The organism is Enterococcus sp. LJL120, assembly GCF_054871765.1.
In genome coordinates, this window is sequence record NZ_JBTXLV010000006.1 from 1 (window position 1) to 57,671 (window position 57,671).

Sequence of the window (57,671 nt, forward strand, 5' to 3'; positions counted from 1 at the left end):
TTGTGTGGTGGCGATAGCGAGAAGGATACACCTGTAACCATGCCGAACACAGAAGTTAAGCTTCTTAGCGCCGATTGTAGTGAAGGGTTGCCCTTTGTGAGAGTAGGACGTCGCCACGCAGTTGTTTATTCCGGCATAGCTCAGTTGGTAGTAGCGCATGACTGTTAATCATGATGTCGTAGGTTCGAGTCCTACTGCCGGAGTTAGCTTCAAATTAATGAATTGAGTAGGATTCTTTTCTCTGGAGAGTTGTCCGAGAGGCCGAAGGAGCATGATTGGAAATCATGTAGACGGTAACCACTGTCTCAAGGGTTCGAATCCCTTACTCTCCGTTAATTTCCTGGCCCGTTGGTCAAGCGGTTAAGACACCGCCCTTTCACGGCGGTAACACGGGTTCGATTCCCGTACGGGTCATTGTTTTACACTGGAGGTTTAGCTCAGCTGGGAGAGCATCTGCCTTACAAGCAGAGGGTCAGCGGTTCGATCCCGTTAACCTCCATTTACGGTTTGGTAGTTCAGCTGGTTAGAATGCCTGCCTGTCACGCAGGAGGTCGCGGGTTCGAGTCCCGTCCAGACCGTTTATCTTTTGAATAGTTTTGGCTCGGTAGCTCAGTTGGTAGAGCAATGGATTGAAGCTCCATGTGTCGGCAGTTCGATTCTGTCCCGCGCCATTTGGAGGAGTAGCGAAGTGGCTAAACGCGACGGACTGTAAATCCGTTCCTTAGGGTTCAGTGGTTCGAATCCACTCTCCTCCATTGTAGGGGTATAGTTTAAAGGTAGAACAGCGGTCTCCAAAACCGTTAGTGTGGGTTCAATTCCTGCTACCCCTGCCATTATTATTTAATTAGTTTTAGTATTACGGCGATCGTGGCGAAGTGGTTAACGCACCGGATTGTGGCTCCGGCACTCGTGGGTTCGATTCCCATCGTTCGCCCTCTTATTGGGGTATAGCCAAGCGGTAAGGCAAGGGACTTTGACTCCCTCATGCGTTGGTTCGAATCCAGCTACCCCAGTTCCTTTATAAGGGAAATTGCATAATGGCGGTATAGCCAAGTGGTAAGGCAGAGGTCTGCAAAACCTTCATCACCGGTTCAAATCCGGTTACCGCCTTTTCGCAAAATTATACAACATGCCGGCGTGGCGGAATTGGCAGACGCGCTGGACTCAAAATCCAGTGCCCGCGAGGGCGTGCCGGTTCGACCCCGGCCGCCGGTATAAAAATTGTAGCAACGATTCTAAGGATTCGTTGCTATTTTTGTATTGTTTTGTAGATTTAAAATAGTGAAAAAAAGTAGGTGCTTTTTGTACCGACCCCCAAAAGTTAGACCAAAAATCTAACTTTTGGGGGTCGGTATTTTTATGGCTAAATATAGTTTTGAATTCAAACTGAAAATCGTTGTAGAATATCTTGAAGGAAAAGGAGGAGCGGTTTATCTATCAAAAAAATATGGAGTGAAGTCAGAAAATCAAGTGCAAAATTGGGTCAATGCTTATCGTGAATTTGGAGAAGAGGGCCTTCTTAGAAAAAGGAAAAATCAAAGTTATCCTGTTCAATTCAAGATGGATGCGATAGAGTTATATCAAACAACTGAGCTGTCCTATCGTGAAGTGGCGAACCATTTGGAAATAAATAATCCTGCCTTAGTCTCTAACTGGATGAGAATATTTCGTGCACAAGGGCTAGATGGACTCTCAAAGAAGAAAGGACGCCCATCCATTTTGCCTAAGAAAAAAGAAGAGAAGAAACCAAAGAAAGAAACACCTGAAGAACTCGATCGCATCAAGGAATTGGAAAAACAAGTCCGTTCTCTTCAGATTGAGAATGCTTTTTTAAAAGAATTGAGGAAGCTGCGAAAACTGGAAGCCTAACAAAGACGAAAGAATCAATCGCACGAATCATCGACAGCCTCCGAGGACCATTCAAATTAGTTGAGCTTCTTGAGACATTGAAATTTCCTAAATCAACCTTTATGTATTGGCAAAAGCGCTTTGATCGAGAAAATCCAGATCAAGAAATCGAAGAGGAAATGCTTCAAATAAGAAACCAACACAAAGTCTATCACCATAAGTTGAAAGAACATAAAATCTTCCAAAGTATGTCCCGTAAAGGGACTTGCTTGGATAATTCAATCATGGAGAATTTTTTTAGCTTACTAAAACAAGAAATTTATCATGGAAGAGAGTACCACAGCTTTGAGGAATTGAAGGAAGCAATCGATGTGTATATTCATTACTATAATCATGAACGTATGAAGAGTAAATTAGATTGGCAAAGCCCAGTCCAATTTAGAGAAGTAGCATTAAGGGTGGCATAAGCCTGGTAAATAAACAAAGAAAAACGGAGTGGATTTCTCCACTCCGAAAAAAGTCTAACTTTTTGGGGTCACTACATTTATCTGATATAAATTTTTTATTACTATTATCTAGGAGTATAGCCATGCTAGAGAATAAACTTAATATAACTGATCAAATTGATTTAGCCAAGACTGAAGAAAAGCTCAGCAAAAAAAAGGCTAAAGATTTGTTTGAGTCAGGTAAGATTAATGATTTTGAGATAGGCACATTTCGAAGCCTTTCTGATATTCACGAAAATTTATTTGGAGATATTTATTATTTTGCTGAAAAAATCAGAGATGTAAACATTGCAAAAGGAAACTTTAGATTTGCTTCAGTGATGTATTTGAAACCGGCATTGGAAAATATAGATTCAATGCCTCAAAGTACTTTTGAAGAGATTATCGCTAAATATGTCGAAATGAATGTGGCACATCCTTTTCGAGAAGGCAATGGTCGCAGTATGCGCATATGGTTGGACTTGATTCTAAAAAAAGAATTAGGAAAAGTTGTTGATTGGTCTCTAATCGATAAAGAGGCTTACCTATCAGCGATGAAACGTAGCCCTATAAATGATTTAGAAATTCGTTATTTGGTAAAAGAGGCTTTGACAGATAAAGTTAACGACAGAGAAATTTTCATGAAAGGAATTGATACGAGTTATTTTTATGAAGGCTATATGGAGTATAGGATTGACGATTTGTAAAGTTAACTAATAGCAGTTAAGAAAAAGATTATATAGTTTATCTGCTAAGGTAAACATAAAAATGGTTGTGACATTAGTTTTATTAACAAATGGAATCCCGAATTATATTGTCTTTGTGGATCCAATAGGTCTACGAGACAGAAACAGTTTTGCAGAGGCCCTAAAAAGTAAAATCAAGAATAATTAACTTTTAGTGATGAGCTTGTTTAATTTAGGTGTAAACTTCTGGCAACACTCTTGTTCCTATATAAAAAAGCATATCTGAGGCTGAGCAAATATATTTTGAAACAATCATCAGTGGAATTTAGCCAAAATTATTCGCCTTGAAAAAGACATTAAAATGTATAACACAAGGATCAAAGCTGTGCAGGAGGCGAAATCGCAAGTTTTGTCCAAGATACTCGCCGATTCTGTCCATCGCCATTTGACAACCCGCCAGATTCCGTTAAGCTTAAGAGAGAAAGTTTGATTATTCTAAAGTTCAGGGGGATGAAAAGCATGGCAGAGCTTTATTTTGTACGTCACGGATTGACGATTAATAATCATGAAGGCCGGTTTAATGGCAGTCAGTCAAATCCGCCGTTGTTGCCGGAAGGTGTGGCGCAAGCTCAGTTGTTGGGAGAGTATTTGGCAAAGGAAACATTTGCCAAAGCGTATGTCAGTCCATTGCAGCGGGCGCAGGAAACATTAAATAATATTTTGTTGCCTCAGACAGACAAACCGGCGATTGAAGTTGTCGACGATTTGCAGGAGATTAACTTCGGTGACTGGGACGGGCTGCGGATTGAAAAGAAGCGGCAGGAGCCGGAATTTCATAATTTGTTACATGTGCCGGAAAAATATGATCCAACAGCATTCCATGGTGAAAGCTTTTTTGATTTAGCAAAAAGAGTGAAGCATTTTAGCGATTCGTTAGCTTATAGTAATGATGAAAAGTATCTAATCGTCGCCCATGGTGTTACTTTGATGACGCTGATGCAGCTGCTTAAGGGAAAAACAGTTGCTGATGTCAGAGAGGCGGGCTTATTGGGGAACACTAGTCTCAGCATTTTTGAATCAAATAACGGCATTGAGTTCCAAGAAAAATTATGGAATTTTACTGATTATTAAAGATTATTGAAACGTCTATCAAAAATTTGGCTTACCAGCTAAGTTTGATAGGCGTTTTTTGTTGATTTTAAATTTTACATAAAATCTGTTGATACTTTGTGGCCACTCTATGAGCTGTAAAAGTTCGTGGGCAATCAAAAATAATCTGCACAAAAGTATTTATGAAGTTGGAAATCTTCAGAGACTTCTGGATTTGTCTTTAGTATTCTCTGTATTTTGACTAGTGAAATGCGAATGGATGTTCTATAATGAATAAGTTAGGAGGTTGGCCATGAAAACAGCACGAATTTCAGTGCGCAATTTGGTGGAATTTATTTTGCGCAAAGGCAGCATTGACGAGCGGCATACTAGTGACCACACGGCGCAAGAGGGGGCCCGCATTCATCGCCAACTACAAAAGGCTGGTGGAGAAAATTATCAAAAAGAAGTTTTTCTGTCTTTAGAGATACCTTTAACGGAACGGATGTTAACAGTTGAAGGCCGGGCAGATGGGGTAATTACAGAAGATCAGCAGATCACAATCGATGAAATAAAAACTTCTGAGCCGGAATTTGAGGACTTATTACCTGAACAGGTTGAAATGTTTTGGAATCAGGTCAAATGTTATGGACATATCTACTGCTTAAAGGAAAATCTGGAGCAGATTACCTTACAATTAACTTATTTTCAGACGACTGAGAAAAAAATTACTCGCCAGAAATTGACCTTTTCTGCTGTTGAGCTGGCTGAATTTTTTTCCCATGTGGTGACGGAATATGAGAAATGGCTGGTTTTTCAAGAGGAGTGGCAGGAGCGTCGGAATTTATCTTTGAAGCAACTGGCTTTTCCTTTTCCTGATTATCGTAAAGGACAACGGGAGTTGGCGGTGGCGGTTTATAAGACGATTTTAAGTGAACGTCAGCTGTTCGTGGAGGCGCCGACTGGTATCGGTAAGACAATTTCCACATTGTTTCCCTCTCTTAAAGCGATTGGTGAGGGGAAGGCGCAACGGATTTTTTATTTGACGGCCAAGACGATTACACGGACGGTCGCAGAAGAGGGGATTGCTGCACTGAAGGAAAAGCAAGCTGAGGTCAAGAGTGTCACGTTGACTGCCAAAGACAAAATTTGTTTTTTGACAGAACGAAATTGCACCCCGGAGGCCTGTCCCTTTGCTAAGGGATATTATGATCGAATTAACGATGTCTTGTGGGATGTGCTTCACGAGGAGAATCAGCTGACTCGTGAAGTGATTGAGACCTATGCCAAAAAGCACACAGTCTGTCCCTTTGAACTATCTTTAGACTTGAGTAATTTTGGTGATATTGTGATTGGCGATTATAATTATCTCTTTGATCCTAGAGTCTATCTGCGGCGCTTTTTTGAAAATCCCGATGGTCAAAGTCTTTTTTTAGTGGATGAAGCCCACAATTTAGTTGATCGGGGACGGGAGATGTATTCCCAGTCTTTGACCAAAAATACGATTTTAACCTTAAAAAATCAAAGTAAAAACCATAAGAAGCTACATAAAGCTTTGACTAAGTTAAATCAAGAAATGATTCAGCTGCGGAAAGTCTTAGAGGAAAAGGAGACTGACTTTTTTGCGCAAGCAGCTCCGGTGGAGAGTTTGACAAGCCGGGTTTACCAGTTTACCGAGGTGGCGAAGGAATGGTTAGCGGAAAATCCCAATGATGATCTGCAGGAAATGGTTTTAAGCTTTTACTTTGAAGCGTTGAATTATACTAGAATTAGCGAATTTTACGATGACCATTTTGTGACTTATTTAGAGCAGCGCAATCATGATATCATCATCAAGCAATACTGTATTGACCCGTCTTTTTTATTAAATCAGAGCTTAGAAAAAGGACGGGCAGCGATTTTATTTTCGGCTAGTTTGACGCCTTTAGATTATTATAGTGAGGTTTTAGGAGGGAATGAAGAACGGTTGACTTACCGTTTAGCCTCGCCTTTTGATGAAAAAAAGCAATTGTTATTGGTTGACCAGCAGATTCAGACGACTTATCGTCAAAGGGAGGCTAGTTTGCCTAGAGTGGTGGCTGAGCTGGCAAAATTAGCTCAGGGAAAAACCGGTAATTATCTTTTTTTCTTTCCTTCCTATCGTTATTTAGATGATGTCTATCAACTGTTTATTGAAGCTTATCCAGGATTGCGGATTTTGATTCAGCAAAATCAAATGAGCGAAGAAGAACGGGAAGTATTTTTAGCTAACTTTGAGGTAGAACCAAAAGAAACGTTAGTTGGTTTTTGTGTCTTAGGGGGGATTTTTTCTGAAGGGATTGACTTGAAGGGGACTAGGCTGATTGGTGTCGGTATTGTGGGTGTTGGTCTACCGCAGCTCAGTCACCAGCAGGATTTGATTAAAAACTATTACGATGAAAAAGGGTTAGGCTTCCAATATGCTTATCAAATTCCCGGGATGAATAAAGTCTTGCAGGCGGCTGGTCGCGTAATTCGCACGATGACCGATAAAGGGGTGGTTCTTTTATTAGACCAACGCTTTGTCACCCCCCGCTATCAGCAGTATTTTCCCGAGCATTGGCGGGGCTATCTTGGCTTTAATCGACCGGAAGAATTGCCAGAAAAACTACAGAATTTTTGGCAAGACGACAACTAAAAACTTAAAAAAAATTGCCCACCGCTGCGGGAAACTTACCGCAGTGGTGGGCTTTTTCGTTATTTTTCAACGGGTGCATTATCAATAATTAACAGAGCGCTCATGACATAAATAATCCAACTATCTCTGGAGTAGGCGGTATAGCTTGGCACCCACTCGGCAGCATATTTTTCCTTATAATCCCGCAGACCTTGGAAGGAATAAAAATGCGAACCAAATTGATAGACTAAGTAAGCGATACGTTCCTGCGTAAAACTTTTGCGGGAGGTGCCGACATTTGAGAGGGGCGCCATCCCTAAATCAAAGATGGTTAAGCCTTCGTTGTGCATATACTCAAACAGATTGATAAAAAGAAAATCCATCGTCCCTGAAGGCGCCGTTTCGGGATTATGGCGCATTAAATCAATTGTGCCGATCGTCTCAGTATAAGTCGGCATAATATTGGCAAAGGCAACAATTGCACCGGTCCGGTCTTTAATCACCGAGATTGGCGATTTTTGCAGATAATCCTCAGAGAAAAAGCCTAGAGAGAAGCCTTTTTCTTTGCGGCCAGCTAACCAAGCATCTGAGACTTTCCGCAAGCTAGCCATTGTCTCTTGATTAAAAGGTGGCTTGAGGACTTCAAACTGATAGCCTTCTTTTTGGAGGCGATTCATGGTAGCTCGTTGGCCCTTCATTTTTTTACCGGAGATTGTGAAGGTTGTTAAATCAACTTCGGCAGCTTCTCCCATTTTAATAAAATCATAGCCAAACTCATGGAGTAGCATGACCAGCTTCTCGCTCACTTCGTAAAAGACCGGATGATAGCCGAGAATATCGGCGTCATGAATCAGCTGTTGAATCGCATCGGCAAAATCACTTTCCTTGCCGGCTGGGTCTCCCATGATGACACACTTATCGTTGTGGGTATTCATCTGAAGGAAAACGGTATTCTCGGCACCATCATTGTAAAAATAAATATTTTTATCGCCTAAAAAGGCCAATTGGCTTTCGGGATTGCCGCCATATTTATTAAGGACTTGATAGACTTGTTCATCTGCAACTTTTTCACCAAGGACTTTTTTCTCTCCCTGTAGATATTTAATGAAGAGCCAAATGATCGATGCCACGACGACAATTGCAATAAAGCCCGTCAACCACGTGCGCTCTGAGGGAAATAAAAAGAAATCGATTGTATGATGGTTGCGATGAGGAAAAGCTGGTAAATTATAAATGCCAATCGCGATATATAAAATAAATAACGCAGTATACAATAAGCCGTCCATCGTCATGCTTTCCCAAGAGTAAACAAATTGTTTGCGATACAATTCTCTTTTGGAAAAGACTGCTAAAACAAATAGCAATACTAAAAAGACTAATGTTGCCGTGTTAAATTCACTGAAGAAAATATAGACGCTAGCCAGCGCCAGTAAAATTAATGTTGGCAGATAGGCTTTTTGACTGCGATTGGCGGTTGCCCGACCCATCACCAGTAATAAAAAGCCTAAAAGCAGACTGGGAAACTGACTGATAAAATGCAAACGCCAGGGATTGATATGATTCAACCATTGAAAATGGTTGAAGGCCTCAGGAATTGTCGCTAATAAGACCATCATGCTGCCAGAAAAATACAAGGCAAAAACCAACACCTTATGGGCAATTTCCTGGAGTAATTCTTTGGGAATTCCATTGTAGCGGCTGTCAATTTCACCACCGAGATTTTTAAATAAGAAGACGGCGCCGATAATAAAAGGAATCACATAATAAAACAGGCGATATAATAAAATCCAAGTGACAGCCACATCATGGGGAACACCAAGCGATGCTAAACCAAAAATCATCATCACATCAAAGCTCCCCAGCTCACCGGGAATCATCGAGACAATCCCGATAACAGAAGAGGCGATGAATAACGGAATGACCGCAAAAAAGTTGACCTTGATGTCCATCAAAGCGCCGATGGCTAGAAAGCTGATTAGAACACCTGCCCATTCAAGGGTCGATGTTAACAGGAGCTGCCAGCGATATTTTGCGGCTAAGCCTCCTAAAATGCCTTCCTTTTTTAACTTAGTGACAAGCAAAATAACCGGGAAGTACAGGCTGCCACCTAAAAGCCAAATCCAATAATCTGTGATGTAATGATTCATCGGCATTGTAAACAGTAAAATAAAACTGACGAGACTAAAGACCGAGAGCCCTGACATTAAGAAAAGCAGTAGCTTGGATAAATGCTGCAGCAGTTTTTTACCATCGATTTCCTTGCCGAAAAATTCAGTTCGCAAGCCGATGGTAAAGACACCACCGAAGCCGACCATATTGTTAATAGTATTTATCGACCAGCTGGACTCCAATAAAAAGCTAGTTTTAAGCTTTTGCCCCAGCATTTTATTCAGGACAATATCATAGTTCAGCATTGGCAAAATGGCGACTAGACCAATCACTAGCATTACTGCTAGCTTCCACAGGGGAATACTTTGAAACACATCTGCAATTTGCTCCGGCGTGATGGTTTTACTGAGGGTGACTAATTGAAAAATCACGACGATAATTACTGATAGTAGAAATAAAAACTTGAAAACAGGTAATCTTTTTTTGAACCAGGCAATTATTTTTTCCATGAGGACCTCCGATCTTGTAAGAAAGCTAAGATAAGCTGATTAAATGCGGCTGGCGCTTGACGGGCCAACTGGTGCCCGACTTTTGGCACCTCGATAAACTGGCTATTAGGTATCCAGTGTGCTAGATTGCGGGAATGACTTTTTTTGATAACATCATGGGCTCCGACGATTATTAAAGTGGGGGCTTGAATTGTTTGCAGGTCATCTGGTCTTAAGCCCGTGTCTTTTAATAATAAATCACTGGCGGTCTTCAGGCGCTTCAGCCTGCTGCCAAAGAGGGCTAAAACGTGACTTACTGCAACAATTAAATAACTAGTCCACTGGGAGATTTTCCGCAAGCCGGCAAAATTTAAATTGCCGGCATTTAAAACTAGCCGATGCACTTTTTGCGGATAGTTGACCGCAAAAACCATCGCTAAATTGGCCCCATCAGAAAAGCCGATAAAATCCGCTTGGGCAATTTTTTCCTGTTCGAGGATTTCAAAAATATCCCGTGCCATCAAGCTGAAGCTGAGGGTCTCAGCATAATTAGCAGAACGGCCGTGACCACGACTGTCGATAATCACCAATTGAAAATACCGGCTGAGAAAAGGAATTTGCTTAGAAAAGAATTTTCCATTGCCGCCATTTCCGTGGAGCAGGACCACGGGAAAGCCTGTACCGTAAACTTCGTAATATAATTGGCTGCCGTCTGACATGATGGCAGTTTGTTGTCTGAATTCCATAAGGGCACCTTCTAAAAATAGTATAACGGCTTTTCTTTATTTTAACAGTTTTTGACCGCTATCAAAATTGTAAGGCCTGTAAGCTGCCAACAGAAAATCTAAAGTTGATTGTTAAGTTATTTTAAATATCTTAAAGAAGGTTTTTCAAGGGCGCTTTTTTTCGGTATGATAGAAAAACCTTGAAAAAAAGGATGGAAATTATGCGAAAAAAACGTCGAGGCCCATTAGGTTGCCTTTTTATGTTGATAAAATTAATTATTTTAGTTAGTCTATTAGTAGCTTTGTTTATTGGCTATCGAACTTATACAATTATTAAACGAGTGGAAAGTTTCCGGCCAGAAGTCGAAACACTGGCTAGTCAATACGGGATCAGTGACCATGAGACATTGATTTTAGCGATTATTTATACGGAGTCCAAAGGCAGTGGCACAGATTTGATGCAGAGTTCGGAGAGTTTATCAGGCGAACCCGATTCTATTGAAACACAAGCAGATAGCATTGAACAGGGGATTAGTTACCTGTCCGGCGCCATTGAGACGACTGAGGCTGCCGGCGACAATCTCTCAACAGCGATTCAGTCTTATAATTTCGGCCATGATTATATTGCTTATGTCAGTGAAAACGGCGGCACTAGCACTGTCAACTTAGCTGAGACTTATTCCCGGGATGTTTTGGCGCCCCTTTTGGGAAATCAGACGGCAGAAACTTACCGTTATTATAAATGGCAGGCGATTTTGTATAATGGTGGCTATCTATACAGCAACGGCGGGAATTTCTTTTACAGCCAGATTGTTCAAGACAATCAAAAGCTGATTGAATTTTACGAGTCAATTTTTGGGTAATAATTAAAATTTAAGATAGGTGGAGAAAAATGGAAAAATCACAGGACCAGTCTTCTTTAAAAGACTGGCTACTACGTTTTGTCAAAGGGATGTTTATTGGATCAGGCTTTATTTTGCCGGGAGTCAGTGGGGGTGCGCTGGCGGCAGTCTTCGGCATCTATGAACGAATGATTTCGTTTCTGGCCCATTTAACTAGAAACTTTAAAGAAAATGTTTTGTATTTTATTCCCGTCGGTATCGGCGGAGTTACCGGCGTCTTTTTACTCTCGTTTCCAATCAGTTTTTTATTGACTAATTATGAAACACCGATTCTTTGGTTTTTCGTCGGCTGTATTTTAGGAACAGTGCCGGCCCTTTGGAAAGAAGCCGGCAAAGAAGGCCGCAGTCAAGGGGATACGGTTTTGATGGCAATTACCTTTGTGGTGGCCTTTATCTTCCTTTTATTTGGCGCAGATCTTTTCGGCGGCCAAGTCGATCAAAACTTTTTCACTTGGATGATCGCCGGTGGCTTGATTGGCTTAGGGATGATTGTTCCCGGCTTAAGCCCATCTAACTTTTTAGTTTACATGGGAATGTATACCGCTATGAGTGATGGCTTTAAGACGATGGATTTCGGCGTGATTGTGCCATTAGCCATTGGCGGATTGGTCTGTGTGCTAGGCCTGTCAAAGGTGATGGATTATATCTTTAGTAAGGCCTATGCAAAGCTCTTCCATTTTATTTTAGGGGTGGTCTTTGCCTCAACAGTGATGATTATTCCAACGAATTACAGTGGAATGGGTATCATGGGCTATCTAGCCTGCTTTGCTCTGTGTGTTGCTGGGGCAGCATTAGGCTGGTGGATGAGTAGCTTAGAAGAAAAATACAAATAAAATTTTTCCTTTGAATCAAATTTTTTTACGCCGGAGCTTGATTGCTTTCGGCGTATTTTTTTATGGAAAGGGCTAGATAGTTAAATACTCCAAAGGGTTTGCTTCACAAAAGAAAAAAGTTTTTATAAAATTTCTGAAAATGAGTCGGTTATTTCTTGAGTTTCTTTGCTGCCGTGGTAGACTGGATACTGATAATTTGGAAAGTAGGAATCGATATGCAAAATGAAACTGGCTTAACAGCCCAGGAAGTCGCCCAGCGTCAAGCTCAAGGGCTGCAAAATAATCACACGGAAAATGCCAGCAAATCGACAAAAGCAATTTTTTCAGATAATATTTTAACCCTCTTTAATTTGCTGAATATTTTAATTGGGATTTGCCTATTCTTTGTTGGGGCATATTCCAATATGTTTTATCTGGTGATTATTTTAGTCAATATCACCATCGGAATTTATCAAGAAATCCATGCCCGTAATATGGTCCAAAAATTGTCAATTGTCTCAAAGCAGGGTGTTGAGGTGCTTCGAGATGGTCAAGTGACAACGATTGATTCCAGTGAGCTGGTTTTAGATGATGTGGTTTTGGTGAAGGCAGGGGATGAAATTTTATCTGACCTCGAAGTTTTAGATGGACAGGGAGAGGCCAATGAATCGCTATTAACCGGTGAAGCGGATTTAGTAGTTAAACATACCGGTGATGAACTTTTATCTGGTAGTTTTTTAGCCAGCGGTAGTTTAACAGCCAAGGTGATTCACGTCGGCTTAGATAATTATGCTATGAAGCTTGCCAATGAAGCCAAGGTCCATAAACCATTGGATTCTGAATTGGTCCGCTCAATTAGAAAAGTTTCCCGTTTTACGAGCTTTGTCATTATTCCTTTAGGGATTTTATTATTTATTGAAGCTTTCTTTTTGCGGGACAGCGGTATTAAAGATTCAGTTGTTGTCTCGGCGGCAGCTTTATTGGGAATGCTGCCAAAGGGACTGGTTCTACTGATCAGTATTGCTTTGACCACCGGTGTGACCAAGTTGGCGAAAAAAAGAATTTTAGTGCAGGACATGTACGCTGTTGAAACGCTGGCCCATGTCGATACCTTGTGCTTGGATAAAACCGGCACAATCACCGAAGGCCGTATGCGAGTTGAGCATGTTCGATCCTTGCACCCAGTCTATGAAGACCAATTGCCGGCAATTATCGGCAGTTACTTAGCTGAATCGACAGATAATAATGTTACGATGCAGGCGTTGCGGGATTATTTTTCAGTCTCGAATCGCTATGGTGCCGGTGAAAAACTCGGCTTTTCTTCAGAGCGCAAATGGGGCGCTATGGAATTTAAGGAGCTTGGAACCATTTATTTGGGTGCGCCAGAGAAACTAGTGCCTCAGCAAGAATTTCCGGAAATTGTCGCCGCCCAAAAAGAAGGCTACCGGATTTTGATGTTGGCGATTGCTCCCAATCAAAATTTGCAGGAAAATTTTGAGCATCTTGAGCCGTTAGCGATTTTTGAAATTGAAGATATCATCCGCCAAAATGCCGAAGAAACTTTGGCTTATCTCCACGCAGAAGGGGTCGATTTAAAAGTTATTTCCGGGGATAACCCGGTAACCGTTTCTAATATCGCCCGTCGTGCTGGCTTGCCGAATTACGAGAATTATATTGATTTATCAACTTGTCAAACGGACAATGAGGTCAGAAAAGCTGCCACTTACTATACAGTTTTTGGGCGAGTAACGCCGCAACAGAAAAAACTTTTGGTTCAGGAATTAAAAGACCGAGGCCGGACGGTGGCCATGACTGGTGATGGGGTCAATGATGTCTTGGCGCTGAGAGAAGCCGATGTCAGCATCGCCATGGCAGAAGGCGATGGTGCCACACGCCAAATTTCCAATTTAGTCTTATTGGATTCGGATTTTACTACATTACCACAGGTGCTTTTTGAAGGCCGCCGGGTAGTTAACAATGTCACCAAGGTCTCGGGAATTTTCTTTATTAAGACGATTTATTCCTTTATTCTCTCGATTATTTGCGGATTAACGGCTATTGCTTTTCCTTTTATTCCCATTCAAATCACTTTGATTGATTTGGCGATTGAAGGCTATCCTTCCTTCTTCTTGTCCTTTGAAGGGGATAAGCGCCGTATCAGTGGTAAATTTTTAACAACTGCTTTAAAGTCAGCTTTGCCTAACGCGTTACTGGTTATTTTGAATGTAGTGACCATTTATCTGTTGGGTCAAGGGAATGGCTGGAGTCAGTTAGATACCACAACTTTGATGTATTATTTGCTGATAGGAATTAGCTGTTTAGCTGTGATTAAAGCCTGTCTGCCATTTAACCCATTGCGCATTTTTTTAGCGAGTACAACGGTGGTGGGAATCTATGTAGCGGCTATGTTATTTCATTCGCTTTTGGAAATTGGTTTCCTAACGATGACTACGCTGCCGATATTTGCGATTATGATGGTCTTAAATGCTGTTTTACGGCTGCTTATTTGGAAAATAACCAAAATCTAAAACTTTGCTAAAAAAAGCAGTCAATCAGTTTGGAAAAACACCATGTTTGTGATAGAATAATAATGTATATCTATGTCCATTTTTAAATCGCGCTGATTTCTGATTGGTGCGATTTTTCGAGTCATAGGTTGCATCATTTCCAAACCTTGGAGGTGAAAGTATGGCCGGTCGAATACCCGATGCCAAAATCGATGAAATTCGGCAAAAGACCAATATCGTCGAAGTGATTGGACAATATGTCCAGTTGAAAAAATCCGGGAAGAATTATCTTGGATTGTGTCCCTTCCACAATGAAAAATCACCATCCTTTTCAGTGGCGGAGGACAAGCAGATATTTCACTGCTTTGGTTGCGGTAAAGGCGGAAATGTGTTTGGCTTTATTCAGGAAATCGAAGGATTGAGCTTTCCTGAAGCAGTCGTGAAAGTTGCCGAATTAGAGAACCTTCCAATTGATCAAGCATGGCAGCAGGCCACACCAAGGGAAGACACCCAAAATTCACAGCAACGACAATTGATTGAGCTTCATGAAAAAGCCCAAGAGTTGTATCACCACATGTTGATGAACACGAAAGCCGGCGCAGAGGCGTTGGAATATTTGTATCAGCGTGGTTTAACCAAAGAGTTAATCACGGATTTTAAATTAGGATTTGCCCCTTTGCAGCGGATTTTTTTAGCAAAAATTTTTGAAAATGAAAAAATTGATCCGCAATTGTCAGAAGCCTCAGGTCTATTTGTCCAGCAAAGTGATGGAAACTTTTTAGACCGCTTTTACCAGCGTATTATGTTTCCCATCCAAGACTTTCAAGGACGCACGATTGGCTTTTCCGGCAGATTACTGCCGACGGAAGATTTTTCCGGTGAAGATCAGCCAAAGTATTTGAACAGCCCAGAAACAGTTTTGTTTAACAAGCGGGATGTCCTCTATAATTTTGCTGCAGCGCGACCAACCATTCGTAAAACGCAGACGGTTTTTTTATTTGAAGGCTTTATGGATGTCATTTCAGCGTGGCAAAGCGGTGTTAAAAACGGCATTGCTTCAATGGGGACCAGCTTGACAAACCAGCAGATTGCCGGGATCCAAAGAGTCGCTAAACATGTAGTCATCGCCTATGACGGGGATGCTGCGGGTGTCGATGCGACCAACCGCGGGATTCAATTGCTGCAAAGTAATAGCCGTCTCGATGTGACGATTGTTAGTTTGCCGGAAAAGCTTGACCCGGATGAATACCGCAAAAAATATGGCGACGAGGCCTTGGCTGAGGTTTTATTACACGGTCAGGAAACGGTTTTTGCCTTTAAGAAAAATTATTTGCGACACAATCGCAATATGCAAAATGAAAAAGAACAACTGGAATACATTGAAGACGTCTTGACAGCACTAGTAGAAGTTTCTTCCCCAATTGAACAAGATCGCTATCTGACGCAATTGGCCCAGGAATTTAATCTAGGGCGGGACACCTTGCAACAGCAGCTGCGCTTATTGAAGGAAACCCAGCGGCAAGAACAGCGGCGGCAAGTTCAAGTAGAGCAGTATTCAGTTCCAGATGAGCTGCCAACAGTCGCTCCAGCGCCTAAGAAGAAGCTGAGTCAAGTGGAAAAAGCTGAGCAGATGCTTTTGTACCGCTTATTCAATGAGATTACAGTGCGCAGGCAGTTGAGCCAAGTCGAGTTTCATTTTGCCCATGATAGTTATCAAGAATTATATGTTTTATTAGAAGGTTATCTGGCAACTGTTCACGAGTTTGTCTTTGCTGATTTTTTAGATTTTTTAAAAGATCCGCAACTGAAACAGTTCGCCATTGAAATTGCTTATCTCAATCTGTCGGAGGAAAGTTCTCCCCAAGAAATTCACGATCTACTGCAGGTGATCGCCAAGGCCAGCATTGCTGATGAAATCAATCAAAAAAAACGACAGCAGCAAGAAGCCAGCCAAAAAGGCAACCGGCAGTTGGAAGTGGAATTGCAGATTGAAATATTTAATTTGATTAAACAATTAAAGCAAGCGTAATGCTTTTGAAAGGGGCCCTTTTTAGATGGCTGAAGAAACAAAAAAATTAACCTATGAAAAAGCACTGTCCAATTTTATCAAAGAAAACAAACCAAAAGGTCAAGTGGTCTATGATGAACTAACGAACCAATTGGCTACACCTTATTCTTTAGGTGCTGAAGAAATGGACAAGCTGATTCAACAAGTTGAAGATGCCGGCATCAGTGTTGTCGACGAAAATGGCGACCCTTCGACCCACAGCTTGAAAAAAGATGAAAAAGTAGCCGAAAAGGCCCAACAAGAAGATTTATCTGCACCGACTGGCGTTAAAATTAATGATCCAGTACGGATGTATTTAAAAGAAATTGGTCGGGTATCTCTGTTAAATGCCGAAGAAGAAGTTGCCTTAGCCTTAAAGATTGAAGAAGGCGACCAAGAAGCAAAACAACGTTTAGCAGAAGCCAACCTACGTCTGGTAGTTAGTATTGCCAAACGTTATGTCGGCCGTGGCATGCAATTTCTTGATTTAATTCAAGAAGGAAATATGGGTCTGATGAAGGCTGTTGAAAAGTTTGATTACCGCAAAGGCTTTAAATTTTCGACATATGCAACTTGGTGGATTCGCCAAGCCATCACCCGGGCAATCGCCGACCAAGCACGGACGATTCGGATTCCAGTGCATATGGTGGAAACCATCAATAAATTGATCCGGATTCAACGGCAATTACTGCAAGACTTAGGCCGGGAACCAACACCAGAGGAAATCGGTGCTGAAATGGACTTACCGACTGAAAAAGTTCGGGAAATTTTAAAAATTGCCCAAGAGCCAGTTTCATTAGAAACGCCAATTGGTGAAGAAGATGATTCCCACTTAGGTGATTTCATTGAAGACCAAGAAGCAACCAGTCCAGCAGAACATGCTGCCTACGAATTATTGAAGGAACAATTAGAAGATGTCTTAGACACCTTGACAGACCGTGAAGAAAACGTGCTGCGTTTGCGTTTTGGTTTAGATGACGGTCGGACTAGAACGTTAGAAGAAGTCGGCAAAGTTTTCGGTGTTACTAGAGAACGGATTCGCCAAATTGAAGCCAAAGCGTTGCGGAAATTACGCCACCCATCTCGCTCTAAACAGTTACGAGATTTTCTAGAATAAAAAGCATAAATTTCAAGGACCTGAATGTTAAAAAGCATTCAGGTTTTTTACTTTTGTGGCAAAAAGTTGAGAAAGTCATGAAAATCAGTTGGAAGTCAGCCGGCTTTATGATAAATTTATAATAATAACAAGTAGTAAAGAAAGGGTGAGTTTATTGGTAGATGCAGTTTGTCCAAAATGCGGCTATGTAAATCTAGAATTATTGGATTACTGTCCAAATTGCGGCTTTCAATTGCGGGGAACCAGCGGAACCAATCATCCCAATGCTGGAATTTCTGATGAAGAGATTCCCGAAAATATTATAAATCGCGAAGAACCGATTGCCAGCAGCAGTCAGGTAATCTTTGCTTTTCCAGCTGGCTTTGGGGAGAAGTTGGCTGAAACTGAAACAGTTGAAGCAGTTTCTAATACCGATATAATCCAAGAGAGCGTCATTTTACCTTGGAAAAAAGAAGAGTTAGCGAAGGAAAACAATAATTCGAGTTCAGCTGTTGCCATTGAAGAAATGGCGTCCTTAACAGATGTGGATTCTTCTGTTTTGACGGAGGATTTTTTTGAGGAGGACACTATGGCAGTATCAGATGATGATGGCTTAACTGAAGAGCAAATAGAGGCAACAACTGAAGTCGATGCTGATTTGCTTGCTTCAGACAGTGAAACTGCCGTAGAAACGCCAGAACCAGAAACTGATGAAGCCTCAGCTTTTGAACTTGTAAATATAACAACTGAATCAGATAATTCTGATGAGGAAACTCAAGTCGAGGCAGCTGAAGATTCAGCAGAGATGGCGATAGTTGCAGATGATGTTGAGGAGGATGACGAATCAGCTGAGGCAAATGAGTCATTAATCATTGAAGAAAGTCCAGAAGAAGTTTCAGAAGAAGCTGTCACTTCAACTGAGGAAGCAGTTGCGGATAGCTCAGAAGAAAAGGTAACGGATGACACTACTGAACTAGTCGAAGCTTCTGAAGATTTATCAAATACGCTATCAGGTGAGGCAGTAGTTGCAGAGCCTGAAATAACAGCAGGAACTATTTCCCGGATTTTAGAAGAATTAGCAGTTGTTGAAGCCTTGTTACAGGCTGAAAAAGAAAAATTAGCCTTAACTCAACAAGCTTCATCTTCAGAAAATACTTCACTAATAGCTAATGAGTCTACTACACAGCAGCCGGCTGCCACAAAAATTGAGGCGATGGTGGAGGAGTATGTAGTCAATGAGTCAGCTGATACGAAGGAGCGGGCGCTTTCTTCAGATGAGGAAGAAGATTGGATTGAAGAAATTGAGGCAGCTAGTGGCGGAGTTCATTTAGCGATTGTTAACAATCTATTATTGAATGTGATGCTGATGTTTGTGATTGCTGCGGGAATTTTAGCGTTGCAGTATTTTATCCTGTCACATTTCACCTCTGAATTATTGCTGCTAAGTCAACAATGGGGCTATTTAGATGTCACTTGGATGCTCAGTATCTCCAACGGGATTTTACTGATTATTTTAATCGTTTTAGTTGTTCCTTTGGTGATTGCTCTGACTAGCGGTATTAAAGATTTAATCAAGTTCTTCAAATTTTCACGGTAACATTTTTTATCCACTAAAAAAATGTTATACTGTTTAATATCTATGGATGAACCAGCAGGCTTCCAGGAGTTTTCTGGTTTTTCTTTTGGATATTTTTTCAAATGCAGCAAAGCCGGTCTTTTTTAAATTATCTTAAAGCAACTTTATAGACCAGAAAAACTATGCTACATTAAAAATTAGTGATGAGGGGAGCGCATAGTGTTGCAGGATAATTATTGCCCAGCCTGTGGTTATGAATATTCTGGCGATTTAGCTTACTGTCCGATTTGCGGCTATCCGTTATGGGAATTAGCGGCGGCTGATGACAATGAAGTCCCTAGCGAAATTAAGCCAGCTGCTCCAGCAGTGACTAAGCCAGCGCCGACTCCTGATCAAGTTTCTTGGTCAGATACCGATCTGATTCAAGCTAGCAATTTATTAAGTAGTCTGCAGGATACAGCGCCTACTGATTTACCTGAAATAATTGCAATCAATCCTCATAAACGAGTGGGCAATCGACCGTCAGTAAAATCTTCTGATGGGCAAAGGGTTAAGGAAACTGAGGAATCAGAAAAAGTTGATTTGGTACATAATGCAGCAGACATTACCCTGGCTGCCCAAATGATTTCCGCCCAAAAAGCACTATTTGAGCACCTGCCGGTAAACAGACTGCCTGTTAAACGCAAACTTTATCCGCCAACTCTTTTTGCTGAAGAAGCAAATAGCAGGGAAAAAGCGGATGTTATTCAAACGAATCCCCCCGGCTTGTTCGGCGGGATGCAAGAAGCTGCTAACGGTAAGAATGAGCAGCCAGTAGAACATAATAGCCAAAATAATATAGTAGAAAATCAAAAAGAAGGTGAACTCCGCCAGATGAGTAAGAAGAAAAAGAAAGCTGCAGCGAAGACTCCAGAGGAATTGAAGTCAGAAGAAAACAAAACAGCTGCTGATAAGACCGATAAAAACCAAATCGATGCCTCCAAGACTGATACAAAGGCTGACCAAGATAACCTAGAGACTAAAGCGCCAAACGAGCCTAATTCAGACAAAGATTCTGAAATGAAAGAAACACCGATTAATGATGATATTCAGTGGTCTGAATTTGAAGAGATGCCAATTGGTTCCGTTAAAGAAATTCTTGATGAAGACTTAAATGATGCTGAAACTAAAGAATCCGCCGCTAATGAAAACGGCTTAAGCAAATTTTCTCCAGAGGCTTCTGTGGAAGAAGAACCCGAAGAAACTGCCAATCTGGAAAAGCGGGGCACAAAATCGGAGTCCAAGCAAGCTGACAGAGCATCAGCTAAGCCTAAAAAACTGACAGCCAAAGAAATTGTTGCCCAAGCTCAATTGCGGCAAAGCGAGCAGGATACTGAAGAGGAGTCAGCGAACCATATCTTAGCCCAGTACATGAAGGAACATCGTCATGAATATACGGCCGAAGAAGTTGCTGAAATTGAAGAAGAGCAAGCCGCTCAGAATCGTCAAAGTAGCTTAGAAGATAAGCTCGATGAAGAAGTGCCTGAGAAAGAACAATCCCTCACTCCTTCAGGTTCAGCAGAAATCAGTAGTGAAGAGATTGTAGCAGTTAACGAGGTAGATAATAACAGTCAAGCAGTAGAAATGACTGAATTTAAAGAGGTTCAAGAAGTATCAGAGGAAAGTTCTGCATCAGTTGAGGAGAGTACTCCAGTTGGCTCAGCTTCAGATGACAGCGAGGAGCAAAATAGCGAAGTAGCTGCTGAAACTGAGGACTCTGTAACAGAAGCTAATGAAACAAGCGAATCTACTGAACAAAAGCCAACAGGTGAACCTCTTCAAAATGAGAACAACGAGCCAAAAGGCGATACTCCAGCGAAGAAAACAGATAAAAATTTACAGGTGAATATCCAAGATTTATCTGATACCGACCAGGTTGCATCTGTCACACCTGAGGAAACTCAGGAAGAGTCGGCGGCTGACAAGTCAGAGACATCGGCTGATCAAGCACCTAAGTTTTCAATTAAAGACAAGCTGCCAGTTTTTGGCGAAAAAGAATTGGCCATTGAAAAAGCGAAGGTTGAGGCTGAGTTAGCCGAAATTGCTGCCAAAGAAGCGGCAGCTAAAAAAGCAACCGAAGAAGCGGAAAAAGCCAAGGTGGAACGAGTGGCCCAAGCCGTCGAAAATGCGGAGACCGTCAAACGTGAAAAAGAATTTGAACGTTTGATTCAAGAAAAAGAAGCTGAGGATGCCCGGATTGCAGCAGAACGGGAACAAGCTCGTCTGGCTAGAGAGCAGGCCAAAGCTGAGGCAGAGGCGCAGCAGCCGATGGATGATGCGACACCAACGCCAATTGAACCAGCAGAAACACCACAAAAACCAAGCTCAGCACCAGAAAAATCGGTCTTCCCTGAACGGAAAGCTGACTCTGAGCGTAAGATTGAGAAGATGGGCAAAGCTTCAGAGAATAATTCAGAGAATGATTCTGATAAACAGCCTAAACGCAAAGCTTCTGAGACAGTAGCAGAGGATGCCATTCCAAAACGTACCAGTAGTGCTAATCGTAAAAAATGGATTTATGCTGGAGTTGCGGCAGTTGTTTTATTAGGAGCAGTTGGTGCTGGCTATGCCTATCAGCAAAATGCAGCCAATCAAGAACAAGCCACTCAAGAGTCGATTACCAATGCAATTGATGACTTGGAAACACAATTGGCAGATTATTATACTGATGATAGCCAAGTGTTTATCAACCCTGAGATGGTCAGCAATGATTTAGACAGCTTGAAGGCAAGCATTGATGAATATGAAAGCTCAGATCGTTATGACGCTTTAGTTACAGATTATGATCAAGTAGCAGAAAAAGTCAGCAGCATTCGCAGTATCAATAATTTATTCACCACGCCAATTATTAATGGCGATGCTTTGGCTGAAAATCCTTTATTAGCTTCTAATAGTCCGATTACAGTTACTGAAGCTAGCGGAACAGATGGCTTGAGTACGTTATTGAATCAAGCTTTAGCTGAAGCTAATAGTCAATATCAAACCTTACAGGCTGCTATTCAAGCAGTGGCAGTTGTCTATGCTGATGGCGCTGTCGTCAGTGGTGCCACAACCGAACAATTTAACAACGCTACAGCAGCTGTGGCAGCTGTTCAAAATCAAGAATTGGTGACGGATTTATTGAGCCAATTAGAAGAAGTCAACACTGCTTTAAACGGCGCAACAAATGAAGGCGATAATAACGGAGGTAGCACAGCTAGCGATTCCGGTACGACTTCAGGTGGCGGCAGTTCAACAGAAAGTGCCAGCGGTTCAACCTCTGGCGGCTCTACAAGTTCTGGCTCAAGTAGTGGTAGCTCTGGTTCAAACTCAGCTAGCGGCTCCAACGCAGCCAGCACACCATCCTATTCTGGAAATACATCTTATACGGTTGGTGATGGCGGTGCGTTAGTTGGCTTTGTGATGAATGATAATGGCCAACCGATTGTCGAATCAAACCCGACTGACATTGCTAACACAACAGATAGCGCTTGGACTTGGGGCAGTGGCATTCAAGAAAAAGTTTTGAATGTCTGCCGTGAACGAGGCTATTTCAGCGGTGATAATTATGCGTTTGAACCGGCCTTAATTGTGGATGGTGATGGCTTTTATAATCTATATCGTGTTGAAAGCAACGGCTCCAGAACCTATCTAGTCACAGTTAACTGTAAGACAAGTTGGTTTAAAGGAAATGGTCCTGGTGGTCCCAACACCAGAGTGAATTAAATATAAGTTTAAAGATCGTGACATTAGTCAAAATAGATAGCTAACACAAGGGCTGCTTATGGATGTTTTTACCTTAAAAAAGTAGACAACCTGGTAAATGGAGCAATTGGTTATTATCTGTTGTCTGGGCTGATGGTGCGGTCTTTTCTTTTTGTGAAAATCTGATCGGTTTTTTCTTGCACACACCATCTTTCTTCGGTAATATATGGAAATAACGGGAAGAAGAGGGTTGTTTAAATGGAGATAACAAAGGAGTATCAAACGTTTCAACAGGGAATTAAAGATTGTCTGCCAACTGTTTTAGGCTACATCGGCATTGGGATTGCCGCTGGCGTCGTCGGAAAAGGTGTCGGTTTATCTGTCATGGAAATTATGCTGATGTCGGTTTTTATTTACGCAGGCAGTGCTCAATTTATAATCAGCGGTATGCTGGCGCTTCAGACACCGGTTTTAGCCATTATTTTAACGACTTTTTTAGTGAATCTGCGGCATTTTTTGATGAGCATGTCGGTGGCCAATCATTTTAAAAAAGCCCCATTGGTAAAAAGCATCGGCATTGGGACTTTGCTGACGGATGAGTCTTATGGAGTTTTGGCAACGGTCATCAGTAAAGGCAATCAGGTTTCAGTAGCTTGGACCAATGGGTTAAATGTCACAGCTTATTTAGCTTGGATTTTAGCAACAGGCTTAGGCGGTTTTTTGGGGGGGATTTTACCTGATCCAGAAATATTAGGTTTGGACTTTGCTCTGACTGCGATGTTTGTCGGCTTGTTTGCCCTACAGGCCGTAACGCCCCTCAAGCAAAAAACCAGACAAACCTTGATGATTATTTTAGTTGTTTGTGTTAGTTTATATGTGGCGATGGCCTTTGTCTCAGCAGAATTAGCTGTTATTTTAGCGACTTTAATCGGTTGTTTAGTAGGGACGGTGACCGGTGATGAGTAATTATTTTTTGATTATGTTGGTGGGCTGTTGTATAGTGACTTGGATACCACGGATTGTGCCATTTGTAATTTCTAAAAAAATGGTCTTCCCCAACTGGCTGGAAAGATTTTTAAGCTACCTGCCCCTGTGTATTTTAACAGCGTTGCTGCTGCAAAGTGTTCTAGAGTATCGAGAAGGTGCCTTTCCAGGCTTAAAGGGCTTAGAATTTCTGGCTTGTCTGCCGACCTTAATTGTTGCAATGCGGACTAAGGATTTGATGAAAACGGTGATTGTCGGGATTGTGACAATTGCCTTATTGAGATTTATTTTATAAAAGCGGAGGATTAAAAATGAACGAATTGTTAGCGACGGTCTTTACGGGACTGATTACCGATGAAAATGAAGACTATTATTTTCTACAAAAAAATGGGATGACTTTTCAATTAGATAAAAAAGAAGGCAGCCATCAACTTGGAGATGCAGTAGAGGGCTTTGGTTTTATTAATCAAAAGCATCAAGCAGCTATTACAACGAAAATTCCGGCTGCCGGCATTGGCAAATATGCCTTTGGCGAAGTGACGGGCACAAGAAAAGATTTAGGAGCCTTTGTGGATATTGGCTTACCAGATAAAGATGTGGTTGTTTCCTTAGACGAGCTGCCAACGATGCGGGAATTATGGCCTAAAACTGGCGATCGTTTAATGGTCGGTTTAAAAGTTGATGCCAAAGATCGCATCTGGGCAACCTTAGCTGAGGAGAAAATGTTTACCGCAATGAGCCGTCGAGGAACCGAGGAACTGAAAAATAAGGACATTAAAGGGACAATCTATCGTTTGAAATTAATCGGCAGCTATTTGCTAACCGATGATTTTTATATCGGTTTTGTGCATCCTTCAGAACGCTTTACTGAACCCCGCTTAGGTCAAGTGGTGGAGGGACGAGTAATTGGTGTGCGTCCGGATGGTGTTTTAAACATGTCCTTAAAACCACGGGCTCATGAAACCATCAGTGATGATGCGGCCATGATTTTGGTGGTCTTAGAGCGTTCAGCTGAAAAACGAATTCCCTTTACAGATAAATCTGATCCCGAAGAAATTAAACGGACCTTTGGCATCAGTAAAGGCCAATTCAAGCGAGCTATTGGCAATTTATTGAAGAATAAAAAAATCAAACAAGAAGACGGCTTCACTATTTTAATTGAAAAATCTAATTGAGAATTGCTTGCTATTTATCGGCGCTTATTTTATAATTGTTTTAATCTATCAACGAGATTATTCGAATTAATTTAAAATAATTATAATCTGGAAAGCGGAGGAGAAAGATGAATACAGCATTAGCCTTGAAAAAAACCAAAAAACAATTGCATGAATCGGGCTTTAAGTTGACTCCTCAGCGAGAAGCCACCTTACTGGTACTTCTTGAAAATGAAAAAGATCATATGTCTGCCGAAGAAATTTATTTTTTAGTCAAACAAAAAAATTCTGAGATTGGTTTAGCCACCGTCTATCGGACTTTAGAAATTTTAACGGATTTAAAAATTGTCGACAAGGTCAGCTTCAATGATGGCTTGGCCCGTTATGATTTGCGAAAAGAGGGCGCTCAACATTTCCATCATCATCTTTTATGTTTAGAATGTGGAAATATTGAAGAGGTGGAAGAAGACTTACTTTTAGGTGTTGAACAAATTGTCGAGGAGCGTTTTCATTTTCTTGTGAAAGATCATCGGCTAACCTTCCACGGTATTTGTCAAGATTGCCAGCAAAAACAAGCAGCCGCGAAATTAGCTGCAAAAACGCAAGAGGCATCTGTCTAATTCAGGCAGATGTTTTTATTTGCCGACAAATCGTTGAGGGTGCTATTTTTTTTGGCTTTTTTTTGCTAAAATAGAAAGGTTGAAGGTGGTGAAGGCGTTGGAGGATCAGATTAAAGATTATTTGCAGTATTTGACGATTGAGCGGGGCTTGTCGTTAAATACTCGGGTCAGTTATCAACGAGATTTGCAACATTATTATCAGTTCCTGCAGGAAAAAAACATTACAACTTGGTCGGCGGTTGACCGCTTTGTGGTGCTGGATTTTTTGCAAAAATTAAAAGAAGATGGTTTGGCTGCGGCTTCGATTACCCGCATGGTCTCAACCTTGCGGCGTTTTCATCAATTTTTACGGCAGGAGCGTTTTGTCGATCACGATCCGATGCAACACATTGATTCACCAAAAAAAAATCAAAAATTACCCAATACTCTTAGCATTGAAGAGGTTGAACGGTTGATTGAAACGCCGGATACAACCAAAACATTAGGAATTCGCGATCGGGCCATTTTAGAAGTAATGTATGCCACCGGTTTGCGAGTGAGTGAATTAATTGGCCTGCGCTTAGGCAATTTACATTTGGCGATGGGTTTAATTCAAACGATTGGTAAAGGCGATAAGGAAAGAATTATTCCGCTAGGGGATTATGCGATTCACTGGGTGGAGCGTTACCTACAGGAAGCTCGCCCGCTCTTAACTAAAAAGCATCCCGATGAAACTTTTCTTTTTGTTAACAGTCATGGAACAGGATTATCACGGCAAGGTATTTGGAAAAATTTAAAGGCGCTAGTGCGAGAGGCTGGCATCACAAAAACGGTCACACCCCATACTTTACGCCATAGTTTTGCTACCCATTTGCTGGAAAATGGAGCTGACTTGCGGACGGTACAGGAGTTGTTAGGTCATGCTGATATCTCTACAACGCAAATTTATACCCATATTACCAAAAAACGGATGACAGATGTCTATAAAGAATATTTTCCGCGGGCTTGAAGGTTGCACTAGTCTCAAGCTCAAAAGGAGTTTACTGTGGAAGAAATAAAAGTAAAATTAGATGTATTTGAAGGTCCTCTGGATCTGCTGTTGCATTTAATCAAAAAGTTTGAAATTGATATTTACGATATTCCGATTGCCGAGGTGACGGAACAATATATGCATTATATTCATACGATGAAAACCTTGGAATTGGAACTGGCTGGCGAGTATATCGTGATGGCGGCAACTTTGATGGCAATTAAAAGTCAAATGCTGCTGCCAAAACCCGAATTGGAAATTGATCCTGATGAAGAAATCGAAGGGGAAGATCCGCGGGATGCTTTAGTGGCGCAACTCTTGGAGTATCGCAAATTTAAATATGCAGCGGAGGTCCTTTCGGAAAAGGCCGAAGAGCGCAGTTTGTATTTTACTAAAGAACCGATGGATATTTCTTCTTATCAAGAAAAACCAGATCAGCGGCCAACAGTCCAATTGAACACAATAGACTTGTTTTTTGCTTTCCATCAAATGTTGGAAAAACGTCGGAAAAAGCAGCCGTTGGAAACCACCATTACCTCGGATAATATTTCGATTGAAGAAAAGATGGCTTATATTGAAACCAAGTTAAAAAAAGTGCCCAAGACCGGTCAGAAATTTGAAACATTTTTTACTAGTTTTACCAAAGCTGACATTGTAACAACTTTTATGGCCCTTTTGGAATTGATGAAAGGCGGCGTGATTCGCGCCGAACAATCGGGAAATTATAGTCAAATTACCCTTTTTCCGATTGATAGGAGTATAGAAAATGAGTAAATTACGAGATTTGGAAGCCCTGCTATTTGTCGTCGGTGAGGAGGGCATTGGCTTAGAGGAACTTAGTTATCTGTTGGAAATAGATACTGCCGATGTCTATCAGTCTTTAGATGAATTAAAGCAGTTGTATTATGAAAATAAAAACAGTGCGTTGAATATTTTAGAAACCGGCAATCATTTTATCTTGACGACTAAAAAAGAAATGTCGCCGCTGTTGAAGCGTTATGCTCAATCACCTGCTTCCAATAAATTATCCCAAGCGGCTTTGGAAACATTATCGATCATCGCCTACAAACAGCCGATTACCCGGGTGCAGATTGATGAAATCCGCGGAGTCCAATCCAGCGGGGCCGTTCAAAAGTTAGTAGCTAATCAATTAATCGCAGAAAAAGGTCGTGTGGAGGGCCCCGGTCGAGCAATTTTATATGGGACAACGGAGTTCTTTATGGATTACTTTGCGCTAAAATCTTTGGAGGAATTACCGCCTATCGATGGTATGGAAGAACAATTGGAGGCAGAGATGCCCTTTGATTTATTCTTTGAGCGCTATAATAAAAGCGACTTAGCTTATGAAGAGGATGCAGTGAAGGATGAACAGGCTACCACTGATGTAGCAGAAGAAATAAATTCTGCTACAGCCGATGGAACCGAAATTACTGAGAATGCGGCTGACGAGGATGCCACAGAAAAGGCTACGGACAAAGCCAATGCCTCTGACATAGCAAAGTCTAATCAGACAGTGGCGAGCGAAAAGGACCAGCTGCAATCTGACCTACTTGAAGAAACTTCTGAGGAAGAATAAAAATAAAATGCAATAAAATTCCTGAGGAGGAAAATGAATATGGAAAGATTACAAAAAGTTATCGCTCATGCGGGTATCGCTTCACGACGCAAAGCTGAAGAATATATTTTACAAGGACGGGTCAAAGTTAACGGCAAATTAGTGACCGAGCTTGGAGTCCAAGTCGCAAAAGGCGATCAAGTAGAGGTAGATGGGGTGCCGATTACCCAAGAAGATTATGTTTATTATTTACTAAATAAACCTCGCGGCTATATATCGTCAGTTACAGATGACAAAGAACGCAAAGTTGTCACTGATTTGATTCCAGATGAAACGCGCCGGATTTATCCAGTGGGGCGTTTGGATTATGATACAACCGGATTGTTATTATTAACCAATGATGGTGAGCTGGCCAACTTATTAACCCATCCGAAACATGAAGTAGACAAGGTCTATGTGGCAAAAGTCAAAGGCATTGCAACTAAGCCAGATTTGATGCCTTTAACCCGAGGCGTGCGCATCGAAGGGAAGAAAACAGCGCCGGCACGTTTTGATATTATTTCTACCGATCATAAGACTAGCACGAGTATTGTGCAGCTGACCATTCACGAAGGACGCAACCATCAAGTGAAAAACATGCTGCAGGCAGTTGGGTTTCCCGTTCAAAAATTAAAACGGGAGCAATACGGTCCGCTGACACTTAAGGGAGTTCAAACCGGTCAATTTCGCGAATTAAGTCATAAAGAAGTCAACCAACTTAAGGAGCAAGTGAAATAATTCACTTTTTTGAAACAAAAAGGTTGTAATTTTTTGGACAACTTGTATAATTAAAGATGTAATAAAAATAAAATATGAACGAGGTTCGTCTTCAGGGGCAGGGTGTAATTCCCGACCGGTGGTTATAGTCCACGAGCTGCTTTTTACCAAAGCGGCCGAATCGGTGTAATTCCGATACCGACAGTATAGTCTGGATAAAGAAGATAGGGCTTATTTGAATTAGATTGTTAATCAGATAACTCTATTTTTTCCTGTGGAAAAAATGGAGTTTTTTATTTTGATTTACGACTGATTTGATAGGTTCGTTGAAGATGAGTCCTTGCACTAGGAGGATTTCAATGAAAAGCAATCGTGTTCAAAAAATGGTGGTTGTCGCAATGTTGGCGGCGATGGCGACAGTGTTACAAACCGTACTGGAAATTCCAGTCATTCCAGCCTTCAGTTTTATGAAAATTGATTTTAGTGATTTACCAGTGATGATTAGTATGTTTTTATTTGGTCCAATGGCGGGCATTGCAACGGCACTGATTCGTTCAATCGTCCACTTATCAATTACAGGATTCAGCGTTCCCAATATGATTGGCGATGCAGCATCCTTCCTTGCAACAACAGTCTTCACGCTACCCATGTATTATTTCTTTAATCATGGTGCTGGCAAAATTAAAAATAAAGCCGCTGGAGTATTTACCGGTATCCTTTGCTTAACTATTTTTATGAGTATCGCAAATTATTTTGTGATTACGCCGATGTATCTACACTTCTTCGGTCTTAATCTAGGTATGAGCATTGGCCAATACATTTTAGTTGGTGTTGTACCATTTAATATCATTAAGGGTGGTATCGTCAGCGCCGTCTTCTTGGTACTATACACGAATCTATTTCCATGGTTATCGCGGCAACAAAAAACAATTAAAAATCATAGTATGATTAAATAAATCTATGAGACTCAAAAGCTAATCACCTGTCCCGTGACTTGGCTTTTGAGTTTTTTTATTTTGCGGTGAATTTATCAGGATTAAAAACTTTTTCAAGAAAAAAATCAACACTACTCATTCCCTTTAATTTTGGTATAATGAAAGCTATAAAAATCAAAAATTAGAATTAGGTGAATGGAAATGAGATTATCAGAATTATTGTCCCGGGTTTTAGTCAATTCTCTAGAAAATATCACTGAAGAAAATTTAGATATGTTGGATATTAAAGGCGTGGCTCAGGATACCCGCAAAACCAAACAAGGATTTTTATTTGTTTGTATTGAGGGCTATACTGTTGACGGCCACAAATTTGTCAAACAAGCAGTGGAAGAAGGCGCCATTGCAATTGTCGCTCAAAAACCGATTGAAACAGAGGTGCCGGTAATCTATGTGAAAGATACCAATAAAGCATTACCGCAATTGGCAGCGGCCTTTTATGATTACCCAAGTGAAGCCTTAAAGATGTATGGTGTGACTGGTACTAATGGCAAGACGACTGTTACCCACATGATTGAACATATCTTAAGTGAAGATGGGCGTAAAACTGGTTTAATCGGCACGCTTTATAATCGAGTTGGTGACCGAGTGATTGAAACTGTCAATACAACGCCGGAAGCCGTAACCTTACAGGGTCTATTTGCAGAAATGCGGGATGAAGGGGTCACGGATTGTGTGATGGAAGTCTCCTCCCATGCTTTATATGAAGGGCGGACCTGGGGTGTTGATTTTGATGTGGCAGTCTTTACTAATTTATCCCAAGACCACTTGGACTTTCATAAAACGATGGATAATTATTTCTTAGCAAAAAGTTTATTGTTCTCTCAGCTGGGTAGTTCCTATGCCGGCAAAGAAAAATTTGCCGTAATCAATATTGATGATGAGTATGGTGAGCGGTTAGTGCCACTGACTAGTGCCACGATTGTCAGCTATGGCTGCAATGGTGTCGGGGATGTGCAAGCGGCAAATATTGTAACTAAAGTCGACGGAACTCATTTTGATTTATTAGTCAATGGCGCAAGCTATCCAGTTCGTTTGCCGCAAATTGGTCATTTTAATGTCTACAATGTTCTGGCTGCGGTTGGTGCGACGATTGTTAAAGGGATTGCTCCAGAAACAATTGTGGCGGCTTTGAATACCTTCACTGGTGTTCGGGGACGGATGCAGCTGGTGCCTAATGAGCAAGAAAAGACAATTATTGTTGATTTTGCCCATACACCAGATGGGTTATTAAATGTGTTAGACACTTTAAACACGATTAAAACTGGCAAAATTATCACAGTTGTCGGCTCTGGTGGGGATCGGGATAAAACGAAGCGGCCTAAAATGGCTCAGGCTGCTGCAAAATTAAGTGACTATGTTATCTTCACTTCAGATAATCCGCGGACGGAAGACCCACAAGCGATTATTGATGATATGGTGGCAGGATTAGCCTTCGACGATTTTGAAACGGAAGTTGATCGCCGCAAAGCTATTCAAAAAGCGCTGGCAGCAGCAGATAAAAATGATATTATCTTAATTGCTGGTAAAGGCCATGAAACTTATCAGATTATCGGTACTATTAAATATGATTTTGATGATGTCAAAGTTATTGAAGAATTTTTAGCGGAATAAAGTCTTTGGATTGAACTGAAATAGGTGGCTATTTTGGTTCAATCCTTTTTTTAAAAAAATTTGGATTTGTTTTAAAACCTTAGCTATTTTAGGTAAGGAAAATTTATAAGGAGTGATCAAAATGGATTACAAAGAGGATTACAAGGATTTAGCGAAAACCCAAAGTGCTTTGCGAAGAAACGCCCCTGGACTGATGGGGAAATTTAGTGAAGTAGCCAAAGAAGCTTTAGCCCCAAAACATTTGCCTGCAAAGGTTAAAGAATTGATGGCTCTAGCGATTGGTATTTCCGTGCGTTGTGAAGGTTGTATTTTGGGTCATGTCAGAGACGCCATCAAAGCCGGCGCAACTCTCGAAGAAATATCTGAAACAGTTGAGGTTGCTATTTTAATGGGGGGCGGCCCAGCAACTGCTTATGGTGCCAAGGCGCTCTCAATTGCTGAGTATTTATTTAGTCAGAAATAGATTACTAAAAAATGGTGTGTGACCAGCTAAAGTCACACACCATTTTTTATTTATTATAGAAATTAAACAAACCGCCAATTGTTTTTTCAGGTAGAGCTACTTCTTGACCATCTAAAGTAACTTTGGAAATAGTGTAGTAGTCCTCAATATCGGGGACTTCCAGCTGTTGACGAGCGACAAACTCAGCAGGATTCTTATAGGTTTTAACTTGTTCATTTCTGGCAACGACATAATGGATTTCTAACATTTAAATCAACTTCCTTCAGCTTATTTGAGACTGTGATATTAGTCTTTTAACAGATGAAACCCTTGAACTATATTGTATCTAGCTCTGTGGTCTTGCGAGATAAAAAGTACGTGTGCTCCTGTGGTCCAAGTAGGCCCTCAGTGCAAATTGACAATATCAAGCGGTTTTTATTAGCCATTGTTTGTAAAGTTCGATTTTGTTTCAACTAATAGCTCAGCCTCTTCCTTACAAGATGAGCATAGCACCAGCCTAAAAATTATACGAAAATTTCGTATTGTAAAGAGGACTTAGTTTTCTTTACTTAAAATTTACACGAGTTTACTGCTAATTTACAGAAAGTCTATTCTCTCTTTACATGGGTTTGCTAAACTTTGTTTTGTAATAAAGAAAGGGAGAAAAAAAAATAATGAAAAAAACAATTTTTAGTTTAGTATTTGCAGGAATTCTATTAGCAGGTTGTGGTTCAACAGGAGCAACCGGCGATTCATCTAGTGGGTCATCAGCAACAGGAAGCGGCGACACAGTTCAAATCACAGCTGTTGGTTCAACAGCGTTACAACCATTAGTCGAAGCAGCTGGGGAAGAATTTGCAGCAAATAATGCAAACTATCAAATTTCAGTTCAAGGCGGCGGTAGCGGAACTGGCTTGAGCCAAGTAGAGAGCGGAGCGGTGACAATTGGGAACTCTGATGTCTTCGCTGAAGAAAAAGACGGCGTGGATGCCAGCAAAATTGTGGACCATCAAGTAGCGATTGTCGGCATGGGACCAGTTGTCAACTCTGAAGTTGGTGTGACGGATCTTTCTAAAGATGATTTAGTCAAAATCTTTACCGGCGAAATTACGAATTGGAGCGAAGTCGGCGGAGCAGATCAAGAAATCGTCGTCATTAACCGGGCTAGTGGTTCTGGTACTCGTTCAACTTTTGAAAAATGGGGCTTAGACGGCGCAACACCAATTGAATCACAGGAACAAGATTCTTCTGGTACGGTTCGTCAAATCGTCAGCTCAACACCTGGCGCAATCAGCTACTTAGCTTTTTCATACTTTGATGATTCTTTAACAGCTTTATCAATTGATGGTGTTGAACCAGTTGCCGAAAATGTTGAAGATAACAGCTGGACAATCTGGTCTTATGAGCACATGTATACTAATGGCGAACCGGATGAAGCTGTGCAAGCATTTATCGATTACATCATGAGTGATGATGTTCAAAACGGTATCGTACAAGATTTAGGCTATCTACCAGTAAATTCAATGCAAGTTCAACGTTCTGTTGATGGCGATATTACTGAATTAAACTAATTTTCACCCCCGAAAATAGTTTTGTTTAAAACCTGAAAGACGCAAGTACCCAAAGTGGTAGTTGCGTCTTTTTACGTATTGGTTAAACAAATTAGGGGTTCATTACTAATTTAAAATAAAAGCATTGCGAAAAAAATAGGATGGTTTTAAAAAAAATGTAACGACACCAAAAGTTAAATTAAAAAGCTAACTTAATAGTATCGCTACAAAAAATTTCCTTCCCCTCCCGGTGTGCTTTATAAATGAGTAGGTAGAGTGACAGTAAAAATTGTTTCTTGATTTATGCGGCTGCTGACAGTAACGTGACCACCAAGGGCTGTTGTATATTCCTGCACGATTGCTAAACCAAGACCGGTGCCTCCGGAATCACGGCCACGGGCTTTGTCGACGCGATAAAAGCGCTCAAAAATACGTTCTTGTTCCTCTTCGTCAATTTCAATCCCAATATCTGTGATGGAAAAAGTTAGTTGGGCTGTTGTCAGTTGATATGCAATCGTAATCGTAGTTTCTTCAAAGGAGTAATTAATAGCATTTTCGATTAAATTTTTCACAATTGGATGGAAAAATTTCGGCTGGGTTACAAAATAAGCAGGCTCCGGACCATCGATGGTGATGGTCAAATTTTTCTCAGCAATCTTGCGGCGGTAATTACCGCTGATTGTCGTAAATAATTGATGCAGCTCAACACTTTCGGGTTCGGCCAGAACTGTTTTGCCATCTTGTGACAGCTGAATAATTTCTTGAATCAGCTGCTGCAGCCGTTTGGCATCTTTTTGCATAATCAATAAAAATTCAGTTAAGGTCACTGTATCATCTTTCGCACCATCTAATAAAGTTTCGGTAAAACCAATCAAAGAAGTGACCGGTGTCTTTAATTCATGGGAGACATTGCCGACAAAATCCCGCTGCAATTTTTCTAACTGCTTGACGCGGGTTAAATCATAGGCAATACCAATCAGTTGTGGTGCCTGATTTTCATCTTGGACATAGCGAATCGAAATGTCTAAGACTTGCTCTTTTGGAAACTTTATCTTCAAAATTTCATGGACGAGGGGATGCTCACTGGTCGCTTGGTGAATCAGTCGGATTAATTGCGGATCTTCGATTACATCTGTGTAGACTGTCGTTTCAGCAATTGCTGTGAGGCCCAGATGCTCGCGAATTTTTGGGTTCGCAAATTTTAATTGGTCCTCTTCATCAATAATGAAAACACCAATCATTAAATCATTTAATAAGGTATAAAACTGATTTTCTGTGGAGGTATAAGCTAAGTAAGTGCTGCTCATCTTCTCGCTCAGCTGATTAATCGTCAAATATAATTCTTCCCATTGATTGGAGGCCTCTAAAATATTACTGGCAATTTCGGGATGGTCCACCATTTTTTTTAAGACCGGTAGAACAGTCTCCATCGGCCGATTTTTTTGGCGGATTAGATACAGGACCATCAGGGCGATGATGATAAAGGCAATCGTCAGCACGAATAAAATGGATCGCCGAAAATTTTCCGCTGAACTGGCAAAGCCAACAGTTGTCTCAGAAATTCTTAAAATACCGATGCGCTGATTGTCCAGGGTAACTGGCAGAGCAACATAAAGTAGTTCTTCTCCTAAAGTAGCGCTTTGGCGCAACGAGGAGCCTAAAGAATTTCCAGATAAAATAGCCTGAATCTCTGGTCGATCATTGCGCTCTCCCATTAGCGTTGGGTCGTAGCTGTCATATAAAATCGTGCCGTCACGGTCCATCAAGGTAATGCGCTCGGTCTCATCTGTCACAAAATCATTGAGCATTTGTTTGATTTCATCAGTCACCTCAAGGCCTTCATCAATCGTTCGGTTTTCTAACTGAGTGACAATCAAGCTGCCGTTTTTTTGCAAATATTCGGTTTGCTGCTGGATGACCTCTTCTTTAAAGAAATGATTGATGGTCAGCCAGCTGCCGATAAACAAAAGTAAGACGACGACTAGACTGAGGACAAACTCAAAACGTTTCCGCTGAGTTCTCATTTTTTTGGCTCCTGAAAACGGTAGCCGAAGCCGCGAACGGTTTGGAGGTATTCTGGATGCTTCGGATCTTTTTCGATTTTTTCCCGCAGGTGGGAGACGTGGACATCGACAATTCGGCTTTGTCCGGCAAAATCAAATTGCCAAATTCGATTTAATAAAGTATCTCGGTCAATTACCCGGTCTTTGCGCTTCATAAAGTAAACCAAAAGTTCAAACTCTTTTGGGGTCAAAATGATTTCTTGATTGTTAACTAACACTTTGAAATTGGAGAGTTCAGCCCTGATGCCGCCCACCTGTAGCCACTCCTCTTCATCATCAAAGGGCTTTTCTGCTGATGCCGTTTCCCGCGGTTCTACTCGCCGGAAAATGGCCTTCATGCGGGCTAAAACTTCCCTTGGGCTGAAGGGCTTGGTCAGATAGTCATCGGCACCCATTTCTAAGCCTAAAATGCGGTCAATTTGGTCGTCTTTAGCCGTCAGCATCAAAATCGGTGTATCAATTTTTTCTTGACGCAAGCGCTTAGTGACCTCCATACCATCTAAGCCTGGCAGCATGATATCTAAAATAATAAAATCAAAGGGTTCACTCAACGCTAGCTCCAAAGCTGAGCGGCCATTTTCAGCAGTGGTGACGTGATAGCCTTCTTTTTCCAAATTGAATTTTAGTAAAGTGGAAATTGACGGCTCGTCATCCACAACCAATACTTTTTTCACATCTTCCTTCACTCAATTTACTCCTTATGTCCGACTTGAACTGATTTTAAATGTAATAAGTAAAACTGGATAGTTCTATGCCCATTTTAACATAGAAGTAAAGAGTAGGACTATTGTTCAGCGGGAATAAATGTTATAATAAAAAAGCAATTTTTAGACGTTGATCAGCCAAGGAGGCCAGCTAAAAATGAACAAGCCAATCATGGGAATCAGCAGCTGTCTGGGCGGAGTCAAGTGTCGCTATGACGGCGGCAGTAATCCAGTTGCTCAGCTGCAGACTTTGGTTCAACAAGGTGAAGCTGTGATGATTTGCCCTGAGGTCATCGGCGGTTTACAAACGCCGCGAACACCAGCGGAGATTGTCGGCGGTGATGGCTTTGCGGTTTGGCAAAATCAAGCCAAAGTTATGACAAAAACCGGCGAAGATGTCACGGAAAGCTTTAAAGCTGGTGCCATCAAAGCTTTCGCAAAATTGCAGGAGGCCAGCATAACCACGGTGGTCTTAAAGGCAAAAAGTCCTAGTTGCGGCTGCGGTCTAATTTATGACGGTAGTTTTTCCGGTGTAAAAGTCGCCGGCGTTGGCGTAGCGACGGCCTATTTCATCAATCAAGGCTTGACGGTTTTGTCTGATGAAGACTGGCTAAAAAAAACGACTGAGGGAGCGAGTATCCATGGAGCTTGAAAAAACCAATCGCATGAATGCGCTATTTGAATTTTATTCGACACTGCTGACTGAAAAGCAGATGAATTACATGGAGCTGTATTATGCGGATGATTTTTCATTGGGGGAAATCGCCGAAGAGTATCAGGTCAGTCGCCAAGCCGTCTATGATAATATTAAGCGTACGGAAAAAATTCTTGAGGACTACGAGCGGAAGCTGTCGATGTTTTCCGATTACATCGTTCGGGGAGAATTATTAGATAAACTGAGTGAATACATCAGTGAGACCTATCCAAAAGATAAAAAAATTCAAGAAATTATCGAAGCAATCCAAGAAATTGACGAATAAAGGATGGAATTAAGTCATGGCATTTGAAAGTTTAACAGAACGCCTGCAGGGTGCTTTAAGCAAGCTGCGGCGCAAAGGAAAAGTCAGCGAGGCTGATGTCAAAGAAATGATGCGAGAAATTCGGCTGGCTCTATTAGAAGCCGATGTAAACTTGCAAGTGGTGAAGGAATTCACCAAAAATGTTCGCGAACGGGCAGTTGGGGTGGAAGTTTTAGACAGCTTGTCACCAGCCCAACAAATTGTCAAAATTGTTGACGAAGAATTAACCAAAACCCTCGGCTCAGAAACCGTTGGCTTGAATAAATCTCCTAAAATTCCAACAGTCATTATGATGGTTGGGTTGCAGGGTGCTGGTAAAACAACCTTTGCCGGAAAACTTGCCAATCATTTAATCAAAACGGAAAATGCCCGGCCTTTAATGATTGCCGGTGACGTTTATCGGCCAGCGGCGATTGATCAGTTGAAGGTTTTAGGCCAACAGTTAGATGTGCCAGTATTTGATATGGGTACCGACGTCAGCCCAGTGGAAATTGTCCGCCAAGGGATGGCGTTAGCCGAAGAAAAGAAAAATGATTATGTCATCATTGATACGGCGGGGCGTCTACATATCGATGAAACTCTGATGGATGAATTGAAGCAAATTAAAGAAGTTGCCCAGCCAAATGAAATTCTTTTGGTTGTCGATGCAATGACCGGTCAAGACGCTGTCAATGTAGCAGATAGTTTTAACCAACAACTGGGTATTACTGGGGTAGTCATTACCAAACTCGACGGGGACACTCGTGGTGGTGCGGCGCTGTCAATTCGTTCGGTGACCGGTGCGCCAATTAAATTTATCGGTTCCGGTGAAAAACTAACTGACTTAGAAATTTTCCATCCAGATCGAATGAGTTCTAGAATTCTCGGTATGGGGGATATGCTGACTTTAATTGAAAAAGCTCAGCAGGATTACGATGAGAAAAAGGCCGAAGAATTAGCCCAAAAAATGCGGGAAAATTCCTTTGACTTCAATGACTTCATCGAACAATTAGATCAAGTTATGAGCATGGGGCCGCTAGAAGATTTGATGAAAATGATTCCCGGCATGAATCAAATGCCCGGCATTGAAAATATCAATGTTGACCCGAAAGATGTTGCCCGCAAAAAAGCGATGGTCCTTTCAATGACTCCAGCAGAACGGGAAGATCCAGATTTATTAAATCCAAGTCGTCGCCGACGGATTGCCGCTGGTTCTGGGAATTCTGTCGTCGAAGTCAACCGGATGATCAAGCAATTCAAAGAATCCCGCAAAATGATGCAGCAGATGTCTAAAGGCAATATGAATAATATTCCCGGCATGGATCAAATGTTCGGCGGTGGGGTCAAAGGTAAGCTTGGTAAAATGGCCATGAATCGGATGGTCAAGAAAAATAAAAAGAAGAAAAAGAAACGGAAATAAGCTAAGTTCAGTGATTTCGTTCAATCAGCACTCACTCGTGATAATAAGAGTGGGTGCTTTTTAGTTGAGTGAGTTTTGTAGGCTTATCTTTTTGAGAGAAGAAGTTTTAGAGGTTTAGATATGAGAACAGCAGCAAAAACCAGAAAAGTTTTTTTGCTGCTGTTTTTATTATCTTCATTTTTTGATTTTGTCTAAACTGACTGCTCTCATTCCTCCCTCAAAATGGCAGAATCTGAGGAGCGATGTTTTTCAACTTGAGCGGCAAGAGTTTGTTTCAACTTGAAATTCTCATTGTAGTTTTGGGCGAAAACACAGCTGTATAGAACATCTAAAATGTAAGTAATTGAATAATCTGTCGCAAAGGAAGCAATTTTTGAGTACAGCTTTTCTTGCGTAGATAAATGCAAGAGGCAATCAGCTGTTCGGGAAAGACTGTTTTCTCCGAGGCTCGTTAGAAGAATAATTGGAATCTGTTTTTGCTTTAATAAATGACTGACATCCTTTAGAACTTCCGTTTCCCCAGAATAGCTGATGATAATGGCACAAGAGTCTGCCTCAGCTAAACCAGCTCGAAAAATTAACTCACTTTGCAATGCGTGGATGCGGACCTCTTTTTTTATGCGAGCCATATTATGGGCGAATTCTTGGGCGAGTAAAAGATTATTGCTGACGGCAAAAAGATGAATTGTTTTGGCGTTAGTCAGCAGCGTCAATGCCTGACGCAATTGATTATGACTAAGCAAACTCAATGAATCTGCAATCGCTTCTTTTTCTAAAGCGGCAATTTTGGCGGCGATTGACATCAAAGAATCAGTTTTTGTGAAGGGACGATTGGCGTCGACCTTGGCGACAAATTTATCTAAATAATCAATTTCCCTTAAATAGTCAGCTTTAAAGTCGCTCCAGCCTGAATAATTTAATTTTTGGGCAATCCGCACTAAAGTCGACTTTGAAGAAAAAGTCGACTGCGCAATTTGACTGGTGGATTTATCGGCAATATTGTCTCCTTCAACTAATAAATAGTCGACAACTTTTTGTTCGCCAGCCGTAAAAGAAAAAGTTTCTAACCGTTCTCGAATTAACATAGTGGCCTCTTTTCCAAAACAGTGTTTCAAAAATAGCCCTCAATTTTCAGGCAATTTTAGAACGCTGCTCCAATTTAAAGTTAACCCATTTCACTTCATTTTAGCAGTTGCTATGATGAATGAAAACAAGCAGATAAAAAATTCTGCTTGATAAGGGGTGAAGTTTTTGAATGAACTAGATAAACAGGCAGCAGGTTTGGCATATGATTTTTTTGATAGCCAACTAGTAAAAACGAAAGAGCGGGCATTGAAACTTTGTCAGGAGTTTAATCAGATTGATCCGACTGATTTAACCAGCCAGAATATCAAAATTCAAGAGATATTTGGCTCGACTAAGGGGCCAGTTTATATGCAGCCTAATTTTTTCTGTGATAACGGCTTAAATATTCATGTCGGCAAAGACTTTTTAACGAATTATAACGTGACGATTTTAGATTGTGGACTTGTGAGGATTGGCGATTTTTGCATGATTGGACCGAACACTTTGATTACGACAGTCGGGCATCCCTTAAATCCCCAAGCTAGAAGGAAAAAGTTGGCTCAGGCACAGCCGGTGATTATCGGCAATGATGTTTGGATTGGAGGCAATTGTACTATTTTACCGGGGGTCAAAATAGGTGATGGAGCAGTCGTCGCAGCTGGAGCAGTCGTGACCCAAGATATCCCTAGTAATACGGTGGTTGCAGGCGTGCCGGCCCGTCCAATCAAAAAACGAATAGATGAGATATAAAAGGAGAGAATCGGATGATTAAGAAGAAAATACTTTTTGTTGTAGAAGATGCAGCGAATAGAAGACCCGTTATGAATCGATTGTACAGGGAATTTCAAGATACTGTTCAAAAAGAAGGAGGTCTTTATACAATTGAAAAAATCACTAAAGAACAACGCAAGCAACCAGAACTTAAAGCCAATTTAGTTGTTCTAGATTCGTCATTACGCTTTTTAAAAAATGATTTAGGAATTTTGACAGAGGAGCTGGTGCCTGTGAAAGTGATTCCTGACGAAGTTTATATTATGGGAGAAGCAAAAAAATTGTTGGCGGAATTAGAGGACATACTACTGACAAGCTGATGTGAAAAAGATGATTTAAGTCAGCATTATATCATGAAAACGAAGTGAGATCAGTTTATGGACAACTGATTTCACTTTTCATTTATCAAGACTACGTGAGTGGCCGGAATCGAACCCGCACTGTTCTATAAATAACGCCAACAATCATAATCGTTTAGAATTATTTTTGAGCAGAATACCATATAACACTCACAGCAGTAATCATACTGGAGTTCTGCTGGAAATCATAAAAATACGATTTAACAGAAAAAGATTTCCTGATTAGACAATCAAAAATTTTCAACTTGGCTTAGTTTAAAAATAATTGCATATAACAAAAGCTATTTAATCTAGCAAATGACGAGTTATGAAAACGTAATCTTACAGTCTTTTCTTGAAACTAGATTTGCTTGAGCACCTTTAATTTGAAAAACAATTAATAGCTCGCCTCTGTCAGCTGCACAATTACAAAAGTATTTCATTAATTTCACCAATTGTTTTTAATTTGAAGAGGCAGATTATGGGGCAAGGGAATGTTGTTTTCAAGCTAAAAATATCTTGATTAAATAGGCCAAAAGGGATGTACTAAATTTTTAAACTGTTTTAAAACATTCAACAGGAAAACTTTTAGTATCTTTCAGCTTAGCAAGTTCAAGCAAAACAGTTTCCATCCATAAAGCTCCCCCGTATAGTGAAAGGAAGTTATCGCTAAGACGATAAATTTTGCTGATGGAGGAAAAATAAATGGTAACAAGAATAAATTTGGATAATAATGAATGGCCTTTGGAGAAAATTTTACAGCAGGTGGGAGACGAGCTTGAAGCAGTTGTGAAATTAGAGGCTGAAAACGGCACAGACGTGATGGTGATTGCCAATGATGAATGGCAGCATATCCTAGAATTATTAGGAGCGACCCAAGCGCAGAGCTATCGCTTGGATGACGAGCTGCCAGATTCAGTAGAAACTATTGTGATGCAACCAGACGATGCGAACGCAACGACTGGCTTGGTGACTGATCAAGCAGAGCCACTACATCCGGAAGCCGACTTTGAGTTGGAGGCTGGCGAAATTGCTGAAAGTGATGATGTGTTAGATTAACCAGATGAATAATGGTGAAAGCTACTTATAAAGCTACTTAGGAATTTGCATTAGCAAGTTCTTAAGTAGTTTTTTTATGTCTCAAAGAATAAAAAAATTGAGGAGCGCTTCTACTCATCCACAAAAAATTATGAATTCCAACTCTTATATAAAAACATTTTTTTGTTTTCCCATAAAAAAGTAGCGATTTTTGCTATTTTATCTTCTTTTAATAAGGTATCATTATTTTAAGAAGACAAGTGCTATGGTTCACATGCAGCTGGGAGATTATTGGAGACAATATGAAAAATAATTTAGGTTACTATCTAAAATTTAAACGGGCAACGAGAAAAAAAGATTTGTCAGCAACAATTTTAATGCTTTTGCCCTTTTTATTGATTATTGGTCTTTTTTTTGTAAACCAAACGTTGGCTCAAAGAGAGCAAGCGGCGATTTCTGCCCGAAATCAAATGATTAGTGAAAATGCTCAAGAATTTCTAGATAGAGACACTTCTCAAGATGACTATGATTATTCAGAACAGTATTATCAGGCTTGGTTTGAGAGTGGTCAAAATGATTTAGAGCGAATTGAAGTGTATGAACACGGGACATTTTTAGAACGCTTAAAGAGGGAAAATCAGGAACTTGATACTTTTTATAATGTGCCTTTACAGGAATGGGATTATCCAGAAGAGGAAGTGGAAACGTATGGGTTTTACGTAAAACCATTTGTTGATGGCAAAAGACTGGTTAATAATTATTTAATTGACCAGCAGATTGCTGATGATTCTATTCGCTATGGAACGAACACGGCAACTTTTTTAATTTCTCTTTCGGTCTACTTGACGGGAATTGGCGGACTTTGCTATTTTATGCTGTGTTTTGGCTTTAATCAGTTAAAACAAAATGAAAACGATAAATATCGTTTTTTAGCAGTCCAGCCTTTGCAGCGGCGAACTATTTTTTTAGCGGACTTTTTAGAGTTTTTAGGTCGTTCGGTTGGCTACCTGTTGTTATTAATCGTATTTGCCTATTCTCTGGCCTGGCTTTTTGGTGAAGCCAGTAGTTGGGACTATCCGGTATTGACCACGGTCAGCGGCCAAATGAGCAGTCTTACTATACTTCCGGTCTGGCATTATTTAGTAATAGTGTTTGGAATGTTTCTGGTTAATCTTTGCGGATTTTATTTTATCACGTTGCTGATTTTTTTACTTATCCGCAAAAGTTTTGTGAGTATTTTTTTCAGTTTGGCAATCTTTGCTTACTTCTTTGTCTTGAGTCAGGTAAGTTGGCCGACAAACCTGCAGGAGGCTATCAGCTATAGTCCAACAACATATGTTACACCATCAGCCATTTTAATCGGCCAAAGTAATGAAGAACAACAATTAATCAGTGGTAGTGGTTCAAGGGGAAACCCTGAAGACGATACTTTTTCGCTTTTTTCTTTTTTATTTACGGCAGAGAATGGTGGCTATTATACCGTAGCTAATTTAGCGAGAAAAACTGGCAATGGGCAAATTAGCTGGCAAAGAGGATGTTTAAGTTCGGGGATTTTTACTGGTTTAATGGCGGTCATCAGCAGCTGGCTATTTAAAAAGAAAATGTGTAGTTAAGTAAAGGAGTCGCTATGGGGGATGTGAAGAGTTATTTACGATTTAAACGTCAGCTGAATAAACACGATTTGCCTGCCAAATTATTATTGCTGCTGCCTTTTTTGCTCATCAGTGGACTATTTTTTACGAATCAATTATTAAATAATCGAGAACAGGCTGAGATTCAGCGGAGTTATCAAGAGCAGGAGGCGTATCAGCAATTTACGATTGATGCGGATTATTTGTACGATGATCCTTCGTTTCCAAAAACAATGCAGGTGATTCGTGAAGGAACAGAAGCACTCGTTGCAAAATTTGCCTTGTATCATCAGGGAACGACTTCTGAAAAATTAACTTTAGAAATTACTGAACTGGAAAAATACTATCAATTGGCTCCACGAGTTTGGTGGCACTATCCAGATATGGAAAAAGAAGTCTATGGCTTTTATCCGACATTTTTTGTTGACGGTAAGTTATTAATTGACCGCTACTTGTTGAAAAATGATATGAAAGCTGATTCCATGCGTTATGGGACTGGCACAGCAACTTTTCTAGTGTCATTATCGGGTTATCTGACAGGGATTTTAGGTCTTGTTTATTTTATTCTGTGCTTTTCCTTTAGTAATCTGAGACGCAATGAAGCTGGCAAGTATCGCTATTTTGCCGTTCAGCCATTGGGTCGCAGTCGGATTTTTTTAGCGGACTTTTTTGAATTTATTTTGAAGGCATTTGTTTATTTACTGGCGCTCTTGGCTTTTGCCTATCTGCTGGCTAAATTCTTGGGCTCGTCACAGAACTGGGATTATCCTGTGCTGATTGCTACAGGAAATCAAGTAGGGCAATTAACGATTTTACCTGTTTGGCAGTATCTTTTCATTACCTCAGGTTTGTTTTTGCTAAATCTTTGTTTTTTCTATTTTTGTGTGCAGCTATTATTTTGCTTATTGCGTAAAAGTTTTGTGGTGGTGGGACTTACTCTGGCTATCTTTGGTTACTTTTTTGTTCTTAGCCAGCTTATTTTGCCAGAAAATTTACAGTCAGTTGCTGCCTACTCGCCGACAACGTATGTTAATCCCAGTCAGATAATGATTGGTCAAAGTAATGAGCCACAGCAACTAGTGATGGAGACCTATGAACAATCTAATTGGGAAACCGATTTTTTTCTATTTGAAAACTACGCCTTTACTACTGAAAATGCAGGTTATTATATGGGTCATAATCTGATTGTTAGAACCGGTAATTCTCAGATAAGCTGGGATAAAGGTGTGCTTAGTTTAGTTGTGATGAATGGTCTACTATTTTTACTGAGTATCGGACTGTTTAACAAGCGAATGTGCGATTAATCTTTAGGAGAACTTATGCAGACATTTAAAACTTATTTATTTTTTAAACGAAAACTGAGTCGCAGGGATTTGACGACAAACATTTTACTGATTATTCCTTTTCTTTTGATTGTCTTGCTTTTTTTCTCAAATCAAACGCTGCGTCAGCGGGAACAAGACCAGCTCTGGGCAAGGGATCAAGAAATAATTAAACATAATAAACAATTTTTAGTAGATTACAGAGACAGTCCAGAAGATGTGTTGCCAGAAAATCAAGAGGCTTTCAATGAGTCTACTCAAAAAGTCATTGATGAACTTGAATTATTTCACAATGGGAGTTCTACCGACCGCTTAGCAATAGAAAATCAGTGGTTTGATGGCTATTATCGACTTTCGCCTCAACTTAGTGTCTATGGGCCCACTCCTATGGAACTCTATGGTTTTGAACCGGGATTTTATGTCGATGGCCGCAAATTAGTCAATGACTATTTATTGGAACAAAATATTGCCAATGATTCTATTCGCTATGGGACGAACACCCAAACTTTCTTGATGTCACTTTCAACCTATTTGTTGAGTATTTTTGGTTTAGTTTATTTCATGCTTTGTTTTGGTTTTCAAAACTTGAAATTTAACGAAGCCAATAATTATCGTTTTTTTGCAGTTCAACCACTTCCTCGAGTCAAAGTATTTTTGGCGGACCTGCTAGAATTTCTGATTCGCAGTCTCCTTTTTTTAGTTTTACTAGGCTGTTTTGCTTACGCTATCCCATGGCTGTTTGGCAGTAGAAGTAGTTGGCTATTTCCTGTTTTAATGAAAGGGGAATTTTACCAGTATCACATTATCCCAGTTTGGCAATATTTGTTAGTTGCCAGCGGAATATTTTTATTAAATTTAATGCTGTTTTATATAATTAGCCAGTTATTTTTTCTATTTCTGCGGAAAAGTTTTGTCAGCATCTTTTTGAGTTTGGCGCTGTTTGCGTATCTATTGTTTGCCAGCCAATTGACTCTTCCGGCACAGCTTAGACCATTAGCAGCTTACAGTCCAAGTACATATGTGTCTGCTAGTGATATTTTTTTCAGTAATAGTAACGAGGAACCTATCTTGGTAGAGGGTGGTTATTCAACAGATCCGCTAGCTCCCAATTATGAGCATGACTACTATAGTTTTGATGCTGAGAATATCGGCTACTATTCTAATTTCAGCTTAGCTAGGCGAACATCGAATCCAGATATCAGCTGGCAAAAGGGTCTGCTGAGTTTAACAATCTTTAACGGTGTAATGTTAATTGTGTGCGGGCAAATTTACAAAAGAAAAATGTGTAGTTAAGACAGTCAAAAAATAAATATTTCGGAGTAAAAAGGAGCAGCGAGATGATTCTTAAAATCAGTCAGTTAACAAAATATTTTAAAGATCAGTGTGTATTAGATGAGGTTGACTTAGAAATTAGCGAGCCGACAATTATGGCGCTGGTGGCCCCCAACGGAACGGGGAAATCGACTTTTTTAAATATCATTACAAATATAGAATCGGCCAGTTACCAAGAAATTACTATTTTAGACAAAAAGCATACAGATTCTAGTATTTTTAAAGAGGTGACCTATCTGCAGGATAATTCAGTGCTTTATGGGGAGCTGACCGGCCAAGATCATCTAGACTTTGTCGCCAGCATTCATGAAATTTCAAAGGAAGCACAGCAGGCTTTAACCGATCGTTTGCAGATGACTGGCTATTTGAAAAAGCAGGTCAAAAAATATTCTTTAGGAATGAAGCAGCATCTGCTATTTGCGATGGCGGTGTTGCCTAAACCGCAATTAATTATTTTGGATGAACCGCTAAATGGCTTAGACCCCTCCAGTGTTCTGCGGGTTCGGGAAATTTTAAAGGAGCTGTATCAAGAGGGGACCACGGTACTTTTTTCTTCTCATAATTTAGATGAAATCGATCGTCTGACGGATAATATTTATTTTCTTCATGAGGGAGATTTTGTTTCTGCCAAAGACTATCACGCCCAGAGGTTAGATTATACTTTTGTGTTAGAGGAGATTGTCCAAGCTGCTGCTTATCTTGTTCAACAGCAGCTGACCTTTGAACAGCTGGCACCAAAGAAAATCGAAGTGACCTTGACACAAGACGAATACCAAGAGTTTTTAGAGTATTGTCGGCTTAATGAAATTCTGATTCATGATACGGCAATCAGTGAAGAGAGTACCCAAAATATTTATTTCGACTTGTTTAGGAGTAAAGATTATGAAACTGATGAAGTTTGAAGGAGTTAAATGGCTGCGGCAATTAAAAAATAGACTATTGGTGATTGCGTTACTATTAGCGTCACTTGGCTTTGTTTTTATCTCCAATCAGCAAAATGAAGAGCAGCGGCAAACCCATTTAGAAGAGTTGTCAGTGCTGTACAATCGCTATTATGACAATATGATGAGCTTGCAGATGGTCAACGAAGAAGTGACCGAGGAAGTGGCTGCGACCATCAGCCTTTACAATCAAGGGATGCAGGCAATTGATGAAGAATATCTCGGGATTAATCAAGCTGACTGGCAGCGGGCCATTAGTGGGTATCTCGCTTGGCAAAGCAATCAGCTAGAGTTGCTGGCTGCAGGGGAGAATGTCGGCAGCGAAGTTGACCAGGCAGAAGTTGAAATGAATTTGCAGGTGAACCAGTATTTTCTTGACCAAAAGATTGAACCACTGCGCTATCAGAAAAAGATTAGCGGGTTGAATACCTTGCAATTGTTTTATCAAGGCGCGATTGGCATTGTCTTAGTTTTGGTGTTGGTCTTATTATTTTTTGATTTGTTTACCAGTGAGTTTGAAAATCAGAGCATCAAGTTTTTATATACACAGCCCTTTAAGCGGAGCGCTTTTATCAAAAGCAAAATTCAGTTTGCCTTTTTTCTAGTGTTGGGACTAAGTATTGCTCTAACAATCGTGATAGTTTTAGGAGGCAGCCTCTACTCGCAGGATTTCGGAATCCTGCGTTATCCAATCGTGATTTCTGAAGACTTTGTCCTTGAATTATGGCAATATCTGCTTTTACTTTTTGCGACAGCTGTTTTATGGAGTGTCTTAGTTATTTTGCTAATCGCTTGGCTGTCGTTGGTGACCAAACGCAGCCTACTGACCATTGTGTTAAGCATCTTTTTATTAGCTGCGCCTTATGCTTTTATTGAAATGCTGGATGATGGCGGCAGCTTATGGCGCTGGTTTCCCCATTATTATTTGCAGATGCCGACAATTATTCAAGAAGCAGCAATTGCTGACAACTTGGGGGCAGTGCTGTTACAAGGCGGGGGACTTTTAATACTCACTACGCTGATTCTAGGAGTTCTTTTGAGTTATCAAATAAAAAAAGAACGAACAGTCAATCACATGGCTATTAAAATTAATTAAACAAATCTAACTTGTTTAAGGCAGGCTAAAAAATGTTTACAAAAAAAGAAGCACTAGTCAAAAGTGGCATAACCACCTATTGACTAGTGCTATTTAGTATTTTATTCACTAAATAGAAGAAAATTATGATAAATCAGCTGGCAAAGCCCGCTTAACTTAGTCTTGCAAATTTTTTCTCCCGCCGCTCTTGCAGGCGTTGAATAAGGGTATCTGAATAAACCAAAAGTCCGCAAATTAAAGTGACGATGACTAGTTGAATAAGCAACTGCACCACATACGGTAACAGCGAGGCATTAGCTTCATAAAATGCTACGGTATATTGATAATTCAACAAAGGTGTTGATACTAAGAAACTCACAATTAGATTTGCATAAAGGGCCATAAAAATAAAAATCGGCAGCCGCCATTTAGGCACTAAGAGAAAATGACCATTGTTTTCTAAGGACACTTTTTGGAAGGCTTTGACAGCTAAAAAGATAAATAGACAACTGACTAGGATTAACACTACCGGTAGCAAGACCGGATTCATTTGTTTAGCCAGACCGAAATTGAAATAACTTAAAAAATCAATCGGTGTCGCTTCGGTAACCCCGTAAATTAAACTCTGTATGTTGTTAAGCAGTCCAGGGATTCCTAAAAACATCGTGCCATATACCAGTACGGTTAAAGGTCCCAAAATTAAATTTCCAGTTAAAATCCCAATGAAAATCCCCATTGTCAAGTTGAGGAAAGCTAGTGCCCAAGTGCTGATCAAGCTGGAGAGCAGCGGCCCAAGTTCGCTGTTAAAATACGGGTCTGGAATATTTAGACTGATAATGGCCAATTGGATTAAAGTTGCCACAATAAAAAGGACTAAAATTGGTAGCGCAACTGTCAGTAATTTTCCCATAAAGATTTTCTTGCGGGAAATGCCACTGGAAAATAAAAAGGTATTAAAAGATGTTTTTAAATCCACAAAGAACAATAAGAAACCTAAGGCGAGAAAAATCATCCCATTTAATTCAAGAGGTCTTATTGAAGCGTAAGAATATTCTCCGCCAGACTGATATTTTTTTTCATAGAGCTTATCACTATAACTTGAGCTATTGCTCTTTTCAAAAACATAAAGCTGCTGGTCGCGATAATCCTCCAAAGATGTAGGTTCTTCTGAGAGGATGTTCCCCTGTTCATCAAAGGAGTTTTCAATATTATCACTAGATTGATAGTATTCAATAAAATCCTTTGAAAAATAATACTCTTGATTAGATTGCCAGTTGCCAATAAAATTTGTTGCTGAAAAGATATAAAATAGTACAATCAACAAGCCAGCAATCAGCACAAATTTCCCGTAACGCTGTTTCATCAGCGCAAAAACTTTTTTATCCATCGTCTACTCCTTTACATAAATAGTTGGTAATCAGCTTCCCGGCTGAGATTGGCTTCAAATAAATCCTCTAAACTTAAAGGTAACTCTTCAAAAACGATTGGCTCTAATTGTTTGATTTGCGCTTCTAATTCTGGTGTATAATTTTCAAAGACCGCTGTGACTACGCGTCCTTGAATGTTTATGACCTTACTATTGGCCTTCACCAGCTCGGGGACTTGTTTTTTCTGAAAGACTAGCTGCAGCTTGCGGGATTGCTGACGAATCGTTTCCAACCGATAATCCTGGACGATTTGATTGTCTTTTAACAACAATGCCCGGTCAATCAGACTTTCTAGCGCATTTAAATTATGAGAAGAAATCAAAACTGTCCGATGAGCGGCCCCCATATTTTCCAACAGTAGCCGAATCACGTTCTTTTTGACAATTACATCTAAGCCATCAAAGGGTTCATCCAAAAAAAGATACGGCGCATTGGAGGCCAGCGCTAAAATAATATTGAAAAGGCCCTGCATTCCCTTAGACAAGGAGCGATAATTTTTTCGCAGTGGCAATTGTTGTTTTTGTAGCAGATTTAAAAAGAAATCAAAATCAAATTCCTGATAGATTGTCTGGTAAAAGCGACCAATTTTTATCAAGGAATAGTGGTTCAAGAAATGATACTGTTCATCCAAATAAAAAAGTCGTTCCTGCAGGTGAGGGGTATTTAATAAGTCTTCTCCTTCAAGTAAAACTTCGCCGCCATCTGCTAAATAATGGCCGGCTAGCGTGCGAAACATTGTCGTTTTCCCTGAACCGTTACGGCCGATTAAGCCGATGATTTCACCAGGAGTCAAGTCAACCGAAATATCGTCTAAGACCAGCTGGCCATCAATTTTTTTAGTCAGGTGTTCAATCTTCATGGAGAGCACCTCCTAGACTTTTTTCTGATTCCTGCAGCCAGTCGATGATTTCATCTTGGGAGACCAAGAGATGACCCGCTTCAATTACTAAATCGTTGAAACGCTTTTTTAATTGGGACACCTTGTACTCATCCCGTTGAATATCATCAAGATTATTGACGTAAGTTCCTTTACCCTTCACAGTGGTCAAGACTTGTTCCCCCTCCAGTAATTTATAGGCTTTACTAATTGTATTGGGATTCATCATCAATTGAGATGCCAGTTCCCGCACAGAAGGTAAGCGGTCGCCAGCCTGTAAAATCCCCTGCAAAATATCTTCCTTGATACTCAGCATTAATTGTTCATAGTAGGGTTTGCTACTATTTTTATTTATTGAAACCATTAGAAGCTCCTTTCTAAATTTAAAAAGCAACTGTTTCTTGTGTACTAGTATAAATAGTACGCTAAATTTTGTAAAGTATTTTTTGAAAAGTTTTGCTACACTAGAGAAAACAAATAGAAAATATACGAGGTGACGGAGATGACCCGATGCGGTTGGGCAGATGCCAATCAAAAAATGCAAGAATATCATGATACGGTCTGGGGAGTGCCGGTTTACGATGACCAAAATCTTTTTCGTAAATTAATGTTAGACATCAATCAGGCGGGACTAAGCTGGCAGACGATTTTAAATAAAATGGAAAATTTTGATGCGGCCTATGACCATTTTGATATTGAAACAGTGGCCAATTACGATGAGGAAAAAATTTTAGAGCTACTGGATAATCCCGGCATTATCCGCAATCGTCGTAAGATTGAGGCGGCCATTAACAACGCTCAAAAAGTTTTAGAGCTGCAAAAGGAAAACAGTTTGAGTGATTATCTGTGGCGCTTTACCGATAATCAAGTCATCTATGGTGACTATCAGACATTGGCGGAAGTTCCGGCGAATACGCCGTTATCTGATCAGATTGCCAAGGATTTAAAAAAACGTGGCTTTAAATTTGTCGGCTCCACGACGATTTATGCATTTTTGCAAGCTGTGGGCATTGTCAACGACCATCTGCAAAGCTGTTTTCGTTATCACCAAAACTAATCTGTTCAACACAAGAAGGACGACGTGAGCTAGTCCTTCTTTTTTTAACTTCTCAGTAGGATTGTCTAGTGAATAAAAAGTGGTATGATAAGGCTATTGAAACTCAAAGGAGTGCTGTTATGAAAGTTGCAGATATGCATTGTGATACCATTTTAAAAATCTATCAGAGCCATTTAGATGGTCATTACCAAGGACTGCGGGAAAATGATTTTCAAATTGACCGGCAAAAATTACTGGCCGGAGATTATCTGGTTCAAAATTTTGCGATTTATGTGGATCTTGAAACCGCCAAAAATCCCTACCAAACAGCTAAGGAAATGATTGCTTGTTACCAAGAGGAATTATCTTTAAATCAAGACTGGCTAAGACCGGTCACGATGGTTGCCGAAATTCTGGCCAATCAACAACAGGGCTTTATCAGCAGCATGCTGACTATGGAGGAAGGAGCGCCTTTGCAGGGAGAAATTTCTAAATTGGAGGAATTTTATCAAGCAGGGGTGCGGATGCTGACCTTAACTTGGAATTTTAAAAATGAAATCGGCTATCCCAATGCTATTTATGCCGATGAAGCGGAGCAAATCGTAACATTGGAGCAAGCCGGCTTAACTAAAACCGGCTTTGGGATTGTGGAGCGGATGGCAGAACTGGGGATGATTGTCGATGTTTCCCACGGCTCTGATCAATTGGTGAAAGATGTGCTGGCCACCACCAAAGGACCTTTTGTTGCTAGCCATTCCAATGGCCGCCAAGTAAAAAATCATTACCGTAATTTACCAGATGACTTGATCAAAGAAATTGCTAATCGTGGCGGGGTTATCGGCATGAATTATTATGAAAAATTTTTACGGGCAGCAGATGACCAAACCCATCTGATAACTAAATTAGTCGAGCATATTTCGTATTTGAAAAATGTCGGCGGTATCGACTGCGTCGGCTTAGGTTCGGATTTTGACGGGATTCGCTTAAACTCCGATCTCAAGGACGCCAGCTATCTGCCACAATTAGCTTTAAAACTGTCACAGGCTGGTTATTCCGATGGAGAAATTGAAAAAGTATTTTCAAAAAATGTTTTGCGCTTGTATCAAGATGTTTTAAAATAATTAGTAGCTGCTTGAGGTAAAAAAATTTTTTTTACTGTCTCTTATGTAGTCAAGACATTACTATAATTTTTGACAACAAAAAAAGAGGGTTCATCAACCTGCGCTGATGAACCCTCTCGATTATTTTGAAAAATGGTTTGCTTATCGGTATTATTTTGAATTTGCTTCAAAGAATGGTACAAACGCATCTACGATTGTTTGTAAGAAACCTTTTGTATCAGCAACGATTTCGCCATCTTCACCGATTAAAGTGTGGATGCCGCCGATGTAAGCTTCTGGTTGTTGCAAAGTAGGTACGTTCAAGAAGACTAATGATTGACGCAAGTGGTGGTTAGCACCGAATCCAGCGATTGCACCTGGTGATACAGTGACAACTAAACCTGGTTTGCCATCCCAAACACTTTGTCCATAAGGGCGAGAACCAACATCAAGAGCGTTTTTCAAAGCCGCTGGTACTGAACGGTTATATTCAGGTGTGACGAAGATAAAACCATCTAAGCCTTTCACTTCATTACGGAAACGAGTCCAAGCTGCTGGCACATTGCCGTCAGTGTCAAGGTCTTCATTGTAAAATGGCAGGTCGCCGATTTCGATAAATTCAGCTTCGTATCCTGCTGGTAAAAGACTAGCAATTGTTTCGCCAACCTTTTTGTTGTATGAGTCTTTTCTTAAGCTACCGATAAAGAATCCAATTTTTTTTGTCATGAGTAAGTTCCCCCTGTTTTTTGTTTGTTGTTTTGCTATGAACCTATAATAAAAAAGAATCGGAAATAATTCAAACAAAACGACTTACAAAAAGTAAGGAAATTTATTTTGAAGGAGAAATAAATTTGGAAATGCTGGTTTACCAGCGTTTAGTGTCCGAAAATTAAGTGGAAAAATTTTTTGTAAAACTAGCGAGGAGAGAAAAAATTTGGAAATTAAAAAAATTGCTGCCTTAACAATCACCCAGCAGCAAAAGCTGACCGAGTTTCTTAAAAAGATGAAACAAAAATTTCAGCAGGAATATAAATTAGAAGAACTAGTTGAGGGAGAAAGTGAGCAGTACAATTATTTCGTGGCAGAAGCTGCCGAGGAAATTTTAGGCCTGGGAGTTTTAAGCCAGTTTGATCCTAGTGAAAGTGAAATCACACTAGTTACAATTAATGATGAAACAATCATTGAAAAATTATTAGCGGCTGTTTTAGCTGCATGTCAGTCGCCAGTGATTAAAAGTATTCTAGTAATTGTCGAGGCAAAGGATGTCCAACAAGAGCAAGTTGTCCGCCAAGCGGGTTTTAAATATGCCTTCACAGAATTGGCAATGATTTTAGATATCGAAAAATTGGCAGCCTTTACTGAAACGAAATTGTCGCAAGAGTATGAAATCCTGCCGGCCACTCTTGCAGATGATTTAACCATTCTGAAATTTTGGCAGCCGGATGCTGAAACAGCAGAAAATATTTTTTCTAAAGCGGATATCTTAAAAACATATCTTTTGAAAAAAGGCGGGCAGGTTTTAGCGTCAATGCGGGTCGACCATGGAAAAGAACGGCTAGGAATTTATGGGTTTGTCGTCAAAGAAGAGGTGCGAGGTCAAGGCTTGGGCCGCTTATTTTTAGCAGCGATGATAAATCGCTTGAAAAAATATCAGCTGCCCCTTTATTTAGAAGTGGAAAAAGATAACGGTCCAGCTAAACATCTATATCAAAGTTTAGGCTTTAGTGAAATAGCTCAGTTTAATTATTTTAAAAAAGAGTAGTCTGCTAATCAGCAAACTACTCAAAGGTACTCCTCGGACTTGAGGAGTTGCCCCTGCCAAGGTCCTTTTATTTTAGCACAGGCGGCTGCTTTTTGAGAGTTTTTTTAATTAATTTTGAGGTGTCAAGAAAAAACTCTTTACAAGGTCGTAGAAACCTGTTAAACTAGCTTTTGTGATTAAGTTAATGGAGGTGTAATTAAAAAATGGCAGTTAAAATTCGTTTAAAACGTATGGGTTCTAAAAAGAAACCTTTTTACCGTATCGTCGTAGCAGATTCTCGTTCTCCTCGTGATGGACGTTTCATCGAAACTGTAGGTACTTACAACCCTTTGAAAAACCCTGCAGAAGTAGTTTTAAAAGAAGATTTAGTTTTAGAATGGTTATCTAAAGGTGCGCAACCTTCTGATACAGTTCGCAATTTGCTTTCAACTGAAGGCGTAATGCAAAAACACCATGAAGCTAAATTTACAAAGAAATAAGGTGAGTCTCAATGAAAGATTTGCGAGAATTAGTCTTAACAATCGTTCAACCATTAGTCACTCATCCTGAGCGGGTTCATTTAGAAGTTACAGAATCAGATGACTTTTATGAGTACAATCTTTCTGTAGATTCTGAAGATATTGGCCGCGTGATCGGCAAGCAAGGTCGAGTTGCCAAGGCAATCCGGACTATCGTCTATTCGGTTCGCACCAATGGCCCCAAGAGAGTTCGACTAAATATTGTAGATAAATCCTAATACGAAAACACCTGATTGTCTAGACAGTCAGGTGTTTTTTTATGATGTTAGAAAAATGACCGCTGAAAAAAATGCAAGCGATTTTTTTGGTCTCTTAATAAATGAAGCGTATCATAAATGACTAGGAGGTAAGTCATATGAAAAAAATCGTTTTACTCTGCGGACTGATTTTATTGGCCGGTTGTTCGGCTGAAACTAATCAAGAAACAGCAACAACTGAAGAAGCAAGTGTCAGCAATGAAATAAGTTCAACATCAACTAATGACTCAACGACAGTCTCAAGCTCTAGTGAAAATACAGTGGCGGAAGACACGTCGGCACTGACGGAATTATATCAGCAATATCCCAACCAATTATTTCCAACAGATATTCCCTATGATCAGACCAATTTTTTAAATATTGCAGCGGATATTGAAGAAAATCATATTTCGGTGTTATATTATCAATTACCTCAAGCCTATGTATTGAATGATCATCATTTAAATGCTGCCCAGCCTTTTGCGGCCTTCAAACAGGATAATTTTTCTACAACAGCCGAGGCTCAAGCAGCAGTCAGTAAAATTCCAGCTGACGGGGCGAGCCAAGTCGATTTGGGTTACAACATTACTGGCTTTTTAGAAGGAGCAGCCGGTTCAACTTATTTAGCTTGGGATGAAGGCAACTGGTCATTTAATATCCGTGCCAACAATAATGCCAATCAAGATCCCGTACCGATCGCCAAAGAAATCGTCAATTATCTTGAGACAGCCTTGCTGCCGGATCCCGACACTGACGGCCAAGTGACAATTGATATGGCAGTGTCTGATTACACGATGACGGCAATCAGCTGGCAAGAAGGAACGGTAGTCTATACAATTGAAAATCTCGATTACTTAGATGGCTTGAAGATGGCGGTTTCTATGGCAAATTAATTTTTTTGTGTAGCAATTCGTTTTTGGCTGGAAAATTTTTAAAGTATTCTATCGAAAAAGAGTTCGTTTTACTTCTACAGAAAAATGGGCGGGATTACTAGAATCATTTATTGAAATGTAAGAGGGGTCTTGATACTCACCCTAGAATTCCCTGCTCAATTCTGCTAAAATATAGCAGATAATAAAAGAAGCGAGGAAGCTTATGACGGACTATTATAATGTTGGAAAAATTGTCAATACACAAGGCATCAAAGGAGAAGTGCGGGTGATTTCCCAAACAGATTTTCCTGAGAAACGCTACCAAAAGGGCGCTGTTTTAACCTTGTTTCAAGAAAAGAAAGCCCCGCTTGAACTAACGGTGAAAAGTCACCGCAAGCATAAAAACTTCGATATCTTAAGTTTTGAAGGCCACCCGAATATTAACGATGTGGAAAAATATCGTGACGGCATTCTAAAAGTGGCTGCCACTGACATGGGTGAGTTGGAGGATAATGAATTTTATTACCACGAAATTATCGGCTTAAAAGTCGTGGATGGTCAAGGCCAAGAAATCGGCAGAATTAAAGAAATTTTATCCCCCGGCGCCAATGATGTGTGGGTCGTACAGCGGCCAAAGAAAAAGGATGCGCTGATTCCTTATATCGAATCAGTTGTTAAAAAAGTTGATTTAGCAGCCGGTGAAGTTGAAGTGGAAATACCAGAAGGATTATTAGACGATGAAGATTGATGTGCTAACCTTATTTCCCCGAATGTTTGAAGGGCCATTAGGCGAGTCGATTATCGGCAAGGCCGTTGAAAAAGATTTATTGGAGATTAAAGTATCTAATTTCAGAGAGTTCTCTGACAATAAACACCAGGCAGTCGATGATTATCCTTATGGCGGCGGTGCCGGCATGCTGTTAAAAGTTCAGCCGATTTATGATAATTTAGCAGCCATTCAAAAAGAAAATCCTGCGACCAAAAAGCGGGTGATTTTACTCGATCCAGCCGGGAAACAGTTTGACCAAAAAATGGCGGAGGAATTTTCAAATGAAGAGCATTTGATTTTTATCTGCGGCCATTATGAAGGCTACGATGAGCGCATCCGCAGTCTAGTGACAGATGAGGTTTCTTTAGGAGATTACGTTTTGACCGGCGGAGAATTAGGCGCGATGGTGATGATTGATGCCACGGTTCGCTTATTGCCGGAGGTTTTAGGCAATCAAACCTCGGCGCAAACCGATTCTCATTCGACGGGACTTTTAGAACACCCGCAGTATACTCGCCCGGCAGTCTTTAACGACATGGCAGTACCGGCCGTTTTAACCAACGGCAATCATCAACTAATTGCGGAGTGGCAGCTAAAAGAATCTTTGCGGCGCACCTATCAGCGGCGCCCGGATATGTTGGCTAAGCTGACATTAACGGATGAAATGGAAAAATTGTTGGCTGAAATCAAAAAAGAAGAAGCCTGAAGCAAAAATTAATAAAGAGATTTCTCAAGGCTCGGCTTTTGTGCTGAGTCTTTTTTTATAAAAGGAGGTAATCAAACGTGGCAGTTAGTTCATTAGCAGAAAAATATCAATTTGAAAATTGGGGTGTTGTCCGTTGGGGGAGTCGTGAAGGAACCGTGGTCGACACGATTGTCGTTCATCATATGGCGATGACCGATTTTGACGGTGTGCCGGATGTCTGGCGTGAACGGGAAGCATCTGCTCATTATGGCATCGGCCCGGCTGGC

51 protein-coding genes, 12 tRNA genes, 1 rRNA gene, 2 pseudogenes and 1 riboswitch (1 of these 67 running past the window's edge) are annotated in these 57,671 nt (G+C 40.5%); of the genes and pseudogenes, 56 read left to right on the forward strand and 10 right to left on the reverse strand.

Annotated elements, in window-relative coordinates; translation table 11 throughout:
• Positions 1–3: 3 nt before the first annotated feature.
• The 17 genes and pseudogenes from rrf to ACYSNU_RS10685 all read left to right on the forward strand — a co-directional run bounded on the left by rrf (position 4) and on the right by ACYSNU_RS10685 (position 6,764).
• Positions 4–119, forward strand: a 5S ribosomal RNA gene (gene rrf / locus ACYSNU_RS10605).
• A 10-nt stretch (positions 120–129) separates the two neighbouring features.
• A tRNA-Asn gene (locus ACYSNU_RS10610) sits at positions 130–203 on the forward strand.
• Positions 204–243: 40 nt separating this feature from the next.
• Positions 244–332 (forward strand) — tRNA-Ser (locus ACYSNU_RS10615).
• A 10-nt stretch (positions 333–342) separates the two neighbouring features.
• Positions 343–414 (forward strand) — tRNA-Glu (locus tag ACYSNU_RS10620).
• 12 nt (positions 415–426) lie between these two features.
• Positions 427–499, forward strand: a tRNA-Val gene (locus ACYSNU_RS10625).
• A 5-nt stretch (positions 500–504) separates the two neighbouring features.
• A tRNA-Asp gene (locus ACYSNU_RS10630) sits at positions 505–578 on the forward strand.
• A gap of 20 nt (positions 579–598) precedes the next feature.
• Positions 599–671: transfer RNA gene (locus ACYSNU_RS10635), tRNA-Phe, on the forward strand.
• 3 nt (positions 672–674) lie between these two features.
• Positions 675–755: transfer RNA gene (locus ACYSNU_RS10640), tRNA-Tyr, on the forward strand.
• A gap of 4 nt (positions 756–759) precedes the next feature.
• Positions 760–833: transfer RNA gene (locus tag ACYSNU_RS10645), tRNA-Trp, on the forward strand.
• Between the two features lie 28 nt (positions 834–861).
• A tRNA-His gene (locus ACYSNU_RS10650) sits at positions 862–934 on the forward strand.
• 7 nt (positions 935–941) lie between these two features.
• A tRNA-Gln gene (locus ACYSNU_RS10655) sits at positions 942–1,013 on the forward strand.
• A 26-nt stretch (positions 1,014–1,039) separates the two neighbouring features.
• Positions 1,040–1,110 (forward strand) — tRNA-Cys (locus ACYSNU_RS10660).
• Between the two features lie 21 nt (positions 1,111–1,131).
• A tRNA-Leu gene (locus ACYSNU_RS10665) sits at positions 1,132–1,215 on the forward strand.
• Positions 1,216–1,359: 144 nt separating this feature from the next.
• Positions 1,360–2,315 (forward strand): annotated as a pseudogene (locus tag ACYSNU_RS10670) (transposase).
• A gap of 122 nt (positions 2,316–2,437) precedes the next feature.
• The gene (fic, locus tag ACYSNU_RS10675; RefSeq protein WP_461737192.1) at positions 2,438–3,040 is read left to right on the forward strand and encodes a protein adenylyltransferase Fic; all 603 of its coding nucleotides are present in this window, start codon (positions 2,438–2,440) and stop codon (positions 3,038–3,040) included.
• Positions 3,041–3,538: 498 nt separating this feature from the next.
• A complete protein-coding gene (locus tag ACYSNU_RS10680) occupies positions 3,539–4,150 on the forward strand; it encodes a histidine phosphatase family protein (protein WP_461737193.1) in 612 nt (203 codons plus the stop codon).
• Positions 4,151–4,421: 271 nt separating this feature from the next.
• Entirely contained in the window at positions 4,422–6,764 is a 2,343-nt protein-coding gene (locus ACYSNU_RS10685; protein ID WP_461737194.1) for a helicase C-terminal domain-containing protein, read from the forward strand.
• 59 nt (positions 6,765–6,823) lie between these two features.
• Here ACYSNU_RS10685 and mprF read toward each other — a convergent pair whose 3' ends face one another.
• Positions 6,824–9,361 carry a bifunctional lysylphosphatidylglycerol flippase/synthetase MprF gene (gene mprF, locus ACYSNU_RS10690; protein WP_461737195.1) on the reverse strand — a complete coding sequence of 846 codons (2,538 nt, stop codon included), beginning with the start codon at positions 9,359–9,361 and terminating at the stop codon, positions 6,824–6,826.
• On the reverse strand, positions 9,349–10,086 hold the full coding sequence (locus tag ACYSNU_RS10695; RefSeq protein ID WP_461737196.1) for an alpha/beta fold hydrolase: 738 nt from the start codon (positions 10,084–10,086) through the stop codon (positions 9,349–9,351). Before ACYSNU_RS10695 ends, mprF begins: the two co-directional genes overlap by 13 nt.
• Before the next feature lie 200 nt (positions 10,087–10,286).
• Here ACYSNU_RS10695 and ACYSNU_RS10700 point away from each other — a divergent pair, with 200 nt between their 5' ends.
• The 18 genes and pseudogenes from ACYSNU_RS10700 to ACYSNU_RS10785 all read left to right on the forward strand — a co-directional run bounded on the left by ACYSNU_RS10700 (position 10,287) and on the right by ACYSNU_RS10785 (position 31,875).
• A complete protein-coding gene (locus ACYSNU_RS10700) occupies positions 10,287–10,928 on the forward strand; it encodes a lysozyme family protein (RefSeq protein ID WP_461737197.1) in 642 nt (213 codons plus the stop codon).
• Between the two features lie 29 nt (positions 10,929–10,957).
• The gene (locus ACYSNU_RS10705) at positions 10,958–11,800 is read left to right on the forward strand and encodes a DUF368 domain-containing protein (protein WP_461737198.1); all 843 of its coding nucleotides are present in this window, start codon (positions 10,958–10,960) and stop codon (positions 11,798–11,800) included.
• Between the two features lie 215 nt (positions 11,801–12,015).
• Positions 12,016–14,307, forward strand: a complete 2,292-nt coding sequence (locus ACYSNU_RS10710) for a cation-translocating P-type ATPase (RefSeq protein WP_461737199.1) — start codon at positions 12,016–12,018, stop codon at positions 14,305–14,307.
• A 160-nt stretch (positions 14,308–14,467) separates the two neighbouring features.
• Positions 14,468–16,315: a DNA primase gene (gene dnaG, locus ACYSNU_RS10715; RefSeq protein WP_461737200.1), complete on the forward strand. Its 1,848-nt coding sequence runs from the start codon at positions 14,468–14,470 to the stop codon at positions 16,313–16,315.
• Between the two features lie 25 nt (positions 16,316–16,340).
• Positions 16,341–17,450: an RNA polymerase sigma factor RpoD gene (rpoD, locus tag ACYSNU_RS10720; protein ID WP_461737201.1), complete on the forward strand. Its 1,110-nt coding sequence runs from the start codon at positions 16,341–16,343 to the stop codon at positions 17,448–17,450.
• 145 nt (positions 17,451–17,595) lie between these two features.
• Entirely contained in the window at positions 17,596–19,026 is a 1,431-nt protein-coding gene (locus ACYSNU_RS10725; protein WP_461737202.1) for a hypothetical protein, read from the forward strand.
• Between the two features lie 201 nt (positions 19,027–19,227).
• Positions 19,228–22,749, forward strand: a complete 3,522-nt coding sequence (locus ACYSNU_RS10730) for a cell division site-positioning protein MapZ family protein (RefSeq protein WP_461737203.1) — start codon at positions 19,228–19,230, stop codon at positions 22,747–22,749.
• Positions 22,750–22,986: 237 nt separating this feature from the next.
• Positions 22,987–23,694: an AzlC family ABC transporter permease gene (locus ACYSNU_RS10735; protein WP_461737204.1), complete on the forward strand. Its 708-nt coding sequence runs from the start codon at positions 22,987–22,989 to the stop codon at positions 23,692–23,694.
• Complete coding sequence (locus ACYSNU_RS10740; protein ID WP_461737205.1) at positions 23,687–24,007, forward strand: AzlD domain-containing protein; 321 nt, start codon at positions 23,687–23,689, stop codon at positions 24,005–24,007. The genes ACYSNU_RS10735 and ACYSNU_RS10740 overlap by 8 nt, the downstream gene beginning before the upstream one ends.
• Positions 24,008–24,023: 16 nt before the next feature.
• Entirely contained in the window at positions 24,024–24,887 is an 864-nt protein-coding gene (locus ACYSNU_RS10745) for a CvfB family protein (protein ID WP_461737206.1), read from the forward strand.
• A 107-nt stretch (positions 24,888–24,994) separates the two neighbouring features.
• On the forward strand, positions 24,995–25,486 hold the full coding sequence (fur, locus tag ACYSNU_RS10750; protein ID WP_265460173.1) for a ferric iron uptake transcriptional regulator: 492 nt from the start codon (positions 24,995–24,997) through the stop codon (positions 25,484–25,486).
• A gap of 97 nt (positions 25,487–25,583) precedes the next feature.
• Complete coding sequence (gene xerD / locus ACYSNU_RS10755) at positions 25,584–26,474, forward strand: site-specific tyrosine recombinase XerD (protein ID WP_461737207.1); 891 nt, start codon at positions 25,584–25,586, stop codon at positions 26,472–26,474.
• 36 nt (positions 26,475–26,510) lie between these two features.
• A complete protein-coding gene (locus ACYSNU_RS10760; protein ID WP_461737208.1) occupies positions 26,511–27,269 on the forward strand; it encodes a segregation/condensation protein A in 759 nt (252 codons plus the stop codon).
• Positions 27,262–27,870: pseudogene (gene scpB / locus ACYSNU_RS10765) on the forward strand (SMC-Scp complex subunit ScpB); the annotation flags it as partial. The gene ACYSNU_RS10760 and the pseudogene scpB, both read left to right, overlap by 8 nt.
• Before the next feature lie 240 nt (positions 27,871–28,110).
• Positions 28,111–28,827: a pseudouridine synthase gene (locus ACYSNU_RS10770; RefSeq protein ID WP_461737209.1), complete on the forward strand. Its 717-nt coding sequence runs from the start codon at positions 28,111–28,113 to the stop codon at positions 28,825–28,827.
• Between the two features lie 83 nt (positions 28,828–28,910).
• A riboswitch (FMN riboswitch) is annotated at positions 28,911–29,036 on the forward strand.
• Positions 29,037–29,165: 129 nt separating this feature from the next.
• On the forward strand, positions 29,166–29,762 hold the full coding sequence (locus ACYSNU_RS10775) for an ECF transporter S component (protein WP_461737210.1): 597 nt from the start codon (positions 29,166–29,168) through the stop codon (positions 29,760–29,762).
• A gap of 180 nt (positions 29,763–29,942) precedes the next feature.
• Positions 29,943–31,412, forward strand: coding sequence for a UDP-N-acetylmuramoyl-L-alanyl-D-glutamate--2,6-diaminopimelate ligase (locus tag ACYSNU_RS10780; protein WP_461737211.1), 1,470 nt, complete (start codon positions 29,943–29,945; stop codon positions 31,410–31,412).
• Between the two features lie 121 nt (positions 31,413–31,533).
• Complete coding sequence (locus tag ACYSNU_RS10785) at positions 31,534–31,875, forward strand: carboxymuconolactone decarboxylase family protein (protein ID WP_461737212.1); 342 nt, start codon at positions 31,534–31,536, stop codon at positions 31,873–31,875.
• A gap of 46 nt (positions 31,876–31,921) precedes the next feature.
• On the opposite strand, the gene ACYSNU_RS10790 is transcribed toward ACYSNU_RS10785, so the two are convergent.
• Positions 31,922–32,122, reverse strand: a complete 201-nt coding sequence (locus ACYSNU_RS10790; protein ID WP_461737213.1) for a hypothetical protein — start codon at positions 32,120–32,122, stop codon at positions 31,922–31,924.
• Positions 32,123–32,528: 406 nt separating this feature from the next.
• Between ACYSNU_RS10790 and ACYSNU_RS10795 the strand changes: the two genes are divergently transcribed.
• Complete coding sequence (locus ACYSNU_RS10795; RefSeq protein ID WP_461737214.1) at positions 32,529–33,425, forward strand: phosphate ABC transporter substrate-binding protein PstS family protein; 897 nt, start codon at positions 32,529–32,531, stop codon at positions 33,423–33,425.
• A 236-nt stretch (positions 33,426–33,661) separates the two neighbouring features.
• Here the strand turns inward: ACYSNU_RS10795 and ACYSNU_RS10800 are convergent, their stop codons facing one another.
• Both ACYSNU_RS10800 and ACYSNU_RS10805 read right to left on the reverse strand, forming a co-directional pair.
• Complete coding sequence (locus ACYSNU_RS10800) at positions 33,662–35,428, reverse strand: sensor histidine kinase (protein ID WP_461737215.1); 1,767 nt, start codon at positions 35,426–35,428, stop codon at positions 33,662–33,664.
• The gene (locus tag ACYSNU_RS10805) at positions 35,425–36,141 is read right to left on the reverse strand and encodes a response regulator transcription factor (protein ID WP_461737486.1); all 717 of its coding nucleotides are present in this window, start codon (positions 36,139–36,141) and stop codon (positions 35,425–35,427) included. Before ACYSNU_RS10805 ends, ACYSNU_RS10800 begins: the two co-directional genes overlap by 4 nt.
• Before the next feature lie 199 nt (positions 36,142–36,340).
• Between ACYSNU_RS10805 and ACYSNU_RS10810 the strand changes: the two genes are divergently transcribed.
• Genes ACYSNU_RS10810 through ffh form a run of 3 tightly spaced genes read left to right on the forward strand, consistent with a single transcriptional unit; the run spans position 36,341 to position 38,589 of the window.
• Positions 36,341–36,823, forward strand: a complete 483-nt coding sequence (locus ACYSNU_RS10810; protein WP_461737487.1) for a 2-thiouracil desulfurase family protein — start codon at positions 36,341–36,343, stop codon at positions 36,821–36,823.
• Positions 36,813–37,151, forward strand: coding sequence for a putative DNA-binding protein (locus ACYSNU_RS10815; RefSeq protein ID WP_461737216.1), 339 nt, complete (start codon positions 36,813–36,815; stop codon positions 37,149–37,151). Before ACYSNU_RS10810 ends, ACYSNU_RS10815 begins: the two co-directional genes overlap by 11 nt.
• Positions 37,152–37,167: 16 nt before the next feature.
• Positions 37,168–38,589: a signal recognition particle protein gene (gene ffh, locus ACYSNU_RS10820; protein WP_265460160.1), complete on the forward strand. Its 1,422-nt coding sequence runs from the start codon at positions 37,168–37,170 to the stop codon at positions 38,587–38,589.
• Between the two features lie 206 nt (positions 38,590–38,795).
• Here ffh and ACYSNU_RS10825 read toward each other — a convergent pair whose 3' ends face one another.
• A complete protein-coding gene (locus ACYSNU_RS10825; protein ID WP_461737217.1) occupies positions 38,796–39,674 on the reverse strand; it encodes a MurR/RpiR family transcriptional regulator in 879 nt (292 codons plus the stop codon).
• A 166-nt stretch (positions 39,675–39,840) separates the two neighbouring features.
• Between ACYSNU_RS10825 and ACYSNU_RS10830 the strand changes: the two genes are divergently transcribed.
• The 8 genes from ACYSNU_RS10830 to ACYSNU_RS10865 all read left to right on the forward strand — a co-directional run bounded on the left by ACYSNU_RS10830 (position 39,841) and on the right by ACYSNU_RS10865 (position 48,123).
• Positions 39,841–40,404, forward strand: a complete 564-nt coding sequence (locus ACYSNU_RS10830; protein ID WP_461737218.1) for a sugar O-acetyltransferase — start codon at positions 39,841–39,843, stop codon at positions 40,402–40,404.
• 14 nt (positions 40,405–40,418) lie between these two features.
• Positions 40,419–40,745 carry a hypothetical protein gene (locus ACYSNU_RS10835; RefSeq protein WP_461737219.1) on the forward strand — a complete coding sequence of 109 codons (327 nt, stop codon included), beginning with the start codon at positions 40,419–40,421 and terminating at the stop codon, positions 40,743–40,745.
• Between the two features lie 723 nt (positions 40,746–41,468).
• Positions 41,469–41,822 carry a hypothetical protein gene (locus ACYSNU_RS10840; protein ID WP_461737220.1) on the forward strand — a complete coding sequence of 118 codons (354 nt, stop codon included), beginning with the start codon at positions 41,469–41,471 and terminating at the stop codon, positions 41,820–41,822.
• Between the two features lie 281 nt (positions 41,823–42,103).
• Positions 42,104–43,414, forward strand: a complete 1,311-nt coding sequence (locus tag ACYSNU_RS10845) for a hypothetical protein (protein ID WP_461737221.1) — start codon at positions 42,104–42,106, stop codon at positions 43,412–43,414.
• A gap of 14 nt (positions 43,415–43,428) precedes the next feature.
• Positions 43,429–44,736, forward strand: a complete 1,308-nt coding sequence (locus ACYSNU_RS10850; RefSeq protein ID WP_461737222.1) for a hypothetical protein — start codon at positions 43,429–43,431, stop codon at positions 44,734–44,736.
• Positions 44,737–44,751: 15 nt separating this feature from the next.
• Entirely contained in the window at positions 44,752–46,047 is a 1,296-nt protein-coding gene (locus ACYSNU_RS10855; protein ID WP_461737223.1) for a hypothetical protein, read from the forward strand.
• Between the two features lie 44 nt (positions 46,048–46,091).
• Positions 46,092–46,988 (forward strand): ABC transporter ATP-binding protein, encoded by an 897-nt coding sequence (locus ACYSNU_RS10860; RefSeq protein WP_461737224.1) that lies wholly within the window; start codon positions 46,092–46,094, stop codon positions 46,986–46,988.
• Positions 46,969–48,123: an ABC transporter permease gene (locus ACYSNU_RS10865; RefSeq protein ID WP_461737225.1), complete on the forward strand. Its 1,155-nt coding sequence runs from the start codon at positions 46,969–46,971 to the stop codon at positions 48,121–48,123. Before ACYSNU_RS10860 ends, ACYSNU_RS10865 begins: the two co-directional genes overlap by 20 nt.
• A 151-nt stretch (positions 48,124–48,274) precedes the next feature.
• Here the strand turns inward: ACYSNU_RS10865 and ACYSNU_RS10870 are convergent, their stop codons facing one another.
• Genes ACYSNU_RS10870 through ACYSNU_RS10880 form a run of 3 tightly spaced genes read right to left on the reverse strand, consistent with a single transcriptional unit; the run spans position 48,275 to position 50,770 of the window.
• Positions 48,275–49,489, reverse strand: coding sequence for a hypothetical protein (locus ACYSNU_RS10870; protein WP_461737226.1), 1,215 nt, complete (start codon positions 49,487–49,489; stop codon positions 48,275–48,277).
• A gap of 11 nt (positions 49,490–49,500) precedes the next feature.
• A complete protein-coding gene (locus tag ACYSNU_RS10875) occupies positions 49,501–50,388 on the reverse strand; it encodes an ATP-binding cassette domain-containing protein (protein ID WP_461737227.1) in 888 nt (295 codons plus the stop codon).
• Positions 50,378–50,770: a GntR family transcriptional regulator gene (locus ACYSNU_RS10880; protein WP_461737228.1), complete on the reverse strand. Its 393-nt coding sequence runs from the start codon at positions 50,768–50,770 to the stop codon at positions 50,378–50,380. Before ACYSNU_RS10880 ends, ACYSNU_RS10875 begins: the two co-directional genes overlap by 11 nt.
• A 138-nt stretch (positions 50,771–50,908) precedes the next feature.
• Here ACYSNU_RS10880 and ACYSNU_RS10885 point away from each other — a divergent pair, with 138 nt between their 5' ends.
• Positions 50,909–51,463, forward strand: coding sequence for a DNA-3-methyladenine glycosylase I (locus ACYSNU_RS10885; RefSeq protein ID WP_461737229.1), 555 nt, complete (start codon positions 50,909–50,911; stop codon positions 51,461–51,463).
• Between the two features lie 119 nt (positions 51,464–51,582).
• Complete coding sequence (locus ACYSNU_RS10890) at positions 51,583–52,563, forward strand: dipeptidase (protein WP_461737230.1); 981 nt, start codon at positions 51,583–51,585, stop codon at positions 52,561–52,563.
• Between the two features lie 150 nt (positions 52,564–52,713).
• Here the strand turns inward: ACYSNU_RS10890 and ACYSNU_RS10895 are convergent, their stop codons facing one another.
• The gene (locus ACYSNU_RS10895; protein ID WP_461737231.1) at positions 52,714–53,268 is read right to left on the reverse strand and encodes an NADPH-dependent FMN reductase; all 555 of its coding nucleotides are present in this window, start codon (positions 53,266–53,268) and stop codon (positions 52,714–52,716) included.
• A gap of 208 nt (positions 53,269–53,476) precedes the next feature.
• Between ACYSNU_RS10895 and ACYSNU_RS10900 the strand changes: the two genes are divergently transcribed.
• The 7 genes from ACYSNU_RS10900 to ACYSNU_RS10930 all read left to right on the forward strand — a co-directional run.
• Entirely contained in the window at positions 53,477–54,304 is an 828-nt protein-coding gene (locus ACYSNU_RS10900; protein ID WP_461737232.1) for a GNAT family N-acetyltransferase, read from the forward strand.
• A 203-nt stretch (positions 54,305–54,507) separates the two neighbouring features.
• A complete protein-coding gene (gene rpsP / locus ACYSNU_RS10905) occupies positions 54,508–54,783 on the forward strand; it encodes a 30S ribosomal protein S16 (protein WP_265460143.1) in 276 nt (91 codons plus the stop codon).
• A gap of 11 nt (positions 54,784–54,794) precedes the next feature.
• Entirely contained in the window at positions 54,795–55,040 is a 246-nt protein-coding gene (locus ACYSNU_RS10910) for a KH domain-containing protein (RefSeq protein WP_461737233.1), read from the forward strand.
• Between the two features lie 137 nt (positions 55,041–55,177).
• Complete coding sequence (locus tag ACYSNU_RS10915; RefSeq protein ID WP_461737234.1) at positions 55,178–55,951, forward strand: hypothetical protein; 774 nt, start codon at positions 55,178–55,180, stop codon at positions 55,949–55,951.
• Positions 55,952–56,153: 202 nt separating this feature from the next.
• Positions 56,154–56,678: a ribosome maturation factor RimM gene (gene rimM / locus ACYSNU_RS10920; RefSeq protein WP_461737235.1), complete on the forward strand. Its 525-nt coding sequence runs from the start codon at positions 56,154–56,156 to the stop codon at positions 56,676–56,678.
• On the forward strand, positions 56,668–57,405 hold the full coding sequence (gene trmD, locus ACYSNU_RS10925; protein ID WP_461737236.1) for a tRNA (guanosine(37)-N1)-methyltransferase TrmD: 738 nt from the start codon (positions 56,668–56,670) through the stop codon (positions 57,403–57,405). The genes rimM and trmD overlap by 11 nt, the downstream gene beginning before the upstream one ends.
• Positions 57,406–57,482: 77 nt before the next feature.
• Positions 57,483–57,671, forward strand: the start of a protein-coding gene (locus ACYSNU_RS10930; protein ID WP_461737237.1) for an N-acetylmuramoyl-L-alanine amidase. Its footprint extends 285 nt past the window's final position; the window shows 189 of its 474 coding nt (coding positions 1–189); the start codon lies at positions 57,483–57,485; the stop codon falls past the right edge of the window.

Bases quoted from the DNA above. Each gene is read 5' to 3' on its own strand.
- ACYSNU_RS10740 (WP_461737205.1), top strand. From the start codon at position 23,687: ATGAGTAATTATTTTTTGATTATGTTGGTGGGCTGTTGTATAGTGACT.
- ACYSNU_RS10850 (WP_461737222.1), top strand. From the start codon at position 43,429: ATGGGGGATGTGAAGAGTTATTTACGATTTAAACGTCAGCTGAATAAA.
- trmD (WP_461737236.1), top strand. From the start codon at position 56,668: ATGAAGATTGATGTGCTAACCTTATTTCCCCGAATGTTTGAAGGGCCA.
- ACYSNU_RS10695 (WP_461737196.1), bottom strand. From the start codon at position 10,086: ATGGAATTCAGACAACAAACTGCCATCATGTCAGACGGCAGCCAATTA.
- ACYSNU_RS10840 (WP_461737220.1), top strand. From the start codon at position 41,469: ATGGTAACAAGAATAAATTTGGATAATAATGAATGGCCTTTGGAGAAA.
- ACYSNU_RS10890 (WP_461737230.1), top strand. From the start codon at position 51,583: ATGAAAGTTGCAGATATGCATTGTGATACCATTTTAAAAATCTATCAG.
- ACYSNU_RS10790 (WP_461737213.1), bottom strand. From the start codon at position 32,122: ATGTTAGAAATCCATTATGTCGTTGCCAGAAATGAACAAGTTAAAACC.
- ACYSNU_RS10680 (WP_461737193.1), top strand. From the start codon at position 3,539: ATGGCAGAGCTTTATTTTGTACGTCACGGATTGACGATTAATAATCAT.
- ACYSNU_RS10775 (WP_461737210.1), top strand. From the start codon at position 29,166: ATGAAAAGCAATCGTGTTCAAAAAATGGTGGTTGTCGCAATGTTGGCG.
- ACYSNU_RS10875 (WP_461737227.1), bottom strand. From the start codon at position 50,388: ATGAAGATTGAACACCTGACTAAAAAAATTGATGGCCAGCTGGTCTTA.
- ACYSNU_RS10885 (WP_461737229.1), top strand. From the start codon at position 50,909: ATGACCCGATGCGGTTGGGCAGATGCCAATCAAAAAATGCAAGAATAT.
- fur (WP_265460173.1), top strand. From the start codon at position 24,995: ATGAATACAGCATTAGCCTTGAAAAAAACCAAAAAACAATTGCATGAA.
- ACYSNU_RS10915 (WP_461737234.1), top strand. From the start codon at position 55,178: ATGAAAAAAATCGTTTTACTCTGCGGACTGATTTTATTGGCCGGTTGT.
- ACYSNU_RS10780 (WP_461737211.1), top strand. From the start codon at position 29,943: ATGAGATTATCAGAATTATTGTCCCGGGTTTTAGTCAATTCTCTAGAA.
- ACYSNU_RS10880 (WP_461737228.1), bottom strand. From the start codon at position 50,770: ATGGTTTCAATAAATAAAAATAGTAGCAAACCCTACTATGAACAATTA.
- ACYSNU_RS10800 (WP_461737215.1), bottom strand. From the start codon at position 35,428: ATGAGAACTCAGCGGAAACGTTTTGAGTTTGTCCTCAGTCTAGTCGTC.
- ACYSNU_RS10895 (WP_461737231.1), bottom strand. From the start codon at position 53,268: ATGACAAAAAAAATTGGATTCTTTATCGGTAGCTTAAGAAAAGACTCA.
- ffh (WP_265460160.1), top strand. From the start codon at position 37,168: ATGGCATTTGAAAGTTTAACAGAACGCCTGCAGGGTGCTTTAAGCAAG.
- ACYSNU_RS10685 (WP_461737194.1), top strand. From the start codon at position 4,422: ATGAAAACAGCACGAATTTCAGTGCGCAATTTGGTGGAATTTATTTTG.
- ACYSNU_RS10870 (WP_461737226.1), bottom strand. From the start codon at position 49,489: ATGGATAAAAAAGTTTTTGCGCTGATGAAACAGCGTTACGGGAAATTT.
- ACYSNU_RS10785 (WP_461737212.1), top strand. From the start codon at position 31,534: ATGGATTACAAAGAGGATTACAAGGATTTAGCGAAAACCCAAAGTGCT.
- rpoD (WP_461737201.1), top strand. From the start codon at position 16,341: ATGGCTGAAGAAACAAAAAAATTAACCTATGAAAAAGCACTGTCCAAT.
- ACYSNU_RS10815 (WP_461737216.1), top strand. From the start codon at position 36,813: ATGGAGCTTGAAAAAACCAATCGCATGAATGCGCTATTTGAATTTTAT.
- ACYSNU_RS10855 (WP_461737223.1), top strand. From the start codon at position 44,752: ATGCAGACATTTAAAACTTATTTATTTTTTAAACGAAAACTGAGTCGC.
- ACYSNU_RS10745 (WP_461737206.1), top strand. From the start codon at position 24,024: ATGAACGAATTGTTAGCGACGGTCTTTACGGGACTGATTACCGATGAA.
- mprF (WP_461737195.1), bottom strand. From the start codon at position 9,361: ATGGAAAAAATAATTGCCTGGTTCAAAAAAAGATTACCTGTTTTCAAG.
- ACYSNU_RS10795 (WP_461737214.1), top strand. From the start codon at position 32,529: ATGAAAAAAACAATTTTTAGTTTAGTATTTGCAGGAATTCTATTAGCA.
- ACYSNU_RS10860 (WP_461737224.1), top strand. From the start codon at position 46,092: ATGATTCTTAAAATCAGTCAGTTAACAAAATATTTTAAAGATCAGTGT.
- ACYSNU_RS10865 (WP_461737225.1), top strand. From the start codon at position 46,969: ATGAAACTGATGAAGTTTGAAGGAGTTAAATGGCTGCGGCAATTAAAA.
- ACYSNU_RS10845 (WP_461737221.1), top strand. From the start codon at position 42,104: ATGAAAAATAATTTAGGTTACTATCTAAAATTTAAACGGGCAACGAGA.
- ACYSNU_RS10735 (WP_461737204.1), top strand. From the start codon at position 22,987: ATGGAGATAACAAAGGAGTATCAAACGTTTCAACAGGGAATTAAAGAT.
- dnaG (WP_461737200.1), top strand. From the start codon at position 14,468: ATGGCCGGTCGAATACCCGATGCCAAAATCGATGAAATTCGGCAAAAG.
- fic (WP_461737192.1), top strand. From the start codon at position 2,438: ATGCTAGAGAATAAACTTAATATAACTGATCAAATTGATTTAGCCAAG.
- ACYSNU_RS10710 (WP_461737199.1), top strand. From the start codon at position 12,016: ATGCAAAATGAAACTGGCTTAACAGCCCAGGAAGTCGCCCAGCGTCAA.
- ACYSNU_RS10835 (WP_461737219.1), top strand. From the start codon at position 40,419: ATGATTAAGAAGAAAATACTTTTTGTTGTAGAAGATGCAGCGAATAGA.
- ACYSNU_RS10825 (WP_461737217.1), bottom strand. From the start codon at position 39,674: ATGTTAATTCGAGAACGGTTAGAAACTTTTTCTTTTACGGCTGGCGAA.
- rpsP (WP_265460143.1), top strand. From the start codon at position 54,508: ATGGCAGTTAAAATTCGTTTAAAACGTATGGGTTCTAAAAAGAAACCT.
- ACYSNU_RS10770 (WP_461737209.1), top strand. From the start codon at position 28,111: ATGGAAAGATTACAAAAAGTTATCGCTCATGCGGGTATCGCTTCACGA.
- ACYSNU_RS10910 (WP_461737233.1), top strand. From the start codon at position 54,795: ATGAAAGATTTGCGAGAATTAGTCTTAACAATCGTTCAACCATTAGTC.
- rimM (WP_461737235.1), top strand. From the start codon at position 56,154: ATGACGGACTATTATAATGTTGGAAAAATTGTCAATACACAAGGCATC.
- ACYSNU_RS10705 (WP_461737198.1), top strand. From the start codon at position 10,958: ATGGAAAAATCACAGGACCAGTCTTCTTTAAAAGACTGGCTACTACGT.
- ACYSNU_RS10700 (WP_461737197.1), top strand. From the start codon at position 10,287: ATGCGAAAAAAACGTCGAGGCCCATTAGGTTGCCTTTTTATGTTGATA.